The organism is Mesorhizobium sp. ESP7-2, assembly GCF_020164715.1.
GTDB lineage: Bacteria > Pseudomonadota > Alphaproteobacteria > Rhizobiales > Rhizobiaceae > Mesorhizobium.
In genome coordinates this window covers 112950-167845 of the sequence record NZ_JAIUGQ010000010.1, presented here as the reverse complement: position 1 = coordinate 167845, position 54896 = coordinate 112950, and the positions used below count along the sequence as shown (strand labels likewise).

Genomic DNA, 54896 nt, shown 5'->3' with positions numbered 1-54896 from the left:
TCATAAGTCCAGACGTCATCATCGACCCAGAAGATGGCGTGCGGGTTGCCCATCGAGACGGCGGAGGGCGAATGCAGCACCGGCGCGTCGATCGGGCCGACCTGCAATTCGATCATGCGGGTATCGCGGAACTCCTCGGCCAGCGGAATGTCGCGCCAGCCGAAGCGCGGGGTGCCCATGTCGACCGAGATCGAGCCGTCGGCGTGTTCTCGGGCATTGAGAATGCCGGCCACGGTCTCGAAGGTGAAGGTCTTCTCGCCGGTCTCGGCGGCCAGCGCTTGGACGACGCAGCGCATGCCGTTGCCGCAAGCCTGAGCGCCCGACCCGTCGGAGTTCAGGATGTCGACGAAATAGGCGGTGCCCGGCGTCCTGGCGTCGTGGATCGCCATGATCTGGTCGAACCGCGTCGCCGCGTCGGCATTCAGCGCGATGGCAGCGGCGGGCGTCACCCGATCCGCGCGGCCACGCATGTCGGCAACGATGATCTCGTTGCCGATGCCGTTCATCTTGGCGAAAGGGGCCGTGCCTGCCATTGCTCCGAAAATTCCATGTCCGTTCGGCGCTATATGGCGGAAACGGGCAGGAATTACCAGTGCGCAGCCGCTTTCAGGCGCCGGACCGAAGTCACGGCAAGGTGCCGGACCGAAGTCACGGCAAGGTGCCGGACCGAAGTCACGGCAAGGTGCCGGACCGAAGTCACGGCCAAGCCGGACTTACGTCACCGCGAAAACCCCGAACAAGATCAACAGGAAGATGATGAGCACGATGCCGATGAGAATGCGCGCGCCAGTGGCAGCGGCGCCGGCCAGCGCCGGCATGCCGAGCAGACTCGCCGCGGCGGCGATGATCAGGAGAATGATGATCCATTTGAGCATGGGAACGCCTCACAAGCCGAACGCATTGAAACCGGTTGAAAAACGCGGCTGTCGGGCTTGGGTTCCCGAGGCCATCAAATCCGGGGCACTTCCCAGACTTCGCCGGGCCGCAAGGCACGGAAATGCTCTCGCGGCAGGCCTTCGGCGTCCAGCGCTTCGACCAGCTTCCGCACCGGCTCGTCGAACGGCTCGTCGGTGAGCTGGAAGGTGCCCCAATGGCAGCCGGCGGCGAAGGCGGCGTTGCACAGCAACATGCCCTGGACCGCTTCCTCGGGGTTCTGGTGCTGCGGCGCCATGAACCAGCGTGGCTCGTAGGCGCCGATCGGCAGGATGGCGAAGCGGAAACCGCCATGTTTTTTCGCCATCAGCCGGTAGTTGATGCCATCGTGGAAGCCGGTATCGCCGGCGAAGTAGATATTTCCGCCCGGCGTCTCGATGACGAAGCCGGCCCACAGCGCCATGCGCCGGTCGCGCGCCCCGCGCGCCGACCAATGATGCGCGGGCTCGATGTGGATGGCCGTGCCGTCGCCGGCATCGACCCTGTCGCTCCAGTCATGCGCGGAAAGCCGCATGCCAGGCACGGCGGCGGCGATGATGGCATCGTTGCCGAGCGGCGTCACCACCAGCGGATCGTGCTTCTCCTTCAGCCACCTCAGCGTGGCAAGGTCGAGATGGTCATAATGGTTGTGGCTGATCAGCACGAGGTCGATCGCCGGCAGATCGCCAAAGGCGATACCTGGTGGATTGACGCGGCTGGGTCCGGCAAAGGAGAACGGCGAGGTGCGTCGCGACCAGACCGGATCGGTGAGGATGTTCAGCCCGGCGGTCTGGATCAGCAAGGTGGAATGGCCGACCATGGTCACGGTCAGATCGGCGCCTTCGACCGTCGCGGCCGGCTTTGCCGGCGCGAAGGGGCTTCGGCTGGCAGGCGGCCATTTCGAGCGTTGGCCGCTGAACCGCCATTTCAGCAGGTCCGTAAAGGAGCCGGGCATCCGGCCGCCGGGATTGAAGAACAGGGTGCCGTCGAAATGATCGCTGGGCGGGCCGCTGTAGTAGCGGTTGACGGCTTTCTTCCTTGCGGCCAAGGTCTGCGCTCCGGCGGGTTTCGGTCAACTCTTTGTGTTTTCGCGCATTTCCCTAGGGAAAGCGCTGCCCGTTTTGCCCGGGAAAACCGCTGCGCACTTTTCCTGGAGACGTCCTAGACATAAGCCCTGCCGCGGCTGGCGCAAGCGTTTGCCGGCCGAAGGCCAAGGGCGGAGAAACGGCCTCGGCTAGGATCGCGGGGTCGAGAGGACGATGCCAAGGCGATGAAGCGGACCAAGACCCCCTGGATGAAGGCCGAGGATTTCGGCCGCTCGCTGCCGCCCGGCATCGGCGTCAACCTGCTGGTATCGGACATTGTGGCGATGGAGGCCTTCTGCCGCGACGTGCTTGGTGCCCAAGTGATCTATGCCGACGAGGATTTCGCGGCGATCGAGCTTCTGGGATCGGTGTTCATGCTGCATGCCGACCATTCCTATCTCGACAATCCGATGACGGGCTCCATCGCGGGCGCGGAGACGCGCGGCGCCGGCATCGAGCTGCGCCTCTATGGTGCCGATCCCGACGCGGTCGAGGCGGCGGCGCTGGACCATGGCCACATCGTGCTGGCCGGCGCGATCGACAAACCGCATGGTCTGCGCGAGTGCTATATCGTTGGACCGGATGGATATGTGTTCGTGCCGAGCGCGCCGCTCGCCGGATGAGTGCGATAAATTTGCAACAATCTTGCCGCAAACTCTATTTTAACCATATCGGGTTGAAATTTCGCCACCTTCTCCATCTTGGTGGAAGTGAGATTGCGCGGACGGCGTCCCCCCAGCCGAATCCGACGGAGGTTGTAATGAATTTTTCGAAAGGCGGCCTGGTGGCCGTATCCCTGGCGGCACTCGTTGCGAGCGGCTGCTCAACCTCACGGTTCTCGTCGATGGACGACCAGCAACCGGCGCCGCTGCAGGCGGCGCCTGCCGGCCAGGTGAGCTCCAACCAGCTGCCGCCGCCGGCCTCCCCCGGCACCACCGACCCGTCGCAATTCCCGACCGCGCCGGCAAACACGCAGGTTGCCTCCCTGCCGCCGGACGGCGCGGCGCCGGCAGGCGCCGCGGATCTCAACGCGGGAAGCGTCGCCGGTGTCTGGAACGTCAGCGTCTCCGGCCAGAGCTGCAAGGTGGCGACGCCGCAGACCAAGTTCGGCGCCGGCTTCCGCGCCGGCCCGCTGCATTGCCCGCCGCCGATCGACGGCATCAAGTCCTGGAACGTCGCCGGCAAGCAGCTGACGCTCTATGACGAGAATGGCGGCTCGCTGGCGCGGCTCTATTCGTCGGGCGGCTCGAAATTCGACGGCCAGACTTCCAACGGACAGCCAATTTCGCTTACGAGGTAAGCCTAGATGTGCTGACATTCAGGTGATGCCGGCGGCCTGACCTGAATCTCGACACACCCTCTCTCTTGGGCATCCTGCTCTGAACAACGACGTGACCGATGCATCTGCGTGACGGCCTCCAGACCCATGTGACCGTCAGGCAACGCTACGATCATCTGGTGGAAACCGGCGCGATCGGACGCGATGTTGCGCAGGAAGAGATCGCCGCCGCGCTCGACCGGCTGATCGACGAGATTTCAGCCAAGCGGCTGGCGCAGAAGTCCAGTGCGCTGGGCTGGCTGTTTGCCCGCAAGCGCGAGACGCATGAGGCGGTCAAGGGCCTCTACATCCATGGCAGCGTCGGGCGCGGCAAGACCATGCTGATGGACATGTTCTTCGAGCTCTTGCCGGTCAGGCGCAAGCGCCGCGTCCATTTCAACGACTTCATGGCCGACGTGCAGGACCGCATCCAGAAGCACCGGCAGGCGCGCAAGGAAGGCGCGGTCAGGGAAGACGATCCGATCCCGCCGGTGGCCAAGGCGCTCGCCGAGCAGGCCTGGGTGCTGTGCTTCGACGAGTTCTCGGTCACCGACATCGCCGACGCCATGATCCTGTCCAGGCTGTTCTCGGCGCTGTTCGCCAATGGGGTCGTACTGGTCGCCACTTCGAACGTGGCGCCGCAAAACCTTTACCGTGACGGGTTGAACCGCCAGCTTTTCCTGCCGTTCATCGCCATATTGGAGCGCCACACGCAGGTGCTCTCGCTGGACAGCGACAAGGACTACCGGCTGGAAAAGCTCATCCGCACGCCGGTCTATGTCACGCCGGCCGGGGCGGCGGCCGACCAGGCGCTCGACGAGGCCTGGCAGGCGATGACGCGCGGGGCGCCGACGGCCGAGACGTCGCTGACGCTGAAGGGCCGCAAGGTGGTGGTGCCTGCCGCCGCCGGCGATGCCGCGCGTTTCTCCTTCGCCGACCTCTGCGAAAAGCCGCTCGGCGCGCGCGATTACCTGGCGATCGCCGGCCGGTTTTCGACCGTCTTCATCGACCATGTGCCGGTGTTGGGCGAAGGCAAGCGCAACGAGGCCAAGCGCTTCATCCTGTTGATCGACACGCTCTACGACCATCACATGCGCCTGGTGATGAGCGCCGAGGCGCCGCCGCACGAGCTTTATGTGGCCAAGCGCGGCGTCGAGGTGTTCGAATTCGAGCGCACAGCCTCCCGACTGATCGAAATGCAGAGCCGCGACTGGCTGGAGGATTGGGCGGAGCGGCGGAAGGCGAAGGCGGAAGTGCAGCAGCAGGTACAGGCCTGAAATAGCCGGAAGCCGCGTTCCGACCCTGCGATCGGCGATTGCCACGATCATGAAATGGCCCGATTAAGCGAGATAGCTGGCAAGGCGATCGGGCCGCACCGGCTCGTCGAACGCATCGTCGGCAACCCGCATCACAAGGGCGTCATATCAGGGATTGAGCCTTCTGATCTCGATCGTCATCGTGTAAATTCCCCCAAGTCGGCTTACAAATTTTGACGTTTACGTAAATCCCAAACACTCTAACCGATTGAAAATGCAGGGGTCGAAATAATCGTTTGAATTTATTCCGCACCGGAGCTATTGGGTGCGGCGAAATCCGCGGTTCCCCGCAGCATTGCGGCCTCTTCCTCGACGCCGTGTTGGCGCGTCACAGACAAAGGGAAATCATCCTCACATGGCACGCAACAAGATAGCGCTTATCGGCTCTGGCATGATCGGCGGCACGCTCGCCCACATGATCGGCCTCAAGGATCTCGGCGACGTGGTCCTGTTCGATATCGCCGAGGGTATCCCGCAAGGCAAGGGGCTCGATATTGCGCAGTCTTCGCCGGTGGATGGTTTCGACTCCCGGCTGACCGGCGTCAACGACTACGCCGGCATCGAGGGCGCCGATGTCTGCATTGTCACCGCCGGCGTGCCGCGCAAGCCGGGCATGAGCCGCGACGACCTGCTGGGCATCAATTTGAAGGTCATGGAGCAGGTCGGCGCCGGGCTGAAGAAGTACGCACCGAAGGCCTTCGTCATCTGCATCACCAACCCGCTCGACGCCATGGTGTGGGCGCTGCAGAAGTTTTCCGGCCTGCCCAAGACCCATGTCGTCGGCATGGCCGGCGTGCTCGACAGCGCGCGTTTCCGCTACTTCCTGGCCGAGGAATTCAAGGTCTCGGTCGAGGACGTCACCGCCTTCGTGCTCGGCGGCCACGGCGATTCCATGGTGCCGATGATCCGCTATTCGACGGTGTCGGGCATTCCGCTTCCCGACCTGATCAAGATGGGCTGGACCTCGAAGGAAAAGCTCGACCAGATCGTGCAGCGCACCCGCGACGGCGGCGCCGAGATCGTCGGCCTCCTGAAGACCGGCTCGGCCTATTACGCACCGGCCGCCTCGGCGATCCAGATGGCCGAATCCTACCTCAAGGACAAGAAGCGCGTGCTGCCTTGCGCGGCGCATCTCTCCGGCCAGTATGGCGTCAAGGGCACCTATGTCGGCGTGCCCGTGGTGATCGGCGCCGGCGGTGTCGAGCGCGTCATCGAGATCGACCTCAACAAGGCCGAGCAGAAGATGTTCGAGGCTTCGGTGGCGACCGTGCAGGGCCTGACCGAGGCCTGCGTCAAGATCGCGCCGCAGCTCGCCTCGAAGTAACCCCGCCCAAACGTCACCCCCCGGCAAACGACCTGGAGATAGTTCCCGATGAACATCCATGAATATCAAGGCAAGGCGCTGCTGAAGAGCTTTGGCGCGCCGGTGGCCGAAGGCGTGCCGGTGTTCAAGGCAAGCGAGGCGGAAGCCGCGGCACAAGCGCTGCCCGGCCCGCTCTATGTGGTGAAGAGCCAGATCCATGCCGGCGGCCGCGGCAAGGGCAAGTTCAAGGAGCTCGGCCCCGACGCCAAGGGCGGTGTGCGGCTGGCGAAGTCGGTCGCCGAGGTGGTGGCCAACGCCAACGAGATGCTCGGCCAAACGCTGGTGACCAAGCAGACCGGCCCGGCCGGCAAGCAGGTCAACCGCCTCTATATCGAGGACGGCGCCGACATCGAGCGAGAGCTCTATCTCTCCATCCTGGTCGACCGCTCGGTCGGCCGCATCGCCTTCGTCGTCTCGACCGAGGGCGGCATGGACATCGAGGCGGTCGCACACGACACGCCGGAAAAGATCATCACCGTCGCCATCGACCCGGAAAAGGGTGTCACGGCCGACGACGTCAAGGCGCTCAATGGCGCGCTGAAGCTCGACGGCGACGCGGCCAAGGACGGCGGCACGCTGTTCCCGATCCTCTACAAGGCCTTCGTCGAGAAGGACATGAGCCTGCTCGAGGTCAACCCGCTGATCGTGATGAAGAACGGCCGGCTGCGCGTGCTCGACGCGAAAGTGTCGTTCGACAACAACGCGCTGTTCCGCCACCCCGATCTGATGGAACTGCGCGACACCACCGAAGAGGACGAGAAGGAGATCGAGGCGTCGAAATACGACCTCGCCTATGTCGCGCTCGACGGCAATATCGGCTGCATGGTCAACGGCGCCGGCCTTGCCATGGCGACGATGGACATCATCAAGCTCTGTGGCGCGGAACCCGCCAACTTCCTTGATGTCGGCGGTGGTGCGTCGAAGGAAAAAGTGACGGCGGCGTTCAAGATCATCACCAGGGACCCGGCGGTCAAAGGCATCCTGATCAACATCTTCGGCGGCATCATGAAGTGCGACATCATCGCTGAGGGCGTGATCGCCGCGGTCAAGGAAGTCGGCCTGAAGGTGCCGCTGGTCGTGCGCCTGGAAGGCACCAATGCCGAGCTCGGCAAGAAGATCATCAACGACAGCGGCCTGAACGTCGTCTCGGCCGACGATCTCGACGACGCGGCCAAGAAGATCGTGGCGGCGGTGCAGGGCTGAGCCGGTGCCTCCACGCAAGATAAACCTGGTCGAGGCGGCGGATCGGACGATCACCGAGGTGTTCGATCCGCATATCGCCGGCGATGTCAATGACAGCCAGGCCAAGGTCGCCAAGTTCGGCGAAGCCTTCGACTGGCACGCGCATGACAATGAGGACGAAGCCTTCCTCGTGCTGCGCGGCAGGATCGCCATTGATTTCCGCGATGGTCCGGTCGAGCTCGGCGAGGGCGATTTCATCGTCGTGCCGCGCGGTGTCGAGCACCGGCCCCGCTCGCTCACCCTAGAGCCGGTGGTGTTGATGTTCGAGCCGGCGACGACGCTCAACACCGGCAACGCCAAGAGCGATCTCACCGTCACCGATCTGAAGCGGCTCTGACCCATGAACGCGGCGTCCTTCTCTTCGCTCTCGGCCGACCATCAGCGCCTGCAGGCGCTGGTCGGCGCGTGGCGCGGCGAGGAAGAGGTGGCGGACACGCAATGGGCCGATGGCGGCGCGGCGACCAGCGAAGTGCTGGCGGAAGCGGAGTTCGGCGGCCAGTTCGTGGTGCAGCGTTATCGTCAGCGCCGCGACGGCACGATTTCGTTCGGTTCGCATAACGTGTTCGGCGTCGACCATCAGAACGGCGTCGTGACCATGCACCAGTTCGATTCGATGGGCTTCGTGCCGGTGTCGCCTGCCACCGGCATGTGGAACGGCAGTGAACTCACTCTTGAGCGGTCGTCGCCGCGCGGCTTTGCGCGTGTGACGTATGCTTTCGACGATACCGACACCTACCGCATGCGATTGCATTTCAAACCCGCTGGCAGCGATGGCTGGCAAGACATGGTGAGCGGCGTCTACCGGCGCGTCTCGCCTTCCTCGATCAACGGTTTTTAGAAAAGGGCTCCGATGTCCATTCTCGTCGACAAGAACACCAAGGTGCTGGTGCAGGGCCTGACCGGCAAGACCGGTACGTTCCATACCGAACAGGCGCTGGCCTATCACGGGACAAAAATGGTCGGCGGCATCCACCCGAAGAAGGGCGGCGAGACCTGGACCGGCGCGAAGGGCGAGAGCCTGCCGATCTTCGCCACGGTCGCGGAAGGCAAGGAAAGGACGGGCGCCAACGCTTCCGTCATCTACGTGCCGCCGGCGGGCGCGGGCGAAGCCATCATCGAGGCGATCGAGGCGGAGATCCCGCTGATCGTCTGCATCACCGAAGGCATTCCGGTGATGGACATGGTCAGGGTCAAGGCACGGCTCGACCGCTCGGCCTCGCGGCTGATCGGACCGAACTGCCCGGGCGTGCTCACCCCCGACGAATGCAAGATCGGCATCATGCCCGGAAACATCTTCCGCAAGGGCTCGGTCGGCGTTGTTTCGCGCTCGGGAACACTTACCTATGAGGCTGTGTTCCAGACCACCAATGTCGGTCTCGGCCAGACCACCGCCGTCGGCATCGGCGGCGACCCCGTCAAGGGCACCGAGTTCATCGACATGCTCGAGATGTTCCTCGCCGACGACGAGACCAAGTCGATCATCATGATCGGCGAGATCGGCGGTTCGGCCGAGGAAGACGCCGCGCAGTTCCTCAAGGACGAGGCCAAGCGCGGCCGCAGGAAACCGATGGCGGGCTTCATCGCTGGGCGCACCGCGCCGGCCGGCCGCACCATGGGCCATGCGGGCGCGGTCATCTCCGGCGGCAAGGGCGGCGCCGAGGACAAGATCGCGGCGATGGAATCGGCCGGCATTAAGGTTTCGCCCTCACCGGCGCGGTTGGGCACGACCCTGGTCGAGGCGATCAAGGGCTAACGCAGTAGTGAATAGTGAGTAGGCAGTAGTCAGTAGTGAAAAAGGGAAGAATGAGCGAGTAGCAGCTGAGTGGGATTTCCGTCTTTCTACTCACTACTGACTACTCACTATTCCCTCGAAAGGAGACGGAGCCAGGCTCCGCGGACAAAATGGCACGACAAGATCAGGCCAACGACCAGTTTTCGCTCACCTCTTTCCTTTATGGCGGCAATGCCGATTACATCGACGCGCTCTACGCCGCCTATGAGGACGATCCCGCCTCGGTCAATCCCGAGTGGCAGGACTTCTTCGCCGGGCTGAAGGACGATGCCGGCGATGTGCGCAGGAACGCCAAGGGCGCCTCATGGGCCAAACCCTCCTGGCCGCTGCAGGCCAATGGCGAACTGGTGTCGGCGCTCGACGGCAATTGGGGCATCGTCGAAAAGCACCTGGAAAAGAAGGTCAAGGACAAGGCCGTCACCAACGGTGTCGTGCTGTCCGACGCCGATGTGCACCAGGCGACGCGCGATTCGGTGCGCGCCATCATGATGATCCGCGCCTTCCGCATGCGCGGCCATCTGCACGCCAATCTCGACCCGCTCGGCATCGCCAAGCTCGAAGATTATAACGAGCTGTCGCCGGAGAATTACGGCTTCACCGAAGCCGACTACGACCGGCCGATCTTCCTCGACAATGTGCTCGGGCTCGAATTCGGCAGTATCCGGCAGATGCTGGAGATCCTGGCCCGCACCTATTGCTCGACGCTCGGCGTCGAGTTCATGCATATTTCCGATCCCGAGGAGAAGGCCTGGATCCAGGCGCGTATCGAGGGCGCCGACAAGGAGATTTCCTTCACCGCCACCGGCAAGAAGGCCATCCTGCAGAAGCTGGTCGAGGCGGAAGGCTTCGAGCAGTTCATCGACGTCAAGTACAAGGGTACCAAGCGCTTCGGCCTCGATGGCGGCGAATCGCTGATCCCGGCGCTGGAGCAGATCGTCAAGCGCGGCGGCCAGCTCGGAATGAAGGAGATCGTGCTCGGCATGGCGCATCGCGGCCGGCTGAACGTGCTGTCGCAGGTGATGGCCAAGCCGCACCGCGCGATCTTCCACGAGTTCAAGGGCGGCTCGGCCGCCCCCGACGAGGTCGAGGGCTCGGGCGACGTGAAGTACCATCTCGGCGCCTCGTCGGACCGCGAGTTCGACGGCAACAAGGTGCACCTGTCGCTGACCGCCAACCCCTCGCATCTGGAGATCGTCGATCCCGTCGTGATGGGCAAGGCGCGCGCCAAGCAGGATTCCCTGTTCGGCCGCGGCCGCGAGGAGATCGTGCCGCTGGAAGAACGGGCCAAGGTGCTGCCGCTGTTGCTGCACGGCGACGCCGCTTTCGCCGGCCAGGGCGTGATCGCGGAAATCCTCGGCCTGTCGGGCCTGCGCGGCCACCGCGTCGCCGGCACGCTGCATTTCATCATCAACAACCAGATCGGCTTCACCACCAATCCGCGCTTCTCGCGCTCGTCGCCCTATCCGTCCGACGTCGCCAAGATGATCGAGGCGCCGATCTTCCACGTCAATGGCGACGACCCGGAAGCCGTGGTGCACGCCACCAAGGTGGCGATCGAGTTCCGCATGAAGTTCCACAAGCCGGTGGTCGTGGACATGTTCTGCTACCGCCGCTTCGGTCACAATGAGGGCGACGAACCGGCCTTCACGCAGCCGCTCATGTACCGCAACATCCGCACCCACAAGACGACGGTGCAGATCTATGGCGACCGGCTGATCGCCGAAGGCCACATCACCCAGGCCGAGCTCGACCAGCTCAAGGCCGACTGGCGTGCGCATCTGGAAGCCGAATGGGAAGTCGGCCAGGCCTACAAGCCCAACAAGGCCGACTGGCTGGACGGCGCCTGGTCGGGCCTGCGCACGGCCGACAACCAGGACGAGACAAGGCGCGGCAAGACCGCCGTGCCGGTCAAGACGCTGAAGGAAATCGGCAAGAAGCTGACCGAGGTGCCGAAGGGTTTCGAAGCGCACAAGACGATCATCCGCTTCCTGGAGAACCGGCGTCAGGCGATCGAGTCCGGCGAAGGCATAGACTGGTCGACGGCGGAGGCGCTGGCCTTCGGCGCGATCCTACTCGACGGCAATCCGATCCGGCTTTCGGGCCAGGATTCCGAGCGCGGAACCTTCTCGCAGCGCCATTCCGTGCTTTACGATCAGCGCGACGAGACCCGCTACATCCCGCTCAACAATCTGTCGGCGGCGCAGGCCGGCTACGAAGTCATCAACTCGATGCTGTCGGAAGAGGCGGTGCTCGGCTTCGAATATGGCTACAGCCTGGCCGAGCCGAAGGCGCTGACCTTGTGGGAAGCGCAGTTCGGCGACTTCGCCAACGGCGCCCAGGTGGTATTCGACCAGTTCATCTCGTCGGGCGAACGCAAATGGCTCAGAATGTCGGGCCTCGTCTGCCTGCTGCCGCATGGCTATGAAGGCCAGGGCCCGGAACATTCTTCCGCCCGGCTGGAGCGCTTCCTGCAGCTTTGCGCCGAAGACAATATGCAGGTGGCGAACTGCACGACGCCGGCCAACTACTTCCACATCCTGCGCCGGCAGCTGAAGCGCGACTTCCGCAAGCCGCTGATCCTGATGACGCCGAAATCGCTGCTGCGCCACAAGCGGGCGGTGTCGACGCTGCCGGAAATCTCGGGCGAAAGCTCGTTCCACCGGCTGCTGTGGGACGATGCCCAGCTGTTGCCGAACCAGGCGATCAAGCTGACCAAGGATTCCAAGATCCGCCGCGTCGTGCTGTGCTCCGGCAAGGTCTATTACGACCTCTATGAAGAGCGCGAGAAGCGCGGCATCAACGACATCTATCTGCTGCGCGTCGAACAGCTCTACCCGTTCCCGGCCAAGGCGCTGATCACCGAGCTGTCACGCTTCCGCAACGCGGAGATGGTGTGGTGCCAGGAGGAGCCCAAGAACATGGGCGCCTGGTCGTTCATCGATCCGTATCTGGAATGGGTGCTGGCGCATATCGACGCCAAGCATCAGCGGGTGCGCTACACCGGCCGGCCGGCGGCCGCGTCGCCGGCGACCGGACTGATGTCGAAGCACCTTGCCCAGCTCGCCGCGTTGCTCGAAGACGCGCTCGGCGAATAAAGCAGAATAGAACTGAAGAAAGAACGGACAGGCACAATGGCTACCGAAATCCGCGTCCCCACCCTTGGCGAATCCGTCACCGAAGCGACCGTCGGCAAATGGTTCAAGAAGCTCGGCGACGCCATTGCCGCCGACGAGCCGCTGCTCGAGCTCGAGACCGACAAGGTGACGGTGGAGGTGCCCGCCGCCGCCGCCGGCACGCTTGGCGAAATCACGGTCAAGGAGGGCGAGACTGTCGGCGTCGGCGCCCTGCTCGGGTCGATTTCGGCAGGTGGTGCTGCAGCCCCCGCGACCAAGCCGCAAGCGGTGGCGCAGGCTTCGAGCCCCGATGCGGCATCCACCACCAAGCAGGCCGCAGCCGAGACCGCCAAGGTTGCCGGCGACGCCAGCCCGGTCGAACCGCGCACCATGCCGCCGGCGCCGGCGGCGGCCAAACTGATCGCCGAGCACAATCTTTCGGTCGACCAGCTTTCCGGCTCGGGCAAGCGCGGCCAGGTGCTGAAGGGCGACGTGCTCGACGCCATCTCCAAGGGTGCGCCGTCGCAGCCGGCCGAAACGCCAAAGGCGGCGCCGGCACCGGTTGCCGCGCGCGCGCCGTCGTCGGGCGATGATGCATCGCGCGAGGAGCGCGTGCGCATGACCAAGCTGCGCCAGACCATCGCGCGCCGCCTCAAGGAAGCGCAGTCGACCGCAGCCATGCTGACCACCTTCAACGAAGTCGACATGTCGGCGGTGATGGCGCTCAGGACCAAGTACAAGGACGTGTTCGAGAAGAAGCATGGCGTGAAGCTCGGCTTCATGGGCTTCTTCACCAAGGCCGTCACCCACGCGCTGAAGGAAATCCCTTCGGTCAATGCCGAGATCGACGGCACAGACATCATCTTCAAGAACTATGCTCACATCGGTGTCGCCGTCGGCACCGAGAAGGGTCTCGTGGTCCCGGTCGTGCGCGATGCCGACCAGATGTCGATCGCCGAGATCGAGAAGGATATCGGCCGGCTGGGCATTGCCGCGCGCGACGGCAAGCTGTCGGTCGCCGATATGCAGGGCGGCACGTTCACCATCTCCAATGGCGGCGTATACGGGTCGCTGATGTCGACGCCGATCCTCAACGCGCCGCAGTCGGGCATTCTCGGCATGCACAAGATCCAGGACCGGCCTGTCGTGGTCGGCGGCCAGATCGTCATCCGGCCGATGATGTACCTGGCGCTCAGCTACGATCACCGCATCGTCGACGGCAAGGAAGCCGTGACCTTCCTGGTGCGCGTCAAGGAAAGCCTGGAGGATCCGGAACGGCTGGTGCTCGATCTCTGAGGGTCCGTACGAACGTGCGGCGTTCAGGGGAAAGCCTGGAATGCGCCCGCTAGCGGTTCTCCTGCCATGCTTGGCTCTCAGCTTCCCGGTTGCGGCTTCCGCCGCCTGTCCGATCGAACTCGCAGTCTATGGTGACGCGCAGAGCGGCGCGGAGATCGACTTCACCCCGACAGGCACCTCGGCCACCGTCACCAACACGTTCCGGCTGATCCTCGACAACAATGTGGTGCTGAACGGTATCGTCATGTGGACGAAGGACGTGGCGCGGCCTAACGGCGCGCTGATGTACAAATGCCCGGAAGGCGACGTCACCGGCGAGGAGCTTGCCGCCTGCACGCTGTGGAACGGCGTCATCTACATGTCCGGCGACAAGGGCACTGTCGGGCTTTTGCCGGCCGAGGGCGTCGAGGCGCCGAAGACGCTGATCCTGCCCGATCTCGGGCCGGTGCTTCGGCAATCCCGGGCCTATGGCGGCATCGGTTTTTCGAAAGTGCCGTCGGATGTGTTCGCGATGAAGGGATGCCAGGAATGAGCGCGACGCAAAAAGTGCTGCTGGTCAGCGGCGGCAGCCGCGGCATCGGCGCCGCCATCTGCCGGCTCGGAGCCAAGGCCGGCTACCGCGTCGCGGTCAACTATGCCTCGAACAAGGCTGCCGCCGATGCGCTGGTCGTCGAAATCAAGGGCGGCGGCGGCGAGGCCGTTGCCGTCAGGGGCGATGTCGGCAAGGAAACCGATATCGTGGCCATGTTCGGCGCCGTTGACCACGCCTTTGGCCGGCTCGACGCCTTCGTCAACAATGCCGGCATCGTCGACGTCAAGGCGCGCGTCGATGAGATGGATGTGTCGCGGCTGGAACGCATGATGCGCATCAATGTCGTGGGCCCGTTCCTGTGCGCCCGCGAGGCGGTCAAGCGCATGTCGACGCGGCATGGCGGGTCGGGCGGATCGATCGTCAACATCTCATCGGCGGCGGCGACGCTGGGCTCGCCGGGCGAATATGTCGACTATGCCGCCTCCAAGGGCGCCATCGACACCTTCACCATCGGCCTTGCCCGCGAGGTGGCGCTGGAAGGCATCCGCGTCAATGCGGTGCGTCCGGGCATCATCGACACCGACATCCATGCCTCGGGCGGCCAGCCGGACCGGATAGAGCGGTTCCGCGACGTGCTGCCGATGAAGAGAGCGGGCACGGCGGATGAAGTCGCCGGTGCGGTCCTCTATCTTTTGTCCGACGCCGCGTCCTATACGACGGGCGCGATCCTGAATGTCAGCGGCGGCCGCTGAGCCCCAAGCAAAAGGGAAACAAACATGGCTTATGACGTGGTTATCATCGGCTCGGGACCGGGCGGCTATGTCTGCGCCATCAAGGCGGCGCAGCTTGGGCTGAAGGTCGCGGTGGTCGAGAAGAACGCGACCTTCGGCGGCACCTGCCTCAACATCGGCTGCATCCCGTCCAAGGCGCTGCTTCATGCCTCCGAAATGTTCGCCGAGGCCGGCCATTCCTTCGACACGCTCGGTGTCGAAATCCCGGCACCCAAGCTGAATTTGAAGAAAATGATGGCGCACAAGGACGCGACGGTGTCGTCCAACGTCAACGGCGTCGCCTTCCTGTTCAAGAAGAACAAGATCGACAGTTTTCGCGGCATCGGCAAGGTGATCGCCGCCGGCAAGGTGTCGGTGACCGGCGAGGACGGCAAGGTCGAGGAGATCGAGACCAAGAACGTCGTCATCGCCACCGGTTCCGACGTCGCCGGCATTCCCGGCGTCAAGGTCGACTTCGACGAGAAAATCATCGTGTCGTCGACCGGTGCGCTGTCGCTGGAGAAGGTGCCCAGCCGTCTGGTGGTGGTCGGCGGCGGTGTCATCGGGCTCGAACTCGGCTCGGTCTGGGCCCGGCTCGGCGCCAAGGTCACCGTGGTCGAGTTCCTCGACACCATTTTGGGCGGCATGGACGGCGAGGTGTCGAAACAGTTCCAGCGTCTTTTGTCGAAGCAGGGATTCGAGTTCAAGCTCGGCGCCAAGGTCACCGGCGTCGCCAAGGCCAAGAAGGGCGCGACCGTTACCTTCGAGCCGGTCAAGGGCGGCGCGGCCGAGACGATCGATGCCGACGTGGTGTTGATCTCGACCGGGCGCCGTGCCCTTTCGGACAGCCTCGGCCTCAAGGAAGCCGGGGTCGAGGTCGACGAGCGCGGCCGGGTCAAGACCGACGGGCATCTCGGGACCAATGTTCCCGGCATCTACGCCATCGGCGATGTGATCGCCGGGCCGATGCTGGCGCACAAGGCCGAGGACGAGGGCGTGGCGGTGGCCGAGACCATCGCCGGCCAGGCCGGGCATGTGAACTATGACGTCATTCCGAGCGTCGTCTACACCAGTCCGGAGATCGCCTCGGTCGGCAAGACCGAGGAAGAGCTGAAGAAGGCCGGCATCGACTTCAAGGTCGGCAAATTTCCCTTCACCGCCAACGGCCGCGCACGCGCCATGCTGCACACCGACGGGTTCGTGAAGATCCTGGCCGACAAGCAGAGCGACCGCGTGCTCGGTGTCCATATCGTCGGCTTCGGCGCCGGCGAGATGATCCACGAGGCAGCAGTGCTGATGGAGTTCGGCGGCTCGTCGGAAGATCTCGCCCGCACCTGCCACGCGCATCCGACGATGTCGGAAGCGGTGAAGGAAGCGGCACTGGCCACCTTCTTCAAGCCGATCCACATTTAAGGGGCGTCCAACGCTTCGTCATCCAGGGCGGAGCAGCCGCCGCGCTCCCCTGTTGGTGTCGCGGCATGGATCCTCGGGTCAAGCCCGAGGATGACGATGGCGTCGCCCAAAACAAAGCGGCCCGCCTTTCAGCGGGCCGTTCGTCTTTGATATCGAGCCGCTTACTGGGCCGGCGCGGGAGCCGGCGCCGGTGCCGGAGCGGGCGCTGGTGCAGGAGCCGGAGCGGGCGCTGGTGCGGGAGCCGGGGCGGGCGCGGGAGCGGGAGCCGGCGCGGGTTCGGCGGGCTTCATCGGTTCAGCCGGTGCCGGCGCCGGGGCCGGTGTGCTGGCCGCTGGCGGCTCGGCGGGTGCCGGATGCTCACCCCTTCTTCCGAAAACGTAATACGCGACAATCGCCAGAATAACGACGACCAGCGCAATCAGCCAAGGGCTGCCGCCGCCGCCGCCGCTTGGCCTGGGAGTGTCGTTTGGTGTGTTCGCCATGAAAGTGTCCTCCGTGGATGAAAATTATCAATCAACAGACATCAACGCGCCATCGTTGAACAGGTTTCACGCTAGCGAAGGGACACGCCGAAAATACGACGGTCAGATCCGCCAGCTGCCATCCGACTCAATTGACCGCGGTGACAGTATAGCCGGCTTTGCGGAAATCCTCGACCAGTCCCTCTGGACCGGGAAGATGCAGCGCGCCGACCGCCATGAATACGTCGGCCAGGCGGCGTTTCGCCACGCAGCGAGCCACACCAGCCGATGCTATCGTTGGTTACGAGGGATTTGCCGGTATGACGCCCACTGCACAGACTTTTCCTGATCCCAAAGGTGCTCTTGCCGGCGCTCAGTTCGCCGACCGATATGTGCTGATAACCGATGGCCTTGCCCTGACCGCCATTGGCGCGGCCGAACGCGTGCTGGGGCGGACACCGGGATGGGTCGGTCGGCTGACGCAACTGCGCAACCTTGCGGTCAGGCCATTTGGGCTGAAAACGGGGGCGGAACCCGACGCACCGCCGGAAAGCAGGATCGGCATATTTCCGCTCATCAGCCAGGCACATGGCAGGGTCGTCCTTGGACTGGACGACCGGCATCTCGATTTCCGCATCCTGGTGGAGGTGAACGATCTCGGCGCGGGCCGGCAGGAGGTGGCTGCGTCGACGATCGTGAAGACCCACAATCTGCTTGGGCGGACCTATCTCGCCATCATCATGCCGTTTCACCGCATCATCGTTCCGGCGATGCTGGCTCAGGTCTTGATCAAATAGGGCTTAAAGCCCCACCGCCGTGACAGTATAGCCGGCTTTACGAAAATCCTCGACCAGTCCCTCTGGACCGGGAAGATGCAGCGCGCCGACCGCCATGAAGGCGTTGCCCTTGGCCAGGATCGGCCCGGCATGATCGACCATCACCTTGTTGCGGCTGGTGATCATGGTCTCCTCGAAGGCGGCATAGCCCGCGGGATCATTCTGCTCGTCGGGCATGGCGGCGCGGAACAGCGGCCAGAACATGCCGGTGTCGCCACGCTGGTAGAGCACGATCATGGTTTCGTTGATGTCGTTGACCTTGTCGCCCAGCTTCAGCGTGTCGACCAGACCCTTCATGTGAAAGGCGAGCGGCAGCGAGGCCATGGCGCGCAGCTGGCTCTCGGCCGTTTCCAATCCTTCCACCGGCTTGCCGGCCGCCTTGGCGCTCTCGGCCAGCTTGACGTCGAGCACCGGCGCGCCGCTGGACTGGCGGGCGAGTTCGCAAGCCGGAAGCGCCATCATGGCCGACAGCATCCACGGCTTCATCTTGGCGACCGTTGCCGGCGGGATGCCGCGCGCGTCAAGCGCTGCGTTCATCGCCGCCGCGTCGTCCGGCGACAGCAATGACGACAGCGTCGTGGAGTCGGTGAACATCATCAGGTCCGGCTCCTTCAGCATCGCCGTCATCATCTTCTGCTTGTCGAGCACGTCGGTGGTTTCGATGATGAGAGTGCCGGCCGCATCAAAGGCCTTCTGCGCATATGCCGGCAGCGTGGTGACGCGCGGATCGGTCATGTGCATGGTGCCGAACAGATAGGATGGCTGTTCGCCTGATTTTTCGAGCTTCCACAACAGGCCCTTGCCATTGAGCGTGGCAGCCGCCTCCGCCTCGATCTTGTCGTAGGTGGCAGGGCTGCCCTTCTGCAAGGCCGACAGCATGTCGGCGCCGGTGCAGGTCGGGATTTCCGCGTGCGCCCTGCCGGCGGCGAACAGCAGGACAGCAAGGAAGGACAGGAAAAACAGCACGTTGAGCGCGACAAGCAGTTTCAGCGAGACGGAAGCTGCACGGTCGGCGATGGCAATGACGCGTTTCATGATCCCATTACTAGGACCGAAAAGCGGCAAAACCGTTAATCGGGACCGCAAAATTGAAGGATTCATGCCCTCGGATGAGCGGATTCGTAGATCTCCAGCAGCCTTGCGGTGTCGACGCCGGTGTAGATCTGCGTCGTCGACAGACTGGCGTGGCCGAGCAATTCCTGGATGGTGCGCAGATCGCCGCCACGGCCGAGCAGATGGGTTGCGAAGGAATGGCGCAAAGCATGCGGCGTCGCGGTGTCGGGCAGGTTGAGCGCCGAGCGCAATTTGGCCATGTCGCGCTGGATGATGGCCGGGTTGAGCGGGCCGCCGCGCGCGCCGCGAAACAGCAGCCCCTTCGGATCGAGATGGTAGGGGCACAGCCGGCGGTATTCGGCGATCGCCCGGAGCGCCACCGGCAGCACCGGCACCAGCCGCGTCTTGCCGCCTTTGCCGGTGACGCGCAACACGGTGTCGGCTTCCGATGCCAGATCGGCGGCGCTGAGGCCAAGCGCTTCCGAAATGCGCAGGCCCGAACCATAGAGCAGCGTCAGCACGGCGGCGTTGCGGGCGGCGATCCAGGGTTCTTCCGCCAGCTGACCCTCGACGGAGACCACGTGCCTGGCATCGCTCGCCGTCAGCGGCTTGGGCAGCGATTTGGGCTGGCGTGGCGCGTGCAAGGCAGCCGCACCTGCCGCATTGGCCAGGCCTCGCCGTTCGAGGAAGCGCAGCAGTGAACGGATGCCGGCCAATCCGCGGCCAAGCGTGCGTGCGCCGGCACCGGCATTGCGGCGGGCGGCGAGGAAGCCGCGCAGGTCGGCCGGGCGCAGGTCGACGATATCTGAAATGCCGGGCGGTCCGCCGATATGGCCGGTGAGGAAGTGCAGGAACTGACGCGTGTCCCGCTCATACGCCTCGACGGTCTCCGGTGACAGCCGGCGTTCGCGCGCCAGCATCTTCAGCCAGTTTTCACGCGCCGACTGGAGATCGGGCTTTGCCGGGATGAGGAATTCCTGCATGGGGGTCTTTTCCGGTTCGCCGTCATTTTCCGGCAGCCGGGTTAGGAAGCGGTGAAGAGCCCGTCATTGAAATGATGGCGAGGCGGCGCTAGAGCAGGGGCAAAGGATTTTTCGCCCATGAGCAAGCCGCAAAACCCCGTCCAGATGGCCGTGATCGGCGCAGCCCATGGTATCAAGGGCGAATTGCGGGTGAAAACTTTCACCGGCGATCCAATGGCACTGGCCGACTATGGACCGCTCTACGCCAGGGACGGCCGGGCTTTCCAGATAACGGACATAAGGCCGGCCAACACCGTCGTCGTGGTGCGGTTCAAGGGCGTCAGCGACCGCAACGCGGCCGAGGCGCTCGCCGGTACGGAACTGTTCGTCGACCGCTCGATGCTGCCGGACGACGGCGAGGAAGACGAATTCTACCATGCCGACCTGATCGGGTTGGAAATCCGGAATGACACCGGTGCTCTCATCGGCAAGGTCGTCGCGGTGCACAATTTCGGTGGCGGCGACATTCTCGATGTGACGCTCGCGGGGCGCAAGGGTGTGCTGATCCCATTCACGCAGGCCGCCGTGCCGCAGGTGTCGATCGCCGAGGGTTTCGTCCGCGTCGACCCGGTCGCGGCCGGGCTGGTCGAGGAGGATGGCGAAGCGCCGCGCGAGGATGATTTCGACCCCAAGGGCAGGCCGCGCGGACCGCGTGACGCCGGGGGCAACCGGTGAGTTTTGCCGCGTCGGTGCTGACGCTCTATCCCGAGATGTTTCCGGGGGCGCTCGGCCTATCGTTGGCCGGGCGGGCGCTGGAGGCCGGCACATGGTCGCTGGATGCGATCCAGATCCGCGACTTCGCCGCCGACAAGCATCGCACCGTCGACGACACGCCGGCCGGCGGCGGCGCCGGCATGGTGATGCGCGCCGATGTGCTGGCCAGGGCGATCGACCATGCCTCGCCAGCGGGCGATGTGCGCCCACGCCTGCTGATGAGCCCGCGCGGCAAACCACTGACGCAGGCCCGCGTGCGCGAACTGGCCGCCGGGCCGGGCGCCGTTATCCTGTGTGGCCGCTTCGAAGGTGTCGACCAGCGGGTGATCGACGCGCGGGGATTGGAGGAAGTCTCGATCGGCGATTTCATTCTGTCCGGCGGCGAGCCCGCGGCACTTGTGCTGCTCGACGCGGTGGTGCGGCTGCTACCCGGCGTGATGGGCAATGCCGTGTCGGGCGAGGAAGAGAGTTTCGAGAACGGCCTGCTCGAACATCCGCACTACACACGGCCGCAGGAATTCGAAGGCCGGGAGATTCCCGAAGTTCTGATCTCCGGCAACCACAAGAAGATCGCCGCCTGGCGGCGTGAGCAGTCGGAAAGACTGACGCAAGAGCGGCGACCCGATCTTCTGGGCGCTCAGCCTTTGCTGAAGTAATAAAAAGCCAGAAACAGGCCGACGGCGACGACGAAGCCGCGCACCACGTTCTGCGGCACGCGCTTGGCGATCCAGACGCCGGCATAGCCGCCCAGCGCGCCGCCCGGGATCATGATGATCGCCTGCGGCCAGGCGACGACGCCTCCCGAGACGAAGACGACGATGGCGATTGCGGCGATGACCACGGCCAGCATGTTCTTGAGCGCGTTTAGCCGGTGGTAGTCGCCGGCCTGGGTCAGGCCGAGCGTCGCCAGCATCATCACGCCCATGCCGGCGCCGAAGAAGCCGCCATAGATGGCGGTGACGAATTGCGCGAGCGAACCGGCGAGCGAGCCCACGGCCGCTTCATGTCCGGGTTTGGGTGCCGGCTTCAGCCAGGGCCCGGCGGCGAACAGCGCCGTCGCGCCCAAAAGCAGCCATGGCACCAGGGCGCGAAAGGACGGATTGTCGAGCGCCAGCAAGATCAGCGCGCCGGCCAGCGCACCAATCGCCGAGATCAGGCACAGCAGCAGCGCGCCGCGCCAGAAATGCCTGATGTCTGCCCAGTAGGCGAGCGTCGAGGTGATGTAGCCGGGAAATTGCGTCACCGAGGAGGTGGCGTTGGCCACGATCGGCGGCACACCGACCAATGTCATGGCGCCGAAGGTGATGAAGGTGCCGCCACCGGCGACCGCGTTGGCGGCGCCTGACAGAAAGCCCGCCAGGAGCAGCAGGACAGCATCGAGAACAGACATGGAAGGCCGCCGTGAAGAAGTGTGCTATTTCTGGCTTAGGAAGCTTGCCGGACCGGCGCAACCCGGCACGGCAGGATTATGATGGTGCCATGCCGGGAGCCGTGCCGGCAAAAAATGCATGGGCAAGGCGTGACAAAGCGCCGAAATAGCTGTATGTGCCCGCCCGTACCGGCAAGAACAATCTTCCGGACCCGTCAACAATGACGGTGTAGTCGCCCCTGCCCGATGTCTAGGAGACAAATGTCTTGGAGACAAAGGACATAGCCGAGCGGTCAATGGAACTGCAAGGTAAGCGTAGGGCGCTCTGACTGTCGGAAGAACAAGAAGTGGATTTTTAGATGGATCTCATCCGTCAGCTCGAGGCCGAACAGGCCGCCAAGATCGAAGCCAAACGCAAGCTTCCCGAATTCCAGCCCGGCGACACCGTGCGCGTCCAGGTCCGCGTGACCGAAGGCACCCGCACCCGCGTCCAGGCTTATGAAGGCGTCGTCATCGCCCGTTCCGGCTCCGGCTTCCAGGAAAATTTCACCGTCCGCAAGATCTCCTACGGCGAAGGCGTCGAGCGCGTGTTCCCGGTTTTTTCGCCGATGGTCGAAGGCGTCGAGATCGTGCGCCGCGGCAAGGTGCGCCGCGCCAAGCTTTATTACCTGCGCGATCGTCGCGGCAAGTCGGCCCGTATTTCGGAAAACACCGGCGTGCGCGCCCGCAAGCTCAACGATGAGGAGCGCGACGCGCTGAACGCCGAGAAGGCCCGCATCGAGGCCGAGAAGGTCGCCGCCGCCCAGGCGCTGGCCGCCGAGACGGCAGCCAAGGAAGCCGCCGAGAAGAAGGCGGCCGCCGAGGCCGAGGCAGCCAAGGCCGCCGAAGCGACCCCCGCCGAATAAGATTTCGACGAAGGCTTTTTTGAAAAGGCGGCTTCGGCCGCCTTTTTTCGCTTCACCAGACTGTGAACGCTTTCAGCTCCGGGATGCTGGTTGACGTGCAATTACATCGTGTACTAAATAATCGTACACAATATGATTGGAGACTACGATATGGCACTCTACACCACACAGGCCCACGTAACCGGCGGTCGCGCCGGCCATGGCGAGACCAGCGACGGCCTGCTCAAGCTCGATTTGGCGATGCCCAAGGAGCTCGGCGGACCGGGCGGCGCCACCAATCCCGAGCAGCTCTTCGCCATCGGCTATGCCGCCTGCTTTGAAAGCGCCGTCCGCTTCGTCGCGCGCAAGCAGAAACTGCCGCTCGAGGATGCCGCGATAAGTTCGACGGTCAGCCTGCTTCCCGATGGCGAGGGCTTCAAGCTCGGCGTCGCGTTGGCAGTGGAGACGAAAGGCCTTGATCAGGCGGCGGCGGAAGCGCTTGTATCGGCGGCGCATCAGGTTTGTCCCTATTCGAACGCCATCAGGGGCAATGTCGAGGTGGCGCTTTCGGTAAAGGCGGCATGACGACAAAGGTCGAAACGAAAGCCACAGACGTCCCGGCGGGGGCCGCCGGGGCGATCCCGGTGCCACGGCTCGATCAGCAGCTCTGCTTCGCGCTCTATTCGGCGAGCGGTCTGATGACCAAGCTCTACCGGCCGTTGCTCGATCCGCTCGGCCTGACCTATCCGCAATATCTGGCGATGCTGGCGCTGTGGGAACGCGCGCCGAGCACGGTGGGCGACCTTGGCGAAGCGCTCGGCCTGGATTCGGCGACGCTGACGCCGCTGCTCAAGCGGATGGAGGCGGGCGGCCTCGTCACCCGCCGGCGCGATGCCGCCGACGAGCGCCGGGTGCTGGTCGAGCCGACGGCCAAGGGCCAGGCGCTGCGCGCCCGCATGAAGGATGTGGCCGCCGCGCTTGCCTGCAGCGTGCCGCTCGGACCAGGCGAAGCGAAGGCCCTGCACGGCACGCTCACCCATCTTGTCGCGGGCCTGCGCAGCGCCGTGGCTGATGACCGATCGACGGATACGGAAGCGTCGGTCCCGGACACGGGAAAATCCTGGCAGTCAACGCAGTCGTAGCACCCATCGTTGCGGAATCTTCCGATTGATCTTCCGATTGAAGGCATGCAAATCCGTTTTCGGCTGTCCCGACGCAGCGGACCGTCTTGCATGGCGCTTGCGGAAAGCTAAAGTCGGCGCCGGATTTTCCTGTAAGCCCGGTCGATATCCGGGCGCTTTCAATTTTCGGGGAGTGTGTCATGACCAAATCGAAATTGCTGCTGGCCGGCCTGTTGGCTCTGGTCCTGGCGCCCGTTGCCGCCTTCGCGCAGGCGCTGCCCGATCTCGGCGGCAAGAAGGTCGTGGTGGTGACCGAAAACGCCTACCCGCCGCTGCAGTTCATCGATGCCAAGACCGGCAAACAGATCGGCTGGGAATATGACGCGATGAACGAGATCGCCAAGCGGCTGAATTTCAAGGTCGAGTACCAGAACACCTCCTGGGATGCGATGATCCAGGCGGTTTCCGACAACCAGTACAATATCGGCATGACCGGCATCACCATCAAGGACGACCGCAAGGAGAAGGTCGACTTCTCCGACCCCTACATGCGCTCGGAACAGTTCATGCTGGTGCGCGGCGACGAAAGCCGCTTCACCGACGCCAAGACCTTCGGCGCCTTCAAGGACGGACTGATCGGCGCACAGGCCGGCACCACGCCGTTCTACACCGCCGTCTACAGCGTGCTCGACGGCAATGAACAGAACCCGCGGATCAAACTGTTCGAGACGTTCGGCGCCACGGTTCAGGCGCTGAAATCCGGCGACGTCGATGTCGTGCTGACCGACGGCACCGCGGGCAAGGGCTATGTCGACGCTTCGGAGGGCAAGCTGAAGCTGATCGGCGGCCCGCTCGGCACCGAGGATTTCGGCTTCATCTTCCCCAAGGGGTCCGATCTGGTGAAACCGGTCAATGCCGCGATCGCCGCGCTCAAGGCGGATGGGACGCTGGATGCGCTGAACAAGAAATGGTTTCTTGATTACAAGATGGGGCAGTAATTTCGTTGCTACGCGCATCGCATAAAGATCGTGCACCTTTATTCACGCTAACTCGGCGCCCAGGCGCCCCCCTCTGTTCTGTCGGGCCCGGCCCTTCGCTGTCGCTTCGGGCGTTCGTCGTTCGGAAAGCCAAGCAATTGGCTTCCCGTCCGCTGCGCGGACCACTTCTCACCCCCCTCAAGGGGGGAGATTGGATGTCGTCTCCGCTTTCGCCAGTCTCCAACATTGCAGAACTGGCGGAGAGCTTGAAGCTGCCGATCTCCCCCCTAGAGGGGGAGATGTCCGGCAGGACAGAGGGGGGTGCCTTGGCGCGTCCCTCTCTCAGTTCTTACGCCGCCTGATGGCGCCGCCCTCCATCTCCAAACCCGAATTCCCCTGGTGGCTCGCCGTTGCCGCCGTCCTTGCGCTGGCGGCCGCCCTCTTCATCGCCGCCAACGACCTCTATGCCCAGGTTTTCGCCACTGTCGCCAAGGGCATCGGCATCACCGTCTTCGTCACCGTGGTCGCCTTCGCCCTGGCGTCGATCATCGGCCTCGGCATTGCGCTGATGGGCCTGTCTGGCTCGACCTGGCTGCGGCAGATCGCGCGTTTCTATGTCGAGATCATCCGTGGCGTGCCGATCCTGGTGCTGTTGTTCTGGATAGCGTTTGCCGGCGCGCCGGCCTTCGTCGCGGGCTGGAACGCGCTGACCGCACCGCTGCAAAGCGCCGGCATTCTCGGCGAGCTGTTGGTGCGCGACGTGTCGTTGCTGTGGCGCGCCATCATGGCGCTGACCATCGGCTATTCGGCCTTCATCTCGGAGGTTTTCCGGGCCGGCATCCAGTCGGTCGAGAAAGGCCAGATCGAGGCGGCGAAGGCTTTGGGGCTGAGCCGCGCGCAGCGCTTCCGGCTGGTCGTGTTTCCGCAGGCGATCCGCACCATCCTGCCGCCGCTCGGCAATGATTTCGTCGCCCTGGTCAAGGATTCCTCGCTGGTCTCGGTGCTCGGCGTCGCCGACATCACGCAGATGGGCAAGGTGTATGCGGCCGGCTCATTCCGCTTCTTCGAGACCTATTCGATAACGGCCTATATTTATCTCATCCTCACCGTCGGCCTGTCGCTGTCGCTCAGGGCGCTGGAGCGGCGTTTGCGCCGCCAGCACGAGGAATAGTTTTTCAGCCAGGACAGCGTTAGGCTCGGGCGGCGTACCGGAGGAGGAGCATGCCCATGAACATCGACAAGGCCAATGCGGCGCTGGATTCGGTCTACACGGCCGATACGCCCGAAACCCTGGCACAGGCCTATGCCGCATGGGCCGAGACCTATGACAGCGAGACCGCCTCGCTCGGCTATTTGCTGCCGTTCCTGATCACCGCCTGGGTGACGCGCCACGTGCCTGTAGGCGAAGGACCGCTGCTCGACGCCGGCTGCGGCACCGGCCTGTCCGGACCGTCGCTGAAGGCGTTGGGCTACGCCGACATTGCCGGGCTGGATCTCTCGAACGACATGCTCGAGATCGCCGGCAGCCGAAATGCCTACAGCGAACTGAAGCAGGCGATGTTGGGCCGGCCGCTGCCATGGCCGGACGGCCATTTCCGCGCCTTCTTCTCCACCGGTGTATTCACCATCAGCCACGCGCCGGCGTCTAGCCTGCACGAACTGGTGCGCATCACGAAAAAGGGCGGCCACACCATCTTCACCGTGCGCGACCAGGTTTTCGAGAGTGGTGGGTTTCAGGCGGTTTTCGACGAATTGGAGCAGGCAGGGAAATGGCGGGCGGTCGAGGCAAGCCCGTGGTTTCGCTGTTATGCCATTGCCGAGCCGGACGCGCTGGTGAGGACATTTGTGTTCGAGGTGATCTGAGGCAATTGCCCGGCGTTCGCGCCGCCCCTCATCGCCCTGCCGGGCACTTCTCCCCGTATAGTGACGGGGAGAAGGAGGCTGGCCGCAACGCCGGCTCTATTCCTGCAACATTGATGATTGGCGAAACCATCGATGACTGCGTCCCCTCTCCCCGTCACTATACGGGGAGAGGATGCCGGCAGGCAGGTGAGGGGCAGCGCCAACGCCTCGACTTTGAGCCGTCACGCCGCAATTGCCGAAAAGCCAAAACATTGCTATCTACCCGGCCATGGAAGAGCTTTTTGGCGATCCGGCTTACAAGGGATTCGTGCTGCAGGACAGAAAACGCCTGCCGTCGCGCTTTTCCGCGCGTGTGTCCGGCGCCCTGACCAGCCGACTTCGCTGATCCCTGACGGCCGGCCGCGGGCTTGCGGCATCAGCTCTTTCCCATTCTCATATCGACGGATTTACGCACATGAGCGCACCGCGCACCCTCTACGACAAGATTTTCGACGACCATGTCGTCGACCGCCAGGACGACGGCACCTGCCTGCTCTATATCGACCGCCACCTCGTCCATGAGGTGACCAGCCCGCAGGCCTTCGAGGGCCTGCGCATGAGCGGCCGGAAAGTCCGTCACCCGGAAAAGACGCTGGCCGTGGTCGATCACAATGTCTCGACCTCGCCCGAGCGCAAGTTCGGCATCAAGAACGAGGAAAGCCGCATCCAGGTCGAGGCGCTGGCCAAGAACGCCAGGGATTTCGGCGTCGAGTATTATTCCGAGAACGATATCCGCCAGGGCATCGTCCACATCATCGGACCCGAGCAGGGCTTTACGCTGCCCGGCATGACCATCGTCTGTGGTGACAGCCACACCTCCACCCATGGCGCTTTCGGCGCGCTGGCGCACGGCATCGGCACGTCCGAGGTCGAGCATGTGCTGGCGACGCAGACGCTGATCCAGCGCAAGGCCAAGAACATGCTGGTGCGCGTCGATGGCGTGCTGCCCGAAGGCGTCACCGCCAAGGATATCATCCTCGCCATCATCGGCGAGATCGGCACCGCCGGCGGCACCGGCTATGTCATCGAATATGCCGGCGAGGCGATCCGTGCGCTGTCGATGGAAGGTCGCATGACGATCTGCAACATGTCGATCGAGGGCGGTGCGCGCGCCGGCCTGATCGCGGCGGACGAGACCACTTTCGCCTATGTCAAGGACAAGCCGCGCGCGCCCAAGGGCGCTGCCTGGGACGCGGCGCTCGAATACTGGAAGACGCTGCGGACCGACGAAGGCGCGCATTTCGATAAGGTGATCGTGCTCGACGCGGCGAAACTGCCGCCGATCGTCTCCTGGGGCTCCTCGCCCGAGGACGTCGTCTCCGTGCAGGGCATCGTGCCGAACCCGGAAGACATCACCGACGAGAACAAGCGCAGCTCCAAGCTGCGCGCGCTCGACTATATGGGCCTGACGCCCGGGACGAAGATCACCGACATCACGCTCGACCGCGTCTTCATCGGCTCCTGCACCAATGGCCGCATCGAGGATCTGCGCGCCGTCGCCAAGGTGGTCGAAGGCAAGACGGTCAGCCCGCATGTCGATGCCATGATCGTACCGGGCTCTGGCCTGGTCAAGGAGCAGGCGGAAGCCGAGGGGCTGGACAAGATCTTCCTCGCCGCCGGTTTCGACTGGCGCGAGCCCGGCTGCTCGATGTGCCTTGCCATGAACGACGACCGGCTGAAGCCGCATGAGCGCTGCGCCTCGACCTCGAACCGCAATTTCGAGGGCCGGCAGGGCTTCAAGGGCCGCACCCATCTGGTGTCGCCGGCGATGGCGGCGGCGGCGGCGATCGCCGGCCACTTCGTCGACATCCGCGACTGGAAATAGGCCGCCTCGTTCTCGAGCGCATCCCAGGCCCCGGACGGCATCGCTGTCCGGGGCCTTTCTTCATTCACGCGGCCGCATATGCGCCTTCGCTTAACCGCTTGTTTGGGCTTGCCCTTTATGGTCTTCCCGACGTCAAACGAGGGGAAGTCACGGTCCTTTGGACACTGGCCTGTTGATAGCGTTGCTCAATCCGACGATCGCGCTGGCGCTCGGCGCGGCGTTTCTCGTCCTGTGGCTCCATCAGCGCCATCGCCCCTATCTGGCGGTGCTGGCGCTCAGCTACTGCGTCTCGGCGCCCGGATTCCTGTTCCAGTATTTCACCTTGCCCATCGGCCTGGCGCTGACCAAGCTGGTGTCGAACATCTGCTTCACCATCGCCGGCTGCTGCCTGTCCGGCGCCATCATCGCCCGCTATGGCAGGAAGGTGCCCGCAGTGGGGATCGCCGTTCTGGCGGGCGGCGGCCTTGCGGCATTCGCGTGGTTTCTGTTCGTCACGCCGGATCTCACCTGGCGCATCCTGGCGATGAATTTCGGCTTCGGTGGCGTCAGCCTGCTCGTCGCCGCCGAACTGCGGCCGGTGCGCAACAATGGCCCGACAGAAAAGATCCTGTTCCTGCTGTCGCTGCTGTCCAGCGTCAATTTCTTCGTGCGCACCCTGGTGGTGGTCATCGCGCACGGACCCTTCGCCAGCTATGACGGCTTCTACGACTCGTCCTACTGGACGACCGCGCTGTTGTCGCACGCGCTGCTGTCGCTGCTGATCGCCCTTTGCCTCTTCACCGCCGCCGCGCTCGACGTGATGAAGGCGCTGAAGACGGAAACCCATACCGATCCGCTTTCGGGGCTGCTCAACCGCCGAGGATTCGAGGAGCGCGCCGCCATGCTGCTGCAGCATTGCGCCATGGCCAAATTCCCGGTGGCGCTGGTGCTGGCCGACCTCGACCATTTCAAGGCCCTCAACGATATGCACGGGCACGCGGCCGGTGACCGGGTGATCGCGGACTTCGCCGCTAAGCTGCGCTCGGCCACGGGAGCACGGGGTGCCGCGGGCCGCATCGGCGGCGAGGAGTTTGCCGTGCTCCTGCCACTGACCGATCTCGCCGCCGCCAGGCTGTTCGCCGAAGCTGTGCGCACACTCTATTCGGCGGGCGGCGTCGACGGGCTTCCCGCCGGCACGAAGGTCACCGCCAGCTTCGGCGTGGCGGCCCGCAGTGGTGACGAGACTCTGGAACCCTTGATGCGCCGGGCCGACGAGGCGCTTTACAAGGCCAAGAAAAATGGCCGCGACAGCGTGCGCCTCTCCTACGAGCGGCCGGAGACGGTGTTCGTGCCGGAGCCGCTCAGGGCCAGCTGATCGCCGCGTTCGCGCCTGGCGTTAACGTCTTTTTCGCCCGCCGATGTTTAGCTGCCGGCGGGGTTTGAGTATCCATGAGCGGCGCCAACTTCATCCTGTTGATCAACCTGTCGGTCGCCGGCCTGCTGGCGGCATGCTTCATGGCGGTCTCGTTCCACGATGCCGGCCGCGCGCCGGCCCGCTGGCTGGCATCAGGCTATCTCCTGGGCATGGCTTACTTTGCCATCGAATTCAGCATTCCCGCCTTCAGCGACGCGCGGCTTGCGGTGGTTGCCGCCTTCGCCGTTTTCCTTGGCGCCACCATTGCCTTCAATGGCGGGCTTGCCCAAAAATATGGCGTTGCGCCGCCATGGACGCCGATGCTGTTCTTCCTGGCCACCGCCACCATCACGGTCTATTTCGTGCAGGATCTCCCGCGCCAGTCGCTCGCCCGCATGATGGCCTACCAGCTTCCCTACGCCGCGATGCAGTTCGTCGGCCTTGGCATCGTCTGGTCGTCGAGGCAAAGCCGTGGCCGGCTCGATCTGATCCTGATGGCGGTGCTTGCGGCCAGCGGCCTGCAGTTTGCCTCCAAACCATTTATCGCGCATGCGCTCGGCGGTTGGGGCGCCAATCCGCAGGCCTATCTGCAAAGCAGCTACGCATTGGTGTCGCAGTCGCTCGGCACTGTCTTCGGGCTGGCGCTGGCGCTTCTCATTCTGGCCATCCTGGTCCGCGACGTGCTTGCTGAAGTAATCTCGAAGTCGGAGGTGGACACGCTGTCGGGCCTCCTCAACCGTGGCGGCTTCACACGTCACGCGGAGTTGGCCGTGCAGGACGCCACGCGCCTGGGCGTGCCGGTGGCAATGGTCATTGCCGATCTCGATCATTTCAAGACGGTGAACGACAGCTTCGGCCATGCGTCGGGCGACCGGGTGATCGAGGCCTTCGCCGGCCTGCTGCGAGAGGCGGCGGAAGGCGATCACATGGTTGGCCGCATCGGTGGCGAGGAGTTCGCCATTATCCTGACAGGAGCCAATCTTGCAGCCGCCCGGCTGTTCGCGGAAGGCACCCGCCACGCATTCGGCGCGTTGCCCATCAACGGGTTGCCGGCCGACAGCCGCTGCACGTCGAGCTTCGGCATTGCCGAGCTTCACATGGGCGAGGGTTTCCCCGACCTGATGCGGCGTGCGGATGAAGCGCTCTACCTGGCAAAGAATGCCGGGCGCGACTGCGTTCGTGTCTCCACCGGGCCAGCCGATGGGCTGGCCCTGGTAAAAATCGACCAGCCCCGTATCAGCGGCAGGGGCTGAGCTCCGGCATCTCGCCGTCGGAAAGGCCGTACATATAGGAGCGGCCCTTGACGAACACAGGCGGGCGATAGCAACCCCCGTCGCCCGATATGTCGTCGGATTCGTTCTGGTAGATCACCTTGGGCTGGCCGGCGCTGGTGTAGTCGGACAGTTGCCTGGCCAGCTTGCCTTCGCCGACGATGATGCGTTTGTAGCCGGCGGCGCTGTCGATGACGAGATTGCCGAACGAATCGGCGTAGACGCGGTCGTGATGGCGCAAGCCGGCCTCGGCCGGCGCGGCCACCGCAACGGCAAGTGCTGCCAGCGTGACCGCGAGGCTTGCCCGGACTAGTTTGGCCCGCACTGATCTGGCCCGCACTGAGTTGGAACGCATGTCGCTCTCCCTTCGTCGGCGCGAGAGAGATCGCGCCCGATCCGATCCGAATCGGAAATTAACCCTTTCTTAACCTTTGTTAAGGGGAGGGGCGGCTCGATGGCCGTTTCTTAATGAACATGGTTAATTTTGTGGTTCGCCGCCGATGTCCCCAACCGGTCGACATGGCCGGTCGGGGTGAACTTGATCTTGGCGTGCCGCGTGGCTAGCGTGCCTGCGGCATGGGGGCGCAGCACATGATGTTTGGCCGAACGGTTCGGGTGTCGTTCGTTATTCCGCTGCTTCTCGCGGCCGGTGCCTGTGTACCGGAAGACGGCGCGCCCAAGGCCGCGAGCACGGTTACACCCGTGGTGGCGCCTGCCGCTCCCGCCCAGCAACAGCCCGCGCCACCGGCCACCAAGATCACCACGGATCTCACCGCGCCACGCCTCACCACGGGCATGGCCACCTATAGATGTGGCAATGGCGGCATGATCACCATCCAAAATCTCGGCGCGTCGCTGCGGGTGGTCGGGCAGGAAGGCGCCACCGAGGAGTTCGCGGCGTCGCCGGCCAACCAGAGCAGCCGCTACCAGGCGGTCACGCATGACGCAATCGTGATCGACGGACGCGAAGCGCTGGTGATGAAGAGGGGGTCGACGCCGCAGACCTGCACGCGGTGACGCAAATCTCGACTCGGCCGAACCCTGGGCCAGACATGCTGCACCGCAGCGATATCGAGCCGGCTTCGGGTGTTCAGCCCCTAATCGATTGAAGCCGCATCCGGCGCTTTAGTCAGACTAAATTACGTTTTCGAAACGGTTTTCTGGCTTTGACGCGGTGCAAAAAGAGCATTAGAAACCGGCTGTCCGAAGTCGCAACCGGAAGCGGCAATGCCGCATTTCCACCTGAGGCGGGAGACGCCGAACTGGGGCAGCCATGAGCAAATCACCAGCCACCCATGCCAGACGCGAACGGCCGCTTTCGCCGCACCTGACGGTCTACCGGCCGCCGATCACCATGACGATGTCGATCATCCATCGCATCACCGGGGGCGCGCTCTATTTCGGCACGCTGCTGGTCCTCGTCTGGCTGATGGCGGCGGCATCCTCGCAGCCGGCTTTCGACTGGGTGAACTGGGCTTTCGGCACGTGGCTCGGCCGACTCATCCTGTTCGGCTACACCTGGGCGCTGATGCATCACATGCTGGGTGGTGTCCGCCATCTGATCTGGGATACCGGCGCCGGCCTTGAAAAACACACGGCCTCGAGGATCGCCTGGGCGACGCTTGCCGGCTCGGTCCTGCTCACGCTCTTGATCTGGATCGCCGGCTACATGGCGCGGGGAGCTTTGTGATGAGTGCGAAAAACACCGACATGCGTACCCCGCTGGCCAAGGTGCGCGGCCTGGGCTCAGCCCGCGAAGGCACCGGGCATTTCTGGCGCCAGCGGTTGACGGCGATCGCCAACATCCCGCTGATCCTGTTTTTCACCGGCTTCCTGATCGCGCTCAACGGCGCCGGCTATGCGCAGGTGCGGGCGGCGCTCGCCAACCCGTTCGTGGCGCTGGTCATGGCCCTGGTGCTCATCTCGCCGCTCTATCATATGCGGATCGGCATGCAGGTGATCATCGAGGACTATGTGCATGGCGAAGGCATGAAGCTTGCGCTGATCGCCCTCAACACATTCTTCACCATAGCGGTCGGCGTCGCTTCGCTCTTCGCCCTGCTGAAACTGGCATTCGGAGGCTGAAGTCTTGGCCCATGACACGAAATCAGCCAATGCGGCAGGCTACACCTTTGTCGACCACAAATTCGACGTGGTCATCGTTGGCGCCGGGGGCGCTGGCCTGCGCGCCACTCTCGGCATGGCCGAACAGGGGCTGCGCACCGCCTGCATCACCAAAGTGTTCCCGACGCGCTCGCATACGGTCGCCGCGCAAGGCGGCATCGCCGCCTCGCTCTCCAATATGGGTCCGGATTCCTGGCAGTGGCACATGTACGACACCGTCAAGGGATCGGACTGGCTGGGCGATGTCAATGCCATGGAATACATGGTGCGCGAGGCGCCGGCGGCGGTTTACGAACTCGAACATTACGGCGTGCCGTTCTCGCGCACCGAAGAGGGCAAGATCTACCAGCGGCCGTTCGGCGGCCACATGATGAACTATGGCGATGGCCCGCCCGTGCAGCGCACCTGCGCCGCGGCTGACCGCACCGGCCACGCCATCCTGCACACGCTCTACGGCCAGTCGCTGAAGAACAATGCGCAGTTCTTCATCGAGTATTTCGCGCTCGACCTGATCATGGAGCCGGACGGCACCTGCACCGGCGTCGTGGCGTGGAATCTCGATGACGGCACCATCCACCGCTTCTCGGCCAAGATGGTGGTGCTGGCGACCGGCGGTTATGGGCGCGCCTATTTCTCCGCCACCTCGGCGCACACCTGTACCGGCGACGGCGGCGGCATGGCCGCACGGGCCGGGCTTCCGCTCCAGGACATGGAGTTCGTGCAGTTCCATCCGACCGGCATTTACGGCGCCGGCTGCCTGATCACCGAGGGCGCGCGCGGCGAGGGCGGCTACCTCGTCAACTCCGAGGGCGAGCGCTTCATGGAGCGCTACGCGCCGTCGGCCAAGGACCTCGCCTCGCGTGACGTGGTCTCGCGCTGCATGACGCTGGAAATCCGCGAGGGCCGCGGCGTCGGCAAGAACAAGGACCACATCTTCCTGCACCTCGATCATCTCGATCCGGCGGTCTTGCACGAAAGGCTTCCGGGCATTTCGGAGTCGGCAAAAATCTTCGCCGGCGTCGATCTGACCAAGGAGCCGATCCCGGTGCTGCCGACGGTGCACTACAATATGGGCGGCGTGCCGACCAATTACTGGGGCGAGGTGCTCAACCCGACAGCCGAAAATCCGGACCGGGTCTCGCCCGGCCTGATGGCGGTCGGCGAGGCGGGCTGCGCTTCCGTGCACGGCGCCAATCGGCTGGGTTCGAACTCGCTGATCGATCTGGTGGTGTTCGGCCGCGCCGCTGCGATCCGCGCCGGCCAGGTCATCGACCGCAAGGCGGCGATCCCGTCGCCCAACCAGGCTTCGGTCGACAAGATCATGGATCGCTTCGACCGGCTGCGCCACGCCAACGGCTCGACGCCGACGGCGGTTCTGCGCGAAAAGATGCAGAAGGCGATGCAGGAGGACGCGGCGGTGTTCCGCACGCAGGAATCGCTCGAAAACGGCTGCAAGCGCATTTCGGAAATCTGGACCGAGCTCAAGGACATAAAGGTGTTCGACCGCTCGATGATCTGGAACTCGGACTTGGTCGAGACGCTGGAGCTGGAAAACCTGATGGCCAACGCCATCACCACCGTCCATGGTGCCGAGGCGCGCAAGGAGAGCCGTGGCGCGCATGCGCGGGAAGATTTTTCCGCCCGCGACGACGCCAACTGGCGCAAGCACACGCTCGCCCATCTCGGCGAGGACGGCGCGGTGACGCTGACCTACCGGCCGGTGCACACCGAGCCACTGGTGCCCGAAAAGGACGGCGGCATCAGTCTCGCAAAGATCGCGCCGAAGGCCAGGGTGTACTGACGATGGCGACGGCGGCGGGATATTCCGATACGCCCCTCCCGGCCAAGCTCGGCCTGAAGGACGGTATGATCGCCGCCTTCATCGCGCTGCCAAGGGAACTCGAGAGCCTCACCGAAGCCGTTGATTTTGCCGAGGTCGACCGGTTGGCCGAATGGTCCGGCATTTCGGGCGCAACCCTGAAATACGACGCCGTTCACGCCTTCACCCGGCAGCGCGCCGAGATCGAGGATCGCCTTGGCGCACTCGAGACGGCGATCAAGCGCGACGGCATGGTCTGGGTCTCCTGGCCGAAGAAGGCGTCGAAAGTGCCCACCGACGTCACCGAGGGCATTGTCCGCGCTGAAGCGCTCAAGCTCGACCTTGTCGACGTCAAGGTCGCCGCCGTGAATGAAATCTGGTCCGGGCTGAAGCTCGTCATCCGAAAGGACCTGAGGTAATGGTCGAACTCACCCTCCCCAAGAACTCGAAGATCCAGCAGGGCAAGACCTGGCCGAAGCCGGAGGGTGCCACCAATCTGCGCGAATATCGCATCTATCGCTGGTCGCCGGACGATGACGAGAACCCGCGCATGGACACCTATTTCGTCGACATGGACGATTGTGGGCCGATGGTGCTCGACGCGCTGCTCTGGATCAAGAACAAGATCGACCCGACGCTGACCTTGCGCCGCTCCTGCCGCGAAGGCATTTGCGGCTCCTGCGCCATGAACATCGACGGCTCGAACACGCTCGCCTGCACCAAGGGCTGCGACGACGTTTCAGGGGCGATCAAGGTCTATCCGCTGCCGCATATGCCCGTGATCAAGGACCTAGTGCCCGACCTCACCAATTTCTACGCCCAGCATGCCTCGATCGAGCCATGGCTGAAGACGGTGTCGCCAACGCCGGCCAAGGAATGGCTGCAGAGCCACGAGGACCGCGAGAAGCTCGACGGGCTCTACGAATGCATCCTGTGCGCCTGCTGCTCGACCTCGTGCCCGAGCTACTGGTGGAACGGCGACCGCTATCTCGGCCCGGCGACGCTGCTGCAGGCCTATCGCTGGCTGATCGACAGCCGCGACGAGGCCAAGGGAGAACGCCTCGACAATCTGGAAGACCCGTTCCGGCTCTATCGCTGCCACACCATCATGAACTGCGCGCAGACCTGTCCCAAGGGGCTGAACCCCGCGAAGGCGATCGCCGAGATCAAGAAGATGATGGTGGAGCGGCGCGTCTGACGGGGATCGTTTTTCTCTTCTGTGCGCCTTCGGCGACACGGCTGCCGAGATCAAGAAGATGATGGTGGAGAACGGTCTGAAGCCGACGTTACCCGCTGATTTCTCCCTGGACGCCGTCGCAGCAATTCGGGCACGACTCGATCTGGTGCGAGCGCAAGGTGTAAGAATCCTGTTCGCCATCGAAAGTGGCAGTCGCGCCTGGGGGTTTCCGTCGCCCGACAGCGACTATGATTGCCGTTTTGTCTATATCAGGCCGATCTCGGATCATCTGGTCCTGCAGCAGCCGCGCGACGTGATCGAATTCCCGATTGAAGGCGAGATCGATGCCGGTGGCTGGGATCTGCGCAAGGCCTTGCTTCTGGCGCTCGGCGGCAATGCGGTCATCGTCGAATGGACGAAGTCGGCTATCGTCTATGAAGAAGTCGCGGGATTTCGCGCGCGCCTTCTCGACCTGCTGGCCGAGATCGTCGATCCGGGAAAGGTATCGCACCACTATCTCGGCCTGGCGCGCTCGCACGTCGCCAAGATCGGCAGTTTTTCCGGCGAAGTGAAGCTGAAGAAGCTGCTCTACCTGATCCGCCCGCTGGTGGCTCTCGACTGGATGGAACAGCGCCGCTTCGCCAGCCTGCCGCCGATGAACCTTGGCGAATGCCTTGACGAGACGGACGTGCCGGCTCCTGCGAGCGAGGAAATCCGTCGCCTGATCGAGCGGAAAAGCCAGACGCGGGAGATGGGGTCCGGTCCCATCCCAATCGCAATCGCACGCTATCTCGAAGCGCGCTATGGTCACCATCACATGAACCTTGCCGCCATGGTCAGGGACGAAGCCCGCCAGGCGCGCACACAGGCACTTGCAATCGATTTTTACCGCCGGGAGGCTGAACTTCAATGAGCGATGACCTTCCCATCCTCTCTCCCGTCGAAGCGCGGGTGCTCGGTTGCCTGATCGAGAAGAAGGAGCTGACGCCGGACGTCTATCCGCTGACGCTCAACGCGGCACTTGCCGCGGCCAACCAGAAGACGGCGCGCGAGCCTGTCATGGCGCTGGAGCAGACGGAGGTGCACCGGGCCCTGAAGCTGCTCGAGCAGAAGGGACTCGTGCGGCAGATGTTCGGCTCGCGCGTGGAGCGCTATGAGCATCAGATGGCGCAGCGCTTCTCGCTGACCACGCCGCAGACCGCGTTGCTCGGCCTGCTCCTGCTGCGCGGACCGCAGACGGCGCATGAACTGCTGGCGCGCGCCGAGCGCTTGGCGCGGTTTGCGTCGATCGAAGACCTGCGCGCAGAACTCGACATGCTGATCGGCCGCCGGCCGCCGCTGGTCCAGGAAATCCCGCGCGGGCCAGGCCAGCGCGAAGACCGCTATGTGCATCTGCTTTCTGGACCTGTGGACGTTGCAGCTCTATCGGCGCAACGGAGTGCGCCGGCTATGCCTGCCTCCGACCTGGAAGCGCGGTTGGACGCGCTGGAACAGGAAGTTGCGGCCCTACGCGCCCGGCTTGATGCGCTGGGCGGTTGAGGCCGCCAATCTGGGACGTCGGCGGGCCAGCGCCCCCCTCTGTCCTGCCGGACATCTTCCCCACTAGGGGAGAGATTGGATGCCACGACCGCTTTCGCCAATGCCAAACGTCGGCTCTGGGGTCAGTGTCTGGCATTTCAGGCCAAGCTCATCAGCCAAGCCTGGCGTCGAGCGAAACCTTGATGGCGCCGAGCGCCTGGGAGACCGGGCATTCGGCCTTGGCCTTTTCGGCCAATTCCTTGAATTTCGCCGCATCGATGCCGGGCACCTTGCCGACCAGCGTGATCGCGCTGCCGGTGATGCCGGTGCCGGGAACCAGCGTCACAACGGCCTTGGCGTCGAGCTCGGCTGCGGGGGTGCCGTTCTCGGCCAGGAAATGCGAGAGCTGCATGGCGTAGCAGCCGGCATGGGCAGCAGCGATCAGTTCTTCCGGATTGGTTCCGGATTTGCCGCTTTCGTCCTCGAAGCGCGCCTTGAACGAATAGGGCGTACCCTTCAGGGTTCCGCTCTGGGTGTCGAGCGTGCCCTTGCCCTCTTTCAAATTGCCTTTCCAGACGGCGTTTGCGGTGCGGTCCATGGAGTCCTCCTGGGTTGTCGTGAACTTGTCCTGGGTGAGCCAGCGTCAGGCCAACTATAGCGCGGGCGGGCGCGAAGACCACTGCGCTGTTTGGACCACCGCAGGATGACGGCCTCTTTCTTCCGGGAAAAAACAAGCGCGCAAAAATGTCGGCTTCCATCCGGTCCGGCCGTCCTGCGGGCGGCCACGGGTTTTGTGGTCGGATGGAGGTTCACATGGACAATCTGTTTTTCGTGCTGTGGAAGAGGCCGGGCCGTAGGCTGGAGCGACAGGAAGACTTCTGGCTGGACCCGCCGGCGTCCGGCTTCGGCAGATTGCTGGCGGCGGTTGCCATCATCGCGGTCGCGGCATGCCTTCTCGACCATGCGGCGGCGGTCGCGGGCAAGGCTGACACGGTTGTCGCCGCATCCTATGGTTTGTCACAGGAAGGGAGCTTGAAATGAAATATGTCTGCCTGGTCTATGGTGAGGAAAAAGATCTTTACGCGCTGACCTCCGAGGGTGCCGCCAAGCTCGACGCGGATTCGCTGGCCTATGACAGGTCATTGGATCAGCAAGGCAAGCTGATCATCGCGCAGGCGCTGCAATCGGTAAAGACAGCCAAGAGCGTGCGTCGGCGCAAGGGCAAGAGACTTGTCACCGACGGCCCGTTCGCCGAAACCAAGGAGCAGTTGCTCGGTTTCGTCATGATCGAAGCGAAGGATCTCGACGAGGCGCTGGACATCGCCGGCGAGATTCCGCTGGCCGAAATCGGTTCCATCGAGGTGCGCGCGATCTACAAAGTGCCGGGGTCATAATTCCCTGTCATGCGTTGCGGTCTCTTGGAAACCGAGGGCGGTCGAGTGAGCGTCCCCTTTTCCCGGCCTCAACTCTTGCGTGTTGAAGCGAGCCACGAGTTCTCCTATCGTCGCCCAGGACTTTGGGGGATCTGGACATGCCTTTCCTGATTGCTGTCCTTGGCGTGCTCGGAGCGGCGGCGCTTTGGTGGTACCGCATGAAGGCCATGAACGACGCCGCGCGCGAGGTCGCCGACGTCGTCGGGCGCGTGCAAGGCAACATCAGGCGCAAGAAGCTGCGCAAGCAGGCCGCACTGTCGCCGCTGACGGTGATCGACGATCCGGTGGTGGCCGCCGCGACGCTGATCACCGCGATGGTTTCGGAAGGTGGCCCGGTTCTGCCGCAGCGCGAGGCCGTCATTCGGGAGGTGATTTCGCAGATCGCGGACGGCCAGAAGAAGACCGACGAGGCAGTTGTCTATGCCAAGTGGGCTGCCTCGCAGATAGATGACACCACCATCGTCATCGACAAGTTGGCGCCCTTCTTGCGCGAACGCCTCGACCCGAACGAACGGGACGATCTGCTGCAGATGCTGAACCGGGTGGCCCAGAGCGGAGAGCAGCGCCTGAAGATTGCGGATCAGCGCATGCTACGACTGCGCCAGAAGCTCGGCTTCGAGGTCAACTAATCCGCGACGGGCGATCAGATCGCCTCGCCCTTCAGCAGTCGCGGCGTGCCGGCCGAAAGCCCCGACGCCTGGCGGATGAAGAACTCCTTCAGCCGTGGCATTCGTTCGACGAGGCCGAGGCCGATGTCGCGGACGGTGCGCAGCGGGGTGATATCGTTGGAAAACAGCCGGTTCAGCACATCGGTCGTGATGCCCATCTGCACCGTGTCGAAACGGCGCCATTGCTGGTAGCGCTCCAGCACGTCGAGCGCGCCGATGTCCTGGCCGAGCCGGTCGGCCTCGACGATCACCTCGGCAAGTGCGGCCACATCCTTGAAGCCGAGATTGAGGCCCTGGCCGGCGATCGGATGGATGCCATGGGCGGCATCGCCGGCAAGCGCGATGCGCGGTGCGACGAAGGCGCGCGCGATGGTCAGGCCGAGCGGCCAGGCGCGCGGCTTGTCGGCAACGCGAATCTCGCCGAGCTTCAGGCCAAAACGCTGTTCGAGTTCATGTTCGAAGACGAGATCGTCGCCTTCCACGAGCGCTTTCGCATCTTCCGCCCGTTCGACCCAGACGATCGACGAGCGGTTGGTACCGTCCTCGTCGGGTTTCAGCGGCAGCGTGGCGAAGGGGCCGGCTGGAAGGAAATGTTCTTCGGCGCGGCCATTGTGCGGGCGTTCATGCACCACGGTGCAGACGATGCCGGACTGGCCGTATTCCCACTTGACCGTCTTGATGCCGGCCATGTCGCGCAGTTTCGAATTGACACCGTCGGCGGCAACCAACAGCCGCGCCGCCAACGTGGCGCCGTCGGCAAGATGCACCGTGATGCCGGCGCCATTGGTCTCAAAACCTTGCACCGCCACCCCTTCGATGATGTCGATGCCGAGCTTTTCGGCCTTGGACCGCAGGGCGCCGTTCAACGCCCTGTTGGCGACCATGTGCGCGAAGGGTTCGCCCGGCGCCACTTCGCCGCCGAAGGTCAGGAAGATCGGGCGCACCGGATCGGCGCTGCGTGAATCGGTGATGATCATCTCGGTGATCGCCTGCGCCCGCGGCGCGATCTCGGCCCAGACGCCGAGCTGGTCGAGCATGCGGCAGGCCGCCGCGGCGATGGCCGAGGCGCGGCCATCCTTTTGCCAGGAACCGGCGGGCGCCGCGTCGACCAGCGCCACGGTGAGGCCCGGGCGGGCCTGCTTCAGCGAGACCGCGGCGGCCAGCCCGACATAGCCGGCGCCGGCGACGAGGACATCGAGCCCGGCCCTTGTCTTGGCGTCCGCCTTGCGTTCCATTGTCTTGGCTCCTTGCGCGCCCACCGGGGCCTGCGCCCTTGACGGCTCGTTCTTCCTGTCGGAAACCGCCATAGCAATTTTGCGGCGAGGTCACAAAACATGACGGCGGCGATCGACGAGCTTCTGCGCATTCTCGACCTCGAGAGGCTGGAACACAATCTGTATCGTGGTCGCAGCCCCCAGGTGGAGTGGCAGCGCGTGTTCGGCGGCCAGACCATCGCCCAGGCGCTGGTGGCTGCGCAGCGAACGGTGGAGCCGGACCGTTTCGTGCATTCGCTGCACGGCTATTTCATGCGCCCGGGCGACATCAAGGTGCCGATCATCTACGAGGTCGACCGCATCCGAGACGGCGGCTCCTTCACCACGCGGCGCGTGCTGGCGATCCAGCACGGACAGGCGATCTTTTCGCTGGAGGCTTCGTTCCAGGTCGACGAGAAGGGGCTCGAGCACCAGTTCGCGCTCCCCGACGACGTGCCGCCGCCGGAAGGGCTGAAGACGCAGCGCGAGCTGCTCGAAACGGCCGACCGGGTGCCGGAGGCGGTGCGCCGCTTCTGGGCCCGCGAACGGCCGCTGGAACTGCGGCCCGTCAATCTCCAGCACTATGAGAGCCGCGACAAGCTGCCGCCCCGGCAGAATGTTTGGATCCGCCTTGCCGGCCCCGTTCCCGACGATCGCGCGCTGCAGTCGGTGCTGCTCGCCTATCTCTCCGACATGACGCTGCTCGACACCTCGACCTTCGCGCATGGGCGCGGCCTGTTCGATCCAGACATCCAGGCCGCCAGCCTCGACCATTCGATGTGGTTCCACCGGCCGCATCCGCTCGACGGCTGGCTGCTCTATGCGCAGGACAGTCCCTCGAGTTCGGGATCGCGCGGTTTCAGCCGTGGCACGCTCTATGCCCGTGACGGCACGCTGATCGCCTCGATGGCACAGGAAGGCCTCATCCGGCTCAAGCGTTGAGCATCGCGAGTCTTGTTTGAGCAAGATTCTTTCCGAAAGCCGGTTCCATATTTTGTGGTCATGCTCAAAGCCGGCAAAGTAGGCAATTTCGTAAAAATGCCTATTTTTTGAGCACATGGTGCGGCGCAGACGCAGGCACCTGTCGGCGCTGGTCGCTTCATTCCCTTTGTTTACAATAGGTTAACACCCTGCTTCGGCACTTGGCACGGAGCTTGAATCCTTGGGGGCACTCTCCGGGCTCTTTGGGATCGGTGAAGGTGTGCAAACGCGGGGGACCGCAACAGCAAAGGGTGAAACCTTATGAAAATCGTGATGGCAATCATCAAGCCGTTCAAGCTGGACGAGGTGCGCGAGGCGCTCACCGCCGTCGGCATCCAGGGCCTGACCGTCACCGAAGTCAAAGGCTACGGGCGTCAGAAGGGACATACGGAAATCTATCGCGGGGCGGAATACGCGGTCTCCTTCCTGCCGAAGATCAAGATCGAAGTCGCGGTCGCGGCGGACATGGTCGACAAGGCCGTCGAAGCCATCACCGCCGCGGCCAAGACCGGCCAGATCGGCGACGGCAAGATCTTCGTCTTCGGCATCGACCAGGCGGTGCGCATCCGTACCGGCGAAACAGACACCGACGCGCTCTGAGCGGCGAACACGTATTCCAATGGAGAGTTCAATGAATATTCCTTCCACCTTGAAGACGACGGGAAGGGCGGCCCTTCTGGGCTCGCTCGCTCTCGCAGCATTGGGCAGCGTCGCCGCCTTCGCGCAGGAAGCCGCACCCGCTGCCGCGGCTGCCGCGCCGGCTGCCACTCCGGCCCCGGTGCTCGACACCGGCAACACCGCCTGGATGCTGACCTCGACGGCGCTGGTGCTGATGATGACCATCCCGGGCCTGGCGCTGTTCTACGGCGGCATGGTGCGCAAGAAGAACGTGCTCGCCACCATCATGCAGAGCTTCGCCATCACCTGCCTGGTGACGGTGCTGTGGTTCATGTTCGGCTATTCGCTGGCCTTTTCCGACGGCGGTGGCATGAATGCCTATCTCGGCGGCGCCTCGAAATTCTTCCACCACGGCATCACCACCGCCAGCCTGTGGTTGCCGGGTGTGGCAAACATCCCTGAATTCGTCTTCTCGATGTTCCAGATGACCTTCGCCATCATTACACCGGCGCTGATTGCAGGCGCCTTCGCCGAACGCTTCAAGTTCTCGGCACTGCTGATCTTCATGGCGCTGTGGCTGCTGATCGTCTACGTGCCGATCGCGCATTGGGTCTGGGGTGGCGGCTTCCTCGGTACGGCCGGCGTTCTCGACTTCGCCGGCGGCACGGTCGTCCACATCAATGCCGGTGTCGCGGGCCTCGTCTGCGCGCTGGTGCTTGGCAAGCGCGAAGGCTACGGCACCACCAACATGGCGCCACACAACCTTGTCTATTCGGTCATCGGCGCATCGCTGCTGTGGGTCGGCTGGTTCGGCTTCAACGCCGGTTCGGAACTGGCGGCCGACGGCCTTGCCGGTGCCGCCATGCTCAACACCCAGGTTGCCACAGCCGCCGCGGCACTGGCCTGGATGTTCGCCGAATGGATCATCGCCAAGAAGCCTTCCGTGCTCGGCATCATCTCGGGCGCCGTCGCCGGCCTCGTCGCGGTGACACCGGCTTCCGGTTTCGTCAACCCGACCGGAGCCTTCATCGTCGGCATCGTCGCCGGCGTCGTCTGTTACCTCTCGGCGGTCAAGGTGAAGCACATGTTCGGCTATGACGACTCGCTCGATGCCTTCGGCGTGCATGGCGTCGGCGGTGTGGTCGGCGCCCTGCTGACCGGCGTGCTTGCCGACCCGGCGATCAACAGCCTCTCGTCGGGCGCTTCGCTCGGCAAGCAGATCTACGGTGTCGCCGTCACCATTGTTTGGACGGCGGTTGCCACCTTCGTCATCCTCTATGTCGTCAAGGCGCTGGTCGGCCTGCGTCCGTCGACCCAGGAAGAGGTCGAAGGCCTCGACATCTCTCAGCATGGCGAAGTGGTGCCGTAAGGCATCCTTGCCAAGGGACCGGCGGAACCCTCCTCCCGCCGGTCCCATATCTCCCACGCAATTCCGGACGGAAAACCGCCAAGGCACTTTCCTGGAATTGCTTTGAAAAGCATCCCGTCGTGACGTCCTCCAAAGGGCCTCACGCCTTGAGGCCCGGATCGCTCCGGGCCTCTTTTTTTGGAAATTCGTTCTGGTGAAGATCAACTTCGCGCAATCACGTTCGCGTGAAAAAAATTCTCGAGGAAACATCGACCGCCCTGTCTCCGAACTGTGGAGGCGACCGTCGGTGTGACGCTCGCGTTTTTGAACACAGGGAAGGAATTTTCACATGAACCTCAAGAATATCTGCCTCGGGGCACTCGCGCTTTCCATGGTCAGCGGCTTTGCATTTGCCGGCGCATTGGACGAGCCGGACAACATGGCGCCGTTCTTCACCGATTCCAGTATGAAAACCATGAAACCGATGGCGGAATTCAAGGCTGCCTTTATGGCCATGCCGAAGGAGAAGCAGGACGCCATGATGAAGGAATGCCAGGATGCGGCGATGAGCAAGCCGCACGCCGAGTTCTGCGCCAATGTGAAGATGCTCGGCGGCGCCGCCAAGTAACACGCTGCCTGACCCAACGAATGGATGGCGGGCCTGGGCGCCCGCCATTTTTATGTGGTGCGAGCACTGGCAGGTCTCGACGTCAAAAGGACGGTCGCCGGCAGACTTATAGTTAATGCGCCCTTAACCTTCCCACGCCTAGTCTGGCATCCGAATCTGCCGGAGTGCGTCATGTGCTCGGGCCAGGCAATCACTGACGGGGAAGAGCATGCGTTCAGGGGCTTCAGCACCGCTCGCGCTGACCGATACGGGGCACGGCATCCAGGCATTCGCGCGGCGCCAGGTCGGCCGTCTGGTCGGCGCCGGCCTGTTCGTGTTCACCGCCTTCGCCGTCGCAAGCCTCGCGACCTGGAATGTCGCCGACCCGAGCTTCTCGCACGCCACCGCCAACATCGTCACCAACGCCATGGGTTATGCCGGCGCGGTCTTCTCCGACCTCGCCATGCAGTTCTTCGGCCTTGCCGCGGTCGCCGCGCTGGTTCCGGCCGTCGTCTGGGGCTATCTCCTGTTTTCGGCGCGGGGCGTCGACAGGCTGCCCAAGCGCGGGCTGTTCTGGTTCGGTTTCGCGCTGCTCGCAGCCGCGATCGCGGGCTGCATCGTTCCGCCCAAGACCTGGCCGCTGCCCACCGGCCTCGGCGGCGTCTTCGGCGACATGGTGCTCAAGATTCCCGGCGTCCTCATCGGCGGCTATCCGACCGGGCTGATCGCCAGCGTGCTCGCCATATTGCTGGCTGCACCCGCGCTCTGGCTGTTCGCCTATGGCGCGGCGCTGATCGGGCGCAAGAACGGCTTCGCCGTGATGGAAGAACCGGCCGCCGCCGACCTGCGCGAGGACGAGCTCCTGTTCGACAATGACGAGGACGAGGGCGACGAGGGCATGCTGGCGCTCGGCGCAATTACACATTGGTGGCTTTCGTTCCGCGCCTGGATGCATCGCCGCGCGGTGCGTCGCAGGCAGGAGCGCGACGAGTTCGAACCGGAGATGGAGCCGCGCGCCAGCGCCTGGCGCCGTGCCGCCGAACGGGTCGAGTCGGCCGAGTTCGCCGAATCCCGCATGAGCCAGGACGGCCGCGCCCGTGTCGAACCGGAATTCTTCGCCGCCATGGTCAACGACCGCGGTGTTTCCGTCGATCCGGCCGACGACGATGTCTTCGGCCGTGACGACGATGACATGGATTTCGACGACGAGCCGGTCGCGCAGCGGCGGACCCCCGCGGCCAAGGTCCAGCAGTTCCGTTCCGATGCCGCCACCCGGGTCGAGGCGCCTGCGGCGCGACCCGTGCCGGGCGCCCGCGTCCAGCGCGAGGCGCAGACCTCGCTGATCGGCTCGGACACGTTCGAAATGCCGTCGCTGCATTTCCTGTCCGAACCGAAGAACGTCGCGCGCGACCCAAGTCTTTCCAAGGACGCGCTGGAACAGAACGCGCGCCTGCTCGAAGGCGTGCTGGAGGATTTCGGGGTCAAGGGCGAGATCATCGCCGTTCGCCCGGGTCCGGTCGTCACCCTTTACGAGCTCGAACCCGCGCCGGGCATCAAGTCGTCACGGGTCATCGGCCTCTCCGACGACATCGCCCGCTCGATGAGCGCGATTGCCTGCCGCGTCGCCGTCGTACCCGGCCGCAACGCCATCGGCATCGAATTGCCAAACGCCAAGCGCGAGACGGTTTACCTCAGAGAGATCATGGCCAGCCGCGACTTCGAGACGACCAAGGCCAAGCTGGCGCTGGCGCTGGGCAAGACCATCAATGGCGAGGCCGTCATCGTCGACATCGCCAAGATGCCGCATGTGCTGGTCGCCGGCACCACCGGTTCGGGCAAGTCGGTCGCCATCAACACCATGATCCTGTCGCTGCTATACCGGCTGACGCCGCAGGAATGCCGGCTGATCATGATCGACCCGAAGATGCTCGAACTCTCCGTCTATGACGGCATCCCGCATCTCTTGACGCCGGTCGTCACCGACCCGAAGAAGGCGGTGGTGGCGCTGAAATGGACCGTGCGCGAGATGGAGGACCGCTACCGCAAGATGTCCAAGGTCGGCGTGCGCAACATCGACGGTTTCAACGCGCGCGTGCAACAGGCCGAGAAGAAGGGCGAAAAGATCTCGCGCACCGTGCAGACCGGCTTCGACCGCCAGACCGGCGAGGCGATCTACGAGACCGAGAATCTCGATCTCGAGCCGATGCCCTATATCGTCGTCATCATCGACGAAATGGCAGACCTGATGATGGTCGCCGGCAAGGACATCGAAGGCGCCGTCCAGCGCCTGGCGCAGATGGCGCGTGCCGCCGGCATCCATGTCATCATGGCGACGCAACGTCCTTCGGTCGACGTCATCACGGGCACCATCAAGGCCAATTTCCCGACCCGCATCTCCTTCCAGGTGACGTCCAAGATCGACAGCCGCACCATTTTGGGCGAGCAGGGCGCCGAGCAACTGCTCGGCATGGGCGACATGCTCTACATGGCCGGCGGCGGCCGCATCCAGCGCGTGCACGGGCCGTTCGTCTCCGACGACGAGGTCGAGAAGATCGTCGGGCACCTGAAGCTGCAGGGCGTGCCGGAATATCTCGACGCCATTACCGAGGATGACGGCGAGGACGACGACGAGCCGTCCGGCAAGGGCGGTTCCGGTGGCGGAGGCGGTGGCAATTTCGAGGATTCCGACGATCCCTACGATCAGGCGGTCTCAGTGGTGCTGCGCGATGGCAAGGCCTCGACCAGCTACATCCAGCGGCGTCTGGGCATCGGCTATAACAGGGCCGCCTCGATCATCGAGAAGATGGAAAAGGAAGGCATTGTCGGCCCGGCCAACCATGCCGGAAAACGCGAAATCCTGGTGCCGACCGAAGACGACAAATTCTGACGGATGGGGAGTTGCGGCAACTTTGAACCTTCTGGCGCGTTCAACCGGCTGAGCAGCCATCGCCTCGCCAAACTTCAGCCCAACTGGGGGTTCACGACAGCGACCAGATCAGGAATCAGACGAGAGTCACCGATATGAAAAACGATCTTTCAGCACTCAGCGATCTTGCCCCGACCCGCCGCCAGTTGCTTGGCCTCGGCCTGGTGTTCGCGGGTGCCGCCGCGCTCAACGTGGCGCCCGGATTCGAGCTGCTGGCCTCGGCGCAGGCGGCCGTGCCTGCGGCGGCGCAAAAGATCGCCGACCATTTCTCAGCGGTCAAATCGATGAGCGGCGAATTCGTCCAGTTCGGCCCCAAGGGCGAGCAGACCGGCGGCAAATTCTTCCTGGAACGGCCGGGCAAGATCCGCTTCAACTACGACGGGGCTTCGGATTTCCGGGTGATTTCCGACGGCAGGTCGGTTGTCATCCTCAACAAGAAGCTGAACACGTCGGACCTCTATCCGCTGTCGAAGACGCCGCTGAAGCTGCTGCTCGACGACCGGATCGACCTCTCCGGCGACCGCGTCAAGAGTGTCAAGGAAGAAGACGACCTCACCACCATCCAGCTCTCCGACAAGTCGGTTTTCGGCAATGCGCGAATCACCATGATGTTCGACCCGAAAACCTATGATCTGCGGCAGTGGACGATTACCGACGCGCAGGGCAAGGACACGACGGTGATGATCTTCAACACCAAGGAAGGGGTCAGTTTCGCGCCCGACACCTTCGCCATCGACTATACGGCCAACCGCGAACTGAACACCAAGACACGGTAGTCTTCGTCACCTCGCTTGTTTTTCCGGCGTGTGGCTGGCAGTAGTTCGGCGATCTGTCGCCGGACCTTGCCGCATGCCCTTTTCCATCGCCACCTGGAACATCAACTCCGTGCGTTTGCGCATGCCGATCATCGAACGCCTGCTCGATGAGTACGCGCCCGATGTGCTCTGCCTGCAGGAAACCAAGGTCCCGGACGAGCTCTTCCCCGAAAAAGCCTTTCGCAAGGCCGGCTATCCCTACATCGCCTTCCATGGCCAGAAGGGCTATCACGGCGTGGCGACGGTGGCGCGGCGGCCGATCGAGGTGGTCGAGAAGCGCCGCTTCTGCGATATCGAGGACAGCCGGCATCTGTCGGTGACGGTGCGGGCCGGCGGCAAGGCGATCCTGCTGCACAATTTCTACGTTCCGGCGGGCGGCGACGAGCCGGATCCCGACATCAACAGGAAGTTCAGACACAAGCTCGATTTCGTCGCCGAGATGAACGCCATCCGGGCCGAGCATGGCGAGGTGTCGGCCTCGGTGCTGGTCGGAGACCTCAACATCGCGCCGCTGGAGCATGACGTCTGGTCGCACAAGCAATTGCTCAACGTGGTCAGCCACACGCCGGTCGAGACCGAGAACTTCGAGGCGATGCGGCTGGCCGGCGGCTGGGTCGACCTGATGCGGCTCAACGTGCCATCGGAACAGAAGCTCTATACCTGGTGGAGCTATCGGGCGCAGGATTGGGAGGCGTCCAATCGTGGCCGGCGGCTCGACCATGTCTGGTCGTCGCCAAACCTGGTGCCTGATTTTGCCGGCTACGAAATCCTGAGGGCGGCGCGCGGGTGGGACCGGCCGTCGGACCATGTGCCGGTGATCGCCAGGTTCGATCTGGATTAACAGATTCGTCGATAGAAAGGCGTTCTGTCGCGATCCTTCGCGCGCCCCTCTGTCCTGCCGGACATCTCCCCCACAAGGGGGGAGATTGGATGTTTCGAAGCTTTCGCCAATCGCTGATGTTGCAAGATCGAGCGGAGCGCCAAGGCCGCTGATCTCCCCCCTTGTGGGGGAGATGTCCGGCAGGACAGAGGGGGGCGCTGTCCCGCCAAAGCTTCGAGTTCTATCGCGCCGGCAGCTTCACCCCGAAAAGCGCGGCGCCAGTTCCTCGATACGGCGGATCATTTCGTGGAATTCCTCGGAGATGCGCTGGTGCAGTTTCACCGCCAGTTCCGGATACTCCTCCAGGATGCGCCGGAACATCTTGCGGCTCAGCCTTATCACTTCCGAGTCGATTTCGGCCGAGGCGCTGGTCAGCCGGTTGGTATCGGCGATCAGCGCCAGTTCGCTGAGCATCGTGCCGGGGCCGACTCTGCCGATCGGGATGCGCTCGCCATTCTGCTCGCGATAGAGCACGATACGCCCGCTGACCACGACATAGGCCGAGTCGGCCACGTCGTCCTCGCGATAAAGCTTGTGGTCCGCCTGCACGAGAGTGGTCTCGGCGCCGAAGGCGAGCAGGCGCAGCTGTTCCTGCGTGAAGCCTTCGAAAAGCCTCACGGCGGACAGGATGCGGATGTCGTCATCCAGCGCCATCTAGCTGTGTCCCCGAACGGTCAGTCCAATCCCTCCTCTGCGGTACGGCCCTGAATCCCCCTCCAACAGGATCGTACCCGAAAGCGGCCCCGTCCAGACCGCTCATTGGATAGTGAAATGTTTAAGGAACCAGCTTGTAGCCGCCGCTTTCTGTCACAAGAATTTCGGCATTGGAAGGATCGCGCTCGATCTTCTGGCGCAGACGGTAGACATGGGTTTCCAGCGTGTGCGTGGTGACGCCGGAATTGTATCCCCACACTTCCTCCAGCAGCACGTCACGCGTCACCACCTTCTGGTCGGCGCGATAGAGATACTTGATGATCGAGGCCTCCTTTTCCGTCAGCCGCACCTTGCCGCCGCGCGGGTCGATGAGCAGTTTCTGGCTGGGCTTGAAGGTGTAGGGGCCTACCGAGAAGGTCGCGTCCTCGCTCTGCTCGTGCTGGCGCAGCTGCGCCCGGATGCGGGCAAGCAGCACCGCGAAACGGAACGGCTTGGTCACATAGTCGTTGGCGCCGGCCTCGAGACCCAGAATCGTGTCCGAATCGGTGTCGTGGCCGGTCAGCATGATGATGGGCGCCTTGTAGCCGCCCTTGCGCAGGATCTTCACGGCTTCCCGGCCATCCATGTCGGGCAAGCCGACATCCATGATGAGTAGATCGATGAGCCCGCCGCGCGCCGCCGTGACGCCTTTTGCCGCAGTCGATTCCTGCAGCACGTCGAATTCCTCGTAGAGGGACAGTTGCTCGACCAGTGTGCCGCGCAGGTCGTCATCGTCGTCGACGATCAGGATGGTGCGTGAAGTCATGGATCAATCCGTTGTTTTGAAAAGTGAATTCAGTTGACCGCTGCGTATTTATGCGGAGGCTTGCCGGCACAATAGCCGATCACAGTGATTTGTTCCGTGGCACGATCATACAAGAAAAAACGCGATCGCAATGCAGCCGGCGCAATTTTGGCAAAACAGCTGCGCGTGCTGACCGTGCGGACGAGGCCCGGCCACCCAAGCCAGGGCTTGTTGCAGGCCGGCAAAACGGTGTTTGCGTGCGCGCTGGGACGCGGCGGCATCTCTTCCGGCAAGCGCGAGGGTGACGGCGCCACGCCGCTCGCTTCGATGCGCATCCTGGCGGGCTATTTTCGCGGGGATCAGTTTGCCGCCGGCCGCAGGACGCGGCTGGGGATGGCGCTGATCGGGCCTGATCTCGGCTGGTGCGAGGTATCTGACGACCGCAACTACAACAGGCCGGTCAAGATACCCTATGGCGCCAGCCATGAACGCATGCGGCGCGACGACAGGCTCTATGACGCCTGCCTGGTGCTCGACTGGAATATCGCGCCGCGCCGTCGCGGGCGCGGCAGCGCCATCTTCTTCCACCTGGCGCGTCCCGGCTTCACGCCGACGGAAGGTTGCGTGGCGGTCACCGCGCGCACGATGGCGCGGCTTTTGCCGCTGCTGTCGGACCGGACGGTGGTGAGGGTGGTGAGATAGGGGAATAGGGGAAGGCTTCAGTAGCAGACACGTTCAGGCTGCATCACCAATCCTACTCCCCTATTCCCTACTCCCCTACCCCTTCCTGTTCCTCTGCCAGCCGATGTCGAGAAGGCCCAGCCGGCCGGTCTCGCGATCCATGGCGCGGGCGATATCCTTGCGGTGGGCGCCGATATCGCGCAACTGGCGATCGGACAGGTCCTCGACGTTCTGGTGGCCAAGATTGACCGCGACCCTGGCCTGCCGCAGCCAGTCACGAACAGCCGACAGCCAGCTCGGCCGGGCGATATATGCAGGGTGGAGAACGATGTGAGACATGATGTGATCCGTATTCTCCGGACATCAAATCCGGTTTGATGGTGTTTTGATGCTGCAAATCATGCCGGATTGAAAAACAAATGGGAAACGAGTAGTTTTTTTCTCATCATCAAGTTTTATTTGAGGATTGAGGGCTCCCATGGATCACTTCGATCGGGCCGTGCGCTGATGGCAGCGCTCTTGCCGGGAACGCGGGCGCTCAGGACGCTGGAGGCGGCGGCCCGGCACCTCAATTTCACCCGAGCCGCCGACGAGCTGGGCCTGACACCTGCCGCCGTCAGCCACCAGATCAAGGAAATCGAGGATCAGCTCGGCATCGTGCTTTTCACCCGCACCAGCCGCACCATCCGGCTGACGGAGGCGGGCACGGTGCTGTACGAGGCGGCGACCGACACGCTCGATCTGCTTGGCCGGGCCGTGATGCGGGCGCGCAAGATGGCGCGCGGGACGGAATTCCTGAAGGTGACGCTGGACGCGCAGTTCGCGGCGAAATGGCTGATGCGGCGCGTCGAGAATTTCCGCCAACAGCGGCCGGGCATCGAACTCAGGTTCGACATCGCCTACGGCTTGCGCGATTTCGATCTCGACGACGTCGATATCGGCATCCGCTTCGGCGCCGGCAAATATCCAGGACTCTGCGCGCATCGCCTGTTCGACAACATCATCATTCCGGTGTGCAGCCCGGGCCTCCTGGCATCGGGGCCGCCCCTGCGCGAGCCGCGCGACCTGTTCAACCACACGCTTGCCCATATCGAATGGGCCCGCCAGGGCGTGACATGGCCAAACTGGCGCATGTGGATGGCGGCGGCCGGCATCAACGATTTCGACGACAGCCGCACCGTCGTCTTCGGCACGTCCACGGATGCTGTCCAGGCAGCGCTGGACGGCAATGCCGTCGCGCTCGCCGATCTCGCCATGGTGGCAAACGACCTGTCCGAGGGCCGGCTGGTGCGGCCCTTCGAGTTCAGCATCAGGGTTGCGCCGGAATTCGCCTATTTCCTGGTCTATCCCCAGGCCACGGGCGACGATCCCCGTATCGTCGCCTTCCGCGAATGGATCCTGGAGGAAGTTGCCAGGACGCGGACGACGGACAAGGTCTGATCTCTTGTCTCATGCAATTCCCTAGGGAAAGCGCTACGCGCTTTTCCCGGGAAAACCGCGACGCACTTTTCCTGGAATTGCTCTGCACTCAGGACCGGGCGTTGTGGCCGAAGATCATGCGTCGGTATTTCTTCACGTTCCATTTCAGCTTCTTGTACAGAAGCGGCTGCTTTTTGCCGGCGACGGAAGTCTGGAAAGCGCCGTTTTCGCTGCCTTGCTCGACAAGTGGTCGCTCGAACCACAGCATCTCAATGCCCAGTTTTTCGTCCATTTGCTCGATCTGGTGATCGATCACGGTGTATATCTTGTGCTGATCGATCCAGGCACAACGGGCTTCGGCGACCGGACGGGTGATGAGGTAGGAATCCGCGCACCTGGCATGGAGTGCCGGGTAGAGCCTCTGACCCCTGCGCAATTTCCAGCTCGGCGTGTAGTAGTTGCTGCCATTGCCGAGATAGATGACGGCTTTGCGCATCGGGCTGCCGAGTTCGGCCAGCCCTTGCCGAAATTTGGCGACGAAGTCGCGCGCGAGGAACACGTCATCCTCGAACACCAGGCAATAGGGCAGGTCGGTTTCGAGGAAATCGCGCCAGATCCCGACATGCTTCAGCGCCAGCGAGACCTGCGCCGGGTGGACAAAATCGGGAGCGACCAGTTCAGCACGAATCTCCGGGGTGATATCCGGCTGGTCCCAATCGGTGTAGAAGGTGACCGGCACGCCGCGCCGCTCGAACTCGCGCACGATATGCCGGCGCCGGTCGTCATAGCCTTTTTTGACATGACAGACCCGGCTGAACACCAGGTCGCGCGGAAAGGCGGATTCATCCGTCATCGTCAAATCGCTGTCTCAGCTCGCCGCGGCGCCGAACCAGCCGATCACCGCGCCGATGATCAGCAGCACGCCCAGCCAATGGCCGCCGTCGATGAGGGTCAGGTCCCAGCCGAAATTCTCGTAGCGATGGTTGACCGACAGGGTCGTGGCGATGAAACCCAGCCAGAGCACGAAACCGAAGATCAGCCCGGCCAGCCAGGTTGGCTCGCCTCCGGTCATCGCGCCGACGACCAGGGCCATGATGGTAGCCATCAGCAGCTCGGCGATGAAGGAGATGACGAAGGGCAGCGGCGATTTCTTCATCGTCGCCGGATCGAGCTTGACGGCCTTCAGCCAGGGCTTGCTCAACGCCATGTACCAGGCGGCACCGAACAGCCATGCGACGACGGCGGCGGCAACCACCGCGATCCAGTTCACTGCTGAAAAATCCATGAGCTTCCCCCTCCAGATGCGGTTTATGGAAGCGCCTATTCGGCGATGGCGTCAAGCAGCCGCCAGACGGTCGTACGCTTGACTTCGGCATCCTCGAGCGCCCTTGTCACCGGCACCTGGTAGACGCCAAGCGGCTCCAGCCCGGATCGCGGCAGATAGGACCGGCCGGGATCGCCGATCAGGATGTCGGCGCCACTCCGTTTGAGCGCCGAAAACCATGGCATAAGCCGGTCGGCGAAGGGTTTGTCGTAGAAGACGTCGCCAGCCAGGACCACGTCCCAACCCGCGTCGGTGCCGATACAGTCCGTGCCGTGGAATTCGATCCCGACGCCATTGGCCTCGCTGTTGAGCCGGATCGCGGTGGCGCAGAACGGGTCGATGTCGGCCGCCGTCACGTCCGCGGCACCGGCCTTGGCGGCGGCGATGGCGACGAGGCCGGAGCCCGAGGCGAAGTCGAGCACGCGCTTGCCCCGCACCGTTTCGGGATTGTCGATGACATGACGGGCGAGGCCCTGGCCGCCGGCCCAGGCGAAAGCCCAGAAAGGTGGCGGCAGGCCGATCTCGACCAGTTCGTCCTCGGTCCGCTGCCAAAGATCATGCGCTTCGTCGGCGAGGTGGAGAAGAATCTCAGGTACATGCGGCGGCGCCATCAGCGCCGTATTGTCGAGGATGAACTGCCTGGCGCTGTCGGGGGTGAGCGCCGTCACGGAGCAGGCGTCAGGCCGCCCATGCGGCAGACTTCCTTCCATTCGGCCGGGGTCACCGGCTGCACGGAAAGCCGTCCGAGCCGCACCAGCGCCATCTCGGCCAGTTTTGGGTTGGCCTTGACTTCTTCCAGCGTCGGCGGGTTCGGCATGTCCCTGACGGCGCGGATATCGACGCACTCCCAGCGCGGATCATCCGACGTGGTGTCGGGATGAGCGAGC

Annotated in this window: 61 protein-coding genes and 1 pseudogene (2 of these 62 cut by a window edge); 45 read left to right on the top strand and 17 right to left on the bottom strand. The window is 63.9% G+C overall.

Annotation, left to right across the window (positions count from 1 at the left end; genetic code table 11):
• The 3 genes from dapF to LB543_RS12875 all read right to left on the bottom strand — a co-directional run.
• Positions 1-533, bottom strand: the 5' portion of a protein-coding gene (gene dapF / locus LB543_RS12885; RefSeq protein ID WP_224614350.1) for a diaminopimelate epimerase. 352 nt of this gene lie to the left of the window's left edge; 533 of the gene's 885 nt are visible here — the first part of the coding sequence; the start codon lies at positions 531-533; its stop codon lies off the left edge, out of view.
• 180 nt (positions 534-713) lie between these two features.
• Positions 714-875 carry a DUF1328 family protein gene (locus tag LB543_RS12880; RefSeq protein WP_140811241.1) on the bottom strand — a complete coding sequence of 54 codons (162 nt, stop codon included), beginning with the start codon at positions 873-875 and terminating at the stop codon, positions 714-716.
• A gap of 74 nt (positions 876-949) precedes the next feature.
• Positions 950-1960 carry an MBL fold metallo-hydrolase gene (locus LB543_RS12875; protein WP_224614349.1) on the bottom strand — a complete coding sequence of 337 codons (1011 nt, stop codon included), beginning with the start codon at positions 1958-1960 and terminating at the stop codon, positions 950-952.
• 222 nt (positions 1961-2182) lie between these two features.
• Here LB543_RS12875 and LB543_RS12870 point away from each other — a divergent pair, with 222 nt between their 5' ends.
• From LB543_RS12870 to lpdA, 13 genes are all read left to right on the top strand, one after another.
• Entirely contained in the window at positions 2183-2620 is a 438-nt protein-coding gene (locus LB543_RS12870; RefSeq protein ID WP_224614348.1) for a VOC family protein, read from the top strand.
• A gap of 137 nt (positions 2621-2757) precedes the next feature.
• On the top strand, positions 2758-3297 hold the full coding sequence (locus LB543_RS12865; protein WP_140764041.1) for a protease inhibitor Inh/omp19 family protein: 540 nt from the start codon (positions 2758-2760) through the stop codon (positions 3295-3297).
• 98 nt (positions 3298-3395) lie between these two features.
• Complete coding sequence (gene zapE, locus LB543_RS12860) at positions 3396-4592, top strand: cell division protein ZapE (RefSeq protein WP_224614347.1); 1197 nt, start codon at positions 3396-3398, stop codon at positions 4590-4592.
• A 394-nt stretch (positions 4593-4986) separates the two neighbouring features.
• Positions 4987-5955, top strand: a complete 969-nt coding sequence (gene mdh / locus LB543_RS12855; RefSeq protein ID WP_015315009.1) for a malate dehydrogenase — start codon at positions 4987-4989, stop codon at positions 5953-5955.
• 48 nt (positions 5956-6003) lie between these two features.
• Complete coding sequence (sucC, locus tag LB543_RS12850; RefSeq protein ID WP_224614346.1) at positions 6004-7197, top strand: ADP-forming succinate--CoA ligase subunit beta; 1194 nt, start codon at positions 6004-6006, stop codon at positions 7195-7197.
• A gap of 4 nt (positions 7198-7201) precedes the next feature.
• A complete protein-coding gene (locus tag LB543_RS12845; protein WP_224614345.1) occupies positions 7202-7573 on the top strand; it encodes a cupin domain-containing protein in 372 nt (123 codons plus the stop codon).
• A gap of 3 nt (positions 7574-7576) precedes the next feature.
• Positions 7577-8074 carry a DUF1579 family protein gene (locus LB543_RS12840; RefSeq protein WP_140764055.1) on the top strand — a complete coding sequence of 166 codons (498 nt, stop codon included), beginning with the start codon at positions 7577-7579 and terminating at the stop codon, positions 8072-8074.
• A 12-nt stretch (positions 8075-8086) separates the two neighbouring features.
• Positions 8087-8989, top strand: a complete 903-nt coding sequence (gene sucD, locus LB543_RS12835) for a succinate--CoA ligase subunit alpha (protein ID WP_140764058.1) — start codon at positions 8087-8089, stop codon at positions 8987-8989.
• A 149-nt stretch (positions 8990-9138) separates the two neighbouring features.
• Positions 9139-12123, top strand: a complete 2985-nt coding sequence (locus tag LB543_RS12830) for a 2-oxoglutarate dehydrogenase E1 component (RefSeq protein ID WP_224614344.1) — start codon at positions 9139-9141, stop codon at positions 12121-12123.
• Between the two features lie 36 nt (positions 12124-12159).
• Positions 12160-13437: a 2-oxoglutarate dehydrogenase complex dihydrolipoyllysine-residue succinyltransferase gene (gene odhB, locus LB543_RS12825; protein WP_224614343.1), complete on the top strand. Its 1278-nt coding sequence runs from the start codon at positions 12160-12162 to the stop codon at positions 13435-13437.
• A 40-nt stretch (positions 13438-13477) separates the two neighbouring features.
• Positions 13478-13969 carry a hypothetical protein gene (locus LB543_RS12820; RefSeq protein WP_224614342.1) on the top strand — a complete coding sequence of 164 codons (492 nt, stop codon included), beginning with the start codon at positions 13478-13480 and terminating at the stop codon, positions 13967-13969.
• Positions 13966-14721: an SDR family oxidoreductase gene (locus tag LB543_RS12815; protein ID WP_224614341.1), complete on the top strand. Its 756-nt coding sequence runs from the start codon at positions 13966-13968 to the stop codon at positions 14719-14721. Before LB543_RS12820 ends, LB543_RS12815 begins: the two co-directional genes overlap by 4 nt.
• Positions 14722-14745: 24 nt before the next feature.
• Positions 14746-16152 (top strand): dihydrolipoyl dehydrogenase, encoded by a 1407-nt coding sequence (gene lpdA, locus LB543_RS12810; protein WP_224614340.1) that lies wholly within the window; start codon positions 14746-14748, stop codon positions 16150-16152.
• 609 nt (positions 16153-16761) lie between these two features.
• On the opposite strand, the pseudogene LB543_RS12805 reads toward lpdA, so the two are convergent.
• Positions 16762-16860, bottom strand: a pseudogene (locus LB543_RS12805) (TraB/GumN family protein); the annotation flags it as partial.
• Between the two features lie 73 nt (positions 16861-16933).
• Here LB543_RS12805 and LB543_RS12800 point away from each other — a divergent pair.
• Positions 16934-17410, top strand: a complete 477-nt coding sequence (locus LB543_RS12800; protein WP_140763213.1) for a DUF2867 domain-containing protein — start codon at positions 16934-16936, stop codon at positions 17408-17410.
• A 3-nt stretch (positions 17411-17413) separates the two neighbouring features.
• Here LB543_RS12800 and LB543_RS12795 read toward each other — a convergent pair whose 3' ends face one another.
• The gene (locus tag LB543_RS12795) at positions 17414-18484 is read right to left on the bottom strand and encodes a TraB/GumN family protein (RefSeq protein WP_140811226.1); all 1071 of its coding nucleotides are present in this window, start codon (positions 18482-18484) and stop codon (positions 17414-17416) included.
• A gap of 62 nt (positions 18485-18546) precedes the next feature.
• Complete coding sequence (locus LB543_RS12790) at positions 18547-19485, bottom strand: tyrosine recombinase XerC (protein ID WP_224614338.1); 939 nt, start codon at positions 19483-19485, stop codon at positions 18547-18549.
• A gap of 117 nt (positions 19486-19602) precedes the next feature.
• Between LB543_RS12790 and rimM the strand changes: the two genes are divergently transcribed.
• Positions 19603-20199, top strand: a complete 597-nt coding sequence (gene rimM, locus LB543_RS12785; RefSeq protein ID WP_224614337.1) for a ribosome maturation factor RimM — start codon at positions 19603-19605, stop codon at positions 20197-20199.
• Positions 20196-20894, top strand: coding sequence for a tRNA (guanosine(37)-N1)-methyltransferase TrmD (gene trmD / locus LB543_RS12780; protein WP_140763221.1), 699 nt, complete (start codon positions 20196-20198; stop codon positions 20892-20894). Before rimM ends, trmD begins: the two co-directional genes overlap by 4 nt.
• Here trmD and LB543_RS12775 read toward each other — a convergent pair.
• Positions 20876-21628, bottom strand: a complete 753-nt coding sequence (locus LB543_RS12775) for a sulfite exporter TauE/SafE family protein (RefSeq protein WP_224614336.1) — start codon at positions 21626-21628, stop codon at positions 20876-20878. The genes trmD and LB543_RS12775 overlap by 19 nt on opposite strands.
• Positions 21629-21966: 338 nt before the next feature.
• On the opposite strand from LB543_RS12775, the gene rplS reads away from it, so the two are divergent.
• From rplS to LB543_RS12730, 9 genes are all read left to right on the top strand, one after another.
• Entirely contained in the window at positions 21967-22512 is a 546-nt protein-coding gene (gene rplS / locus LB543_RS12770) for a 50S ribosomal protein L19 (RefSeq protein ID WP_140763225.1), read from the top strand.
• 150 nt (positions 22513-22662) lie between these two features.
• The gene (locus LB543_RS12765) at positions 22663-23076 is read left to right on the top strand and encodes an organic hydroperoxide resistance protein (protein WP_224614335.1); all 414 of its coding nucleotides are present in this window, start codon (positions 22663-22665) and stop codon (positions 23074-23076) included.
• Positions 23073-23633 carry a MarR family winged helix-turn-helix transcriptional regulator gene (locus LB543_RS12760; RefSeq protein ID WP_224614334.1) on the top strand — a complete coding sequence of 187 codons (561 nt, stop codon included), beginning with the start codon at positions 23073-23075 and terminating at the stop codon, positions 23631-23633. Before LB543_RS12765 ends, LB543_RS12760 begins: the two co-directional genes overlap by 4 nt.
• 179 nt (positions 23634-23812) lie before the next feature.
• Positions 23813-24610 (top strand): transporter substrate-binding domain-containing protein, encoded by a 798-nt coding sequence (locus LB543_RS12755; protein ID WP_140763232.1) that lies wholly within the window; start codon positions 23813-23815, stop codon positions 24608-24610.
• Positions 24611-24950: 340 nt separating this feature from the next.
• Positions 24951-25760 (top strand): amino acid ABC transporter permease, encoded by an 810-nt coding sequence (locus tag LB543_RS12750; RefSeq protein WP_224614333.1) that lies wholly within the window; start codon positions 24951-24953, stop codon positions 25758-25760.
• A 56-nt stretch (positions 25761-25816) separates the two neighbouring features.
• A complete protein-coding gene (locus LB543_RS12745) occupies positions 25817-26452 on the top strand; it encodes a class I SAM-dependent DNA methyltransferase (RefSeq protein WP_224614332.1) in 636 nt (211 codons plus the stop codon).
• A gap of 454 nt (positions 26453-26906) precedes the next feature.
• Positions 26907-28316, top strand: coding sequence for a 3-isopropylmalate dehydratase large subunit (gene leuC / locus LB543_RS12740; RefSeq protein WP_140763244.1), 1410 nt, complete (start codon positions 26907-26909; stop codon positions 28314-28316).
• A gap of 157 nt (positions 28317-28473) precedes the next feature.
• Complete coding sequence (locus LB543_RS12735; protein ID WP_224614331.1) at positions 28474-29670, top strand: sensor domain-containing diguanylate cyclase; 1197 nt, start codon at positions 28474-28476, stop codon at positions 29668-29670.
• A 74-nt stretch (positions 29671-29744) separates the two neighbouring features.
• On the top strand, positions 29745-30962 hold the full coding sequence (locus tag LB543_RS12730; RefSeq protein WP_224614330.1) for a sensor domain-containing diguanylate cyclase: 1218 nt from the start codon (positions 29745-29747) through the stop codon (positions 30960-30962).
• On the opposite strand, the gene LB543_RS12725 is transcribed toward LB543_RS12730, so the two are convergent.
• Complete coding sequence (locus LB543_RS12725; RefSeq protein WP_224614329.1) at positions 30946-31335, bottom strand: hypothetical protein; 390 nt, start codon at positions 31333-31335, stop codon at positions 30946-30948. The genes LB543_RS12730 and LB543_RS12725 overlap by 17 nt on opposite strands.
• A 236-nt stretch (positions 31336-31571) precedes the next feature.
• On the opposite strand from LB543_RS12725, the gene LB543_RS12720 reads away from it, so the two are divergent.
• The 8 genes from LB543_RS12720 (at position 31572) to LB543_RS12685 (ending at position 37639) form a co-directional block, all read left to right on the top strand.
• Positions 31572-31997 (top strand): hypothetical protein, encoded by a 426-nt coding sequence (locus tag LB543_RS12720; RefSeq protein ID WP_224594682.1) that lies wholly within the window; start codon positions 31572-31574, stop codon positions 31995-31997.
• Positions 31998-32253: 256 nt separating this feature from the next.
• Positions 32254-32670 carry a succinate dehydrogenase, cytochrome b556 subunit gene (gene sdhC, locus LB543_RS12715; protein WP_140811205.1) on the top strand — a complete coding sequence of 139 codons (417 nt, stop codon included), beginning with the start codon at positions 32254-32256 and terminating at the stop codon, positions 32668-32670.
• Positions 32670-33065, top strand: a complete 396-nt coding sequence (gene sdhD, locus LB543_RS12710; protein ID WP_027145531.1) for a succinate dehydrogenase, hydrophobic membrane anchor protein — start codon at positions 32670-32672, stop codon at positions 33063-33065. Before sdhC ends, sdhD begins: the two co-directional genes overlap by 1 nt.
• Before the next feature lie 4 nt (positions 33066-33069).
• Positions 33070-34905, top strand: coding sequence for a succinate dehydrogenase flavoprotein subunit (sdhA, locus tag LB543_RS12705; RefSeq protein ID WP_224614328.1), 1836 nt, complete (start codon positions 33070-33072; stop codon positions 34903-34905).
• Positions 34906-34907: 2 nt separating this feature from the next.
• Complete coding sequence (locus LB543_RS12700; protein ID WP_140811201.1) at positions 34908-35342, top strand: DUF3052 family protein; 435 nt, start codon at positions 34908-34910, stop codon at positions 35340-35342.
• Positions 35342-36121, top strand: coding sequence for a succinate dehydrogenase iron-sulfur subunit (locus tag LB543_RS12695; RefSeq protein WP_027145528.1), 780 nt, complete (start codon positions 35342-35344; stop codon positions 36119-36121). The genes LB543_RS12700 and LB543_RS12695 overlap by 1 nt, the downstream gene beginning before the upstream one ends.
• A gap of 58 nt (positions 36122-36179) precedes the next feature.
• On the top strand, positions 36180-37013 hold the full coding sequence (locus tag LB543_RS12690; protein ID WP_224614327.1) for a DNA polymerase beta superfamily protein: 834 nt from the start codon (positions 36180-36182) through the stop codon (positions 37011-37013).
• Positions 37010-37639: a YceH family protein gene (locus LB543_RS12685; protein WP_224614326.1), complete on the top strand. Its 630-nt coding sequence runs from the start codon at positions 37010-37012 to the stop codon at positions 37637-37639. Before LB543_RS12690 ends, LB543_RS12685 begins: the two co-directional genes overlap by 4 nt.
• A gap of 151 nt (positions 37640-37790) precedes the next feature.
• On the opposite strand, the gene LB543_RS12680 is transcribed toward LB543_RS12685, so the two are convergent.
• The gene (locus LB543_RS12680; protein WP_027145525.1) at positions 37791-38216 is read right to left on the bottom strand and encodes an OsmC family protein; all 426 of its coding nucleotides are present in this window, start codon (positions 38214-38216) and stop codon (positions 37791-37793) included.
• A 215-nt stretch (positions 38217-38431) separates the two neighbouring features.
• On the opposite strand from LB543_RS12680, the gene LB543_RS12675 reads away from it, so the two are divergent.
• The 3 genes from LB543_RS12675 to LB543_RS12665 all read left to right on the top strand — a co-directional run bounded on the left by LB543_RS12675 (position 38432) and on the right by LB543_RS12665 (position 39680).
• A complete protein-coding gene (locus tag LB543_RS12675) occupies positions 38432-38659 on the top strand; it encodes a hypothetical protein (RefSeq protein ID WP_140763277.1) in 228 nt (75 codons plus the stop codon).
• Positions 38656-39012 carry a YciI family protein gene (locus tag LB543_RS12670; protein WP_224594701.1) on the top strand — a complete coding sequence of 119 codons (357 nt, stop codon included), beginning with the start codon at positions 38656-38658 and terminating at the stop codon, positions 39010-39012. Before LB543_RS12675 ends, LB543_RS12670 begins: the two co-directional genes overlap by 4 nt.
• 137 nt (positions 39013-39149) lie before the next feature.
• Complete coding sequence (locus tag LB543_RS12665) at positions 39150-39680, top strand: hypothetical protein (protein WP_224614325.1); 531 nt, start codon at positions 39150-39152, stop codon at positions 39678-39680.
• A gap of 14 nt (positions 39681-39694) precedes the next feature.
• On the opposite strand, the gene LB543_RS12660 is transcribed toward LB543_RS12665, so the two are convergent.
• Positions 39695-40954: a ubiquinone biosynthesis hydroxylase gene (locus LB543_RS12660; protein ID WP_224614324.1), complete on the bottom strand. Its 1260-nt coding sequence runs from the start codon at positions 40952-40954 to the stop codon at positions 39695-39697.
• 99 nt (positions 40955-41053) lie between these two features.
• On the opposite strand from LB543_RS12660, the gene tesB reads away from it, so the two are divergent.
• From tesB to LB543_RS12625, 7 genes are all read left to right on the top strand, one after another.
• Entirely contained in the window at positions 41054-41914 is an 861-nt protein-coding gene (tesB, locus tag LB543_RS12655) for an acyl-CoA thioesterase II (protein WP_140811189.1), read from the top strand.
• 300 nt (positions 41915-42214) lie between these two features.
• Positions 42215-42553, top strand: a complete 339-nt coding sequence (locus LB543_RS12650; protein WP_127280023.1) for a P-II family nitrogen regulator — start codon at positions 42215-42217, stop codon at positions 42551-42553.
• Between the two features lie 31 nt (positions 42554-42584).
• Positions 42585-43940, top strand: a complete 1356-nt coding sequence (locus LB543_RS12645; RefSeq protein ID WP_140763292.1) for an ammonium transporter — start codon at positions 42585-42587, stop codon at positions 43938-43940.
• Positions 43941-44268: 328 nt separating this feature from the next.
• On the top strand, positions 44269-44547 hold the full coding sequence (locus LB543_RS12640; protein ID WP_224594709.1) for a hypothetical protein: 279 nt from the start codon (positions 44269-44271) through the stop codon (positions 44545-44547).
• 208 nt (positions 44548-44755) lie between these two features.
• Positions 44756-47413, top strand: coding sequence for a DNA translocase FtsK (locus LB543_RS12635; RefSeq protein WP_224614323.1), 2658 nt, complete (start codon positions 44756-44758; stop codon positions 47411-47413).
• 134 nt (positions 47414-47547) lie between these two features.
• Positions 47548-48228 (top strand): outer membrane lipoprotein carrier protein LolA, encoded by a 681-nt coding sequence (locus LB543_RS12630; RefSeq protein WP_224594713.1) that lies wholly within the window; start codon positions 47548-47550, stop codon positions 48226-48228.
• A gap of 73 nt (positions 48229-48301) precedes the next feature.
• Positions 48302-49108 (top strand): exodeoxyribonuclease III, encoded by an 807-nt coding sequence (locus tag LB543_RS12625; RefSeq protein ID WP_224614322.1) that lies wholly within the window; start codon positions 48302-48304, stop codon positions 49106-49108.
• A 237-nt stretch (positions 49109-49345) separates the two neighbouring features.
• On the opposite strand, the gene LB543_RS12620 is transcribed toward LB543_RS12625, so the two are convergent.
• Positions 49346-49801, bottom strand: coding sequence for a Crp/Fnr family transcriptional regulator (locus tag LB543_RS12620; protein ID WP_224614321.1), 456 nt, complete (start codon positions 49799-49801; stop codon positions 49346-49348).
• A 121-nt stretch (positions 49802-49922) separates the two neighbouring features.
• A complete protein-coding gene (locus LB543_RS12615; RefSeq protein ID WP_027145512.1) occupies positions 49923-50606 on the bottom strand; it encodes a response regulator transcription factor in 684 nt (227 codons plus the stop codon).
• 144 nt (positions 50607-50750) lie between these two features.
• Here LB543_RS12615 and LB543_RS12610 point away from each other — a divergent pair, with 144 nt between their 5' ends.
• Positions 50751-51287, top strand: a complete 537-nt coding sequence (locus tag LB543_RS12610; protein ID WP_181182927.1) for a L,D-transpeptidase — start codon at positions 50751-50753, stop codon at positions 51285-51287.
• A gap of 75 nt (positions 51288-51362) precedes the next feature.
• On the opposite strand, the gene LB543_RS12605 is transcribed toward LB543_RS12610, so the two are convergent.
• On the bottom strand, positions 51363-51605 hold the full coding sequence (locus LB543_RS12605; protein ID WP_140811181.1) for a hypothetical protein: 243 nt from the start codon (positions 51603-51605) through the stop codon (positions 51363-51365).
• Positions 51606-51773: 168 nt separating this feature from the next.
• On the opposite strand from LB543_RS12605, the gene gcvA reads away from it, so the two are divergent.
• Positions 51774-52706, top strand: coding sequence for a transcriptional regulator GcvA (gcvA, locus tag LB543_RS12600; protein ID WP_224614320.1), 933 nt, complete (start codon positions 51774-51776; stop codon positions 52704-52706).
• Between the two features lie 88 nt (positions 52707-52794).
• Here the strand turns inward: gcvA and LB543_RS12595 are convergent, their stop codons facing one another.
• The 4 genes in view from LB543_RS12595 to LB543_RS12580 are tightly spaced (at most 35 nt apart) and all read right to left on the bottom strand, a layout consistent with a single transcriptional unit that may run on beyond the window.
• Complete coding sequence (locus LB543_RS12595) at positions 52795-53538, bottom strand: glycosyltransferase family 25 protein (protein WP_224614319.1); 744 nt, start codon at positions 53536-53538, stop codon at positions 52795-52797.
• Positions 53539-53553: 15 nt separating this feature from the next.
• Positions 53554-53970, bottom strand: a complete 417-nt coding sequence (locus LB543_RS12590) for a DUF1761 domain-containing protein (protein WP_224614318.1) — start codon at positions 53968-53970, stop codon at positions 53554-53556.
• A gap of 35 nt (positions 53971-54005) precedes the next feature.
• Complete coding sequence (locus LB543_RS12585; RefSeq protein WP_224614317.1) at positions 54006-54719, bottom strand: class I SAM-dependent methyltransferase; 714 nt, start codon at positions 54717-54719, stop codon at positions 54006-54008.
• Positions 54674-54896, bottom strand: partial view of an EVE domain-containing protein gene (locus LB543_RS12580; protein WP_140811175.1) — the 3' portion only. 203 nt of this gene lie beyond the right edge of the window; only the last 223 of its 426 coding nucleotides appear in the window; its start codon lies beyond the right edge, outside the window — the gene reads right to left on this strand; it ends in the stop codon at positions 54674-54676. Before LB543_RS12580 ends, LB543_RS12585 begins: the two co-directional genes overlap by 46 nt.

Coding starts and splice junctions, on each gene's coding strand:
- LB543_RS12685 (WP_224614326.1), top strand. CDS start 37,010: ATGAGCGATGACCTTCCCATCCTCTCTCCCGTCGAAGCGCGGGTGCTC.
- LB543_RS12660 (WP_224614324.1), bottom strand. CDS start 40,954: ATGGAACGCAAGGCGGACGCCAAGACAAGGGCCGGGCTCGATGTCCTC.
- LB543_RS12760 (WP_224614334.1), top strand. CDS start 23,073: ATGACGACAAAGGTCGAAACGAAAGCCACAGACGTCCCGGCGGGGGCC.
- LB543_RS12640 (WP_224594709.1), top strand. CDS start 44,269: ATGAACCTCAAGAATATCTGCCTCGGGGCACTCGCGCTTTCCATGGTC.
- LB543_RS12690 (WP_224614327.1), top strand. CDS start 36,180: ATGATGGTGGAGAACGGTCTGAAGCCGACGTTACCCGCTGATTTCTCC.
- rplS (WP_140763225.1), top strand. CDS start 21,967: ATGGATCTCATCCGTCAGCTCGAGGCCGAACAGGCCGCCAAGATCGAA.
- LB543_RS12840 (WP_140764055.1), top strand. CDS start 7,577: ATGAACGCGGCGTCCTTCTCTTCGCTCTCGGCCGACCATCAGCGCCTG.
- sucC (WP_224614346.1), top strand. CDS start 6,004: ATGAACATCCATGAATATCAAGGCAAGGCGCTGCTGAAGAGCTTTGGC.
- leuC (WP_140763244.1), top strand. CDS start 26,907: ATGAGCGCACCGCGCACCCTCTACGACAAGATTTTCGACGACCATGTC.
- LB543_RS12680 (WP_027145525.1), bottom strand. CDS start 38,216: ATGGACCGCACCGCAAACGCCGTCTGGAAAGGCAATTTGAAAGAGGGC.
- LB543_RS12745 (WP_224614332.1), top strand. CDS start 25,817: ATGAACATCGACAAGGCCAATGCGGCGCTGGATTCGGTCTACACGGCC.
- LB543_RS12695 (WP_027145528.1), top strand. CDS start 35,342: ATGGTCGAACTCACCCTCCCCAAGAACTCGAAGATCCAGCAGGGCAAG.
- LB543_RS12800 (WP_140763213.1), top strand. CDS start 16,934: ATGACGCCCACTGCACAGACTTTTCCTGATCCCAAAGGTGCTCTTGCC.
- LB543_RS12590 (WP_224614318.1), bottom strand. CDS start 53,970: ATGGATTTTTCAGCAGTGAACTGGATCGCGGTGGTTGCCGCCGCCGTC.
- LB543_RS12790 (WP_224614338.1), bottom strand. CDS start 19,485: ATGCAGGAATTCCTCATCCCGGCAAAGCCCGATCTCCAGTCGGCGCGT.
- zapE (WP_224614347.1), top strand. CDS start 3,396: ATGCATCTGCGTGACGGCCTCCAGACCCATGTGACCGTCAGGCAACGC.
- LB543_RS12730 (WP_224614330.1), top strand. CDS start 29,745: ATGAGCGGCGCCAACTTCATCCTGTTGATCAACCTGTCGGTCGCCGGC.
- LB543_RS12595 (WP_224614319.1), bottom strand. CDS start 53,538: ATGACGGATGAATCCGCCTTTCCGCGCGACCTGGTGTTCAGCCGGGTC.
- LB543_RS12775 (WP_224614336.1), bottom strand. CDS start 21,628: ATGTCTGTTCTCGATGCTGTCCTGCTGCTCCTGGCGGGCTTTCTGTCA.
- LB543_RS12830 (WP_224614344.1), top strand. CDS start 9,139: ATGGCACGACAAGATCAGGCCAACGACCAGTTTTCGCTCACCTCTTTC.
- sdhD (WP_027145531.1), top strand. CDS start 32,670: ATGAGTGCGAAAAACACCGACATGCGTACCCCGCTGGCCAAGGTGCGC.
- LB543_RS12675 (WP_140763277.1), top strand. CDS start 38,432: ATGGACAATCTGTTTTTCGTGCTGTGGAAGAGGCCGGGCCGTAGGCTG.
- odhB (WP_224614343.1), top strand. CDS start 12,160: ATGGCTACCGAAATCCGCGTCCCCACCCTTGGCGAATCCGTCACCGAA.
- LB543_RS12585 (WP_224614317.1), bottom strand. CDS start 54,719: ATGGAAGGAAGTCTGCCGCATGGGCGGCCTGACGCCTGCTCCGTGACG.
- LB543_RS12815 (WP_224614341.1), top strand. CDS start 13,966: ATGAGCGCGACGCAAAAAGTGCTGCTGGTCAGCGGCGGCAGCCGCGGC.
- LB543_RS12820 (WP_224614342.1), top strand. CDS start 13,478: ATGCGCCCGCTAGCGGTTCTCCTGCCATGCTTGGCTCTCAGCTTCCCG.
- LB543_RS12635 (WP_224614323.1), top strand. CDS start 44,756: ATGCGTTCAGGGGCTTCAGCACCGCTCGCGCTGACCGATACGGGGCAC.
- LB543_RS12870 (WP_224614348.1), top strand. CDS start 2,183: ATGAAGCGGACCAAGACCCCCTGGATGAAGGCCGAGGATTTCGGCCGC.
- LB543_RS12615 (WP_027145512.1), bottom strand. CDS start 50,606: ATGACTTCACGCACCATCCTGATCGTCGACGACGATGACGACCTGCGC.
- LB543_RS12725 (WP_224614329.1), bottom strand. CDS start 31,335: ATGCGTTCCAACTCAGTGCGGGCCAGATCAGTGCGGGCCAAACTAGTC.
- tesB (WP_140811189.1), top strand. CDS start 41,054: ATGACGGCGGCGATCGACGAGCTTCTGCGCATTCTCGACCTCGAGAGG.
- LB543_RS12765 (WP_224614335.1), top strand. CDS start 22,663: ATGGCACTCTACACCACACAGGCCCACGTAACCGGCGGTCGCGCCGGC.
- rimM (WP_224614337.1), top strand. CDS start 19,603: ATGAGCAAGCCGCAAAACCCCGTCCAGATGGCCGTGATCGGCGCAGCC.
- LB543_RS12700 (WP_140811201.1), top strand. CDS start 34,908: ATGGCGACGGCGGCGGGATATTCCGATACGCCCCTCCCGGCCAAGCTC.
- LB543_RS12750 (WP_224614333.1), top strand. CDS start 24,951: ATGGCGCCGCCCTCCATCTCCAAACCCGAATTCCCCTGGTGGCTCGCC.
- LB543_RS12795 (WP_140811226.1), bottom strand. CDS start 18,484: ATGAAACGCGTCATTGCCATCGCCGACCGTGCAGCTTCCGTCTCGCTG.
- LB543_RS12665 (WP_224614325.1), top strand. CDS start 39,150: ATGCCTTTCCTGATTGCTGTCCTTGGCGTGCTCGGAGCGGCGGCGCTT.
- LB543_RS12620 (WP_224614321.1), bottom strand. CDS start 49,801: ATGGCGCTGGATGACGACATCCGCATCCTGTCCGCCGTGAGGCTTTTC.
- LB543_RS12865 (WP_140764041.1), top strand. CDS start 2,758: ATGAATTTTTCGAAAGGCGGCCTGGTGGCCGTATCCCTGGCGGCACTC.
- lpdA (WP_224614340.1), top strand. CDS start 14,746: ATGGCTTATGACGTGGTTATCATCGGCTCGGGACCGGGCGGCTATGTC.
- LB543_RS12630 (WP_224594713.1), top strand. CDS start 47,548: ATGAAAAACGATCTTTCAGCACTCAGCGATCTTGCCCCGACCCGCCGC.
- LB543_RS12880 (WP_140811241.1), bottom strand. CDS start 875: ATGCTCAAATGGATCATCATTCTCCTGATCATCGCCGCCGCGGCGAGT.
- LB543_RS12720 (WP_224594682.1), top strand. CDS start 31,572: ATGATGTTTGGCCGAACGGTTCGGGTGTCGTTCGTTATTCCGCTGCTT.
- gcvA (WP_224614320.1), top strand. CDS start 51,774: ATGGCAGCGCTCTTGCCGGGAACGCGGGCGCTCAGGACGCTGGAGGCG.
- LB543_RS12650 (WP_127280023.1), top strand. CDS start 42,215: ATGAAAATCGTGATGGCAATCATCAAGCCGTTCAAGCTGGACGAGGTG.
- LB543_RS12625 (WP_224614322.1), top strand. CDS start 48,302: ATGCCCTTTTCCATCGCCACCTGGAACATCAACTCCGTGCGTTTGCGC.
- LB543_RS12645 (WP_140763292.1), top strand. CDS start 42,585: ATGAATATTCCTTCCACCTTGAAGACGACGGGAAGGGCGGCCCTTCTG.
- mdh (WP_015315009.1), top strand. CDS start 4,987: ATGGCACGCAACAAGATAGCGCTTATCGGCTCTGGCATGATCGGCGGC.
- sucD (WP_140764058.1), top strand. CDS start 8,087: ATGTCCATTCTCGTCGACAAGAACACCAAGGTGCTGGTGCAGGGCCTG.
- LB543_RS12755 (WP_140763232.1), top strand. CDS start 23,813: ATGACCAAATCGAAATTGCTGCTGGCCGGCCTGTTGGCTCTGGTCCTG.
- LB543_RS12670 (WP_224594701.1), top strand. CDS start 38,656: ATGAAATATGTCTGCCTGGTCTATGGTGAGGAAAAAGATCTTTACGCG.
- LB543_RS12605 (WP_140811181.1), bottom strand. CDS start 51,605: ATGTCTCACATCGTTCTCCACCCTGCATATATCGCCCGGCCGAGCTGG.
- sdhC (WP_140811205.1), top strand. CDS start 32,254: ATGAGCAAATCACCAGCCACCCATGCCAGACGCGAACGGCCGCTTTCG.